The following is a 57,671-nucleotide window of genomic DNA, read 5'->3' as shown; positions in this document are numbered from 1 at the left end:
CGGGTGGACTGGAGGATTTCGTCGACGGCGTGGTGCCCATCCTGCGCCAGCGCGGCATTTTCCGCAACGAGTACCGAGGCGATACGCTACGCTCGCATCTGGGCCTGGGAGCCCCCTGAATCAGGGCTCTACATCATTAACCGCAATGGGATGGACGCCCCCACCCGTAACGGCATCAATTGTGCCAAAGTGGAGGTGTTGTTTCGACCACTTGAACCGTTGGGAACGTCCACCATGAAGGCTACAACTATCGATATTGATTTAGCAAAGAGCGTGTTTCAGGTTAACGGCGTCGATGCCGATGGCAAGAATGTACTCAAGAAGCAGCTCAAGCGTGATCAAGTCGCAAACTTCTTTATCAATATGGAACCATGCCTGATAGGGATGGAAGCCTGCGGCAGTGCCCACCACTGGGGACGTAAAGTTACAGGCAATGGGTCACACAGTGCGGCTGATGGCACCCCAGTTGGTCAAGCCATATGTCAAGAGCAACAAGAACGACGTCGCTGATGCTCAAGCTATCTGCGAAGCTGTCGGTCGACCCTCCATGCGGTTTGTCCCCATCAAGACGGTAGATCAACAGGCCCCAAGGCCTTGGTCATATCAGGCAGCGGGTACCCGCTTTGATTGAGGATGCAGCCAGCGAACTGCCGGGAGTATTTCGACATCTCATTGATCGGCTGTTAGAGCACCTGAAGCTATTGGATCGACAGGTCGATGAGATCGAGGCTCAAATCAACGCCTGGCATCGCGGCAACGAACTCAGTCAGCGGTTGGAGCAGATTCCGGGCATTGGACCGATGACAGCCACAGCGATGGTGGCTACCGTCGGAGATGCTAGGCACTTCAAGAATGGCAGGGAGCTTGCTGCATGGTTGGGGCTGGTGCCTCGGCAACACTCCACTGGCGGCAAGCCTACACTGCTGGGCATCAGCAAGCGAGGCGATGTCTATTTGCGGACCTTGTTGATCCACGGAGCGCGCTCACTTGCGTATCGCATCGGGAGGAAGGTCAATTCTGGTAGTTGGCTCTACAGACTCATTCACAGTCGAAACCAGAACGTGGCTGTGGTGGCACAGGCGAATAAGACGGCCAGAATTGTCTGGGCGGTACTGTTTCACGACCGTGAGTTCCGGCCTGACTACGTGCAGTCCTTGAATAGCGCGTAGTTGGATCAGTCAGATTCTTCAGCTTTAACCATAGAGGTACACCCCACTGATTGCACAGGCAATCACGACATTGATGGCAAGACAGGTTAGACCGTGGTCGATTAAACCCGCATCAGACTCAGCACTTCGAGTGCGTAACCGCGATGAGGCATCGACCAGCAGATTCCATCAGGGACATAGGCGAAAAGCCTAAATTTGAGTCCGAATGTACGGCTGCAATCCCTTCCTTCAACCGTCATGAAGTGAGCGCTTGGCAAAACGGGGGCATCCATGTAGGTCTGATGAATGCTCACCCCCCGAAAATGGGGTAGAGCCGGAGGATGTGGCCGGCAGTATTTTTACGAGTGCCCCAGAATACCCACCGGCCGAGGTCGTTACTCTTCCCCCACCTTAAAGGGGGCTGCGTCGTCAGGTGTCTTCACCGTCCACGAGCCGGACTGCCGGAACGAGCTGGCAGAAGCATAGGTATCTTCCATGAACTGGAAATAGATCATCTTTCCGTCACGGACCTTGGCGTGGATGGAAAACGGTGATGTGAACACGCGGTCTACCGCTACGGACCGATAAGTGAATTTACCGAAAATCGCGACATCCTCCCCAGAAGCGATCTTATCGGTGACGGTGAAGTCTTCGGTTTTCCAGTAATCCGCGAGCTGCAAGAACAAGCTACTGAAGGCTTCCGGGCCCTTGTTTGTGCCGGTCCAAGGCAGGATTTTTTGGAGTTCCGGATTGTCGAAGTTGAGAGAAACATAGGTTGCGTCCGGAGCCGCCAGCCTCTGTGCAGCAGCTTCAACTTTATCGGGCGCCGTGTTGGCCAGGAATTCCATAACAACCGAGAGCGAAGCAGCAGACTGCGCTTCGCTAGTCGACTGTGCTGCAACAGGGATGGCAGTCAAACTGGACGCGGCGAGCGTAATGACTGCCGCGAGCGACTTAGTGCGAGAAATTGTGATCATGAGTTCTCTCCGTTTACATTGTTAATTACCGCTTGCGGTTCGTGGTATTTCAGGTTTGCGAGCTAGGGTGGATAGGGTGAGCTATGTGGGGAAATGCTGGGATCCAATCTGGTGATTGGCGGGATGGCGCTTGATCATGGACTACTGTCGTTGTCCGACTCTGCGAACATCCATGGGCGCAGCGCTCGATGAGCGCGAGGAAGGATCACCCATGTCAGAATGACAGTGAGTACTATCGAGCTTCCTGTCAGTAGCACGAGCCAGTTCACTGAATCTGCAAGGGGGCGGACCATGACCACATTGACAGCAAGCAGAGTCGGGTAGACACCGAGCCATGTCGCAGCCGCCTGCCTCCATTTGGGCATGCTGGCTGATCCTGGAATGCTGACGATGCTAGTATGGCCAGCTTGCGGCTGGATGGTCCGCAATGAGTAATTTAAGCCCTCCGCGCGCAACAGCAGGAATGCGTCCGATACCAGCCAACTGTCGAGTTGCTCCTGGGAGTCGAACTGCACCACCGTATGGGATATCGCCGGCCCTTGATCAAGCCGAATAATCGAGCGAAAGCCGGACGCTGCGCGAACGCCCTCTCCCATTTTTTTCGCCCATACAACGAATGCCTGTTCGTGCGCCGGGCGAATAATGTGACTGACGACTACGCCAGCAATTTCAGACATGCTCGTTATTCCTTTTATCTGCGTGGCTGCTTATGCGTTCGCCCCGCCGTCCACAGTCAAGGCAATGCCAGTCACCATGTTTGCGGCAGGGCTTGCAAGAAACACGACCGCATCAGCGATCTCTCGCGGCTCGGCATAACGCCCAATTGAGGACAGACCTCGCTGGAAATCAGCACTTTCTCCATCTGCCGGGTTCGCGTCAGTATTGGTCGATCCCGGCTGGACTAGATTGACCGTAATGCCCTGCGGGCCGAGCTCGCGCGACAGCCCACGGGTGAGCGAGAGCAGTGCCGACTTCGACATGGCATAGGCCGTGATACCCGGAAACGGGACGCGCTCTGCCAAAGCCGATCCGATCGAGATGATGCGACCGCTCTCGCGCAGGTGCGGTATTGCGGCTTGTGCCGCAACAAAGGGGCCGCGGACGTTGACGTCCATCATCGCCTGGAACTCGGCGAGATCGACCTGCGCGACAGGGCCAGCGAGCCCCCGAGCCGCGCTGTTGACAAGAATATCGAGACTGCCAAGTGTTTCGACGGTCTCGCCGACGGCCCGCTTTATGGCATCCGGATCGGCACTGTCGGCCTGAATAGCCAGACCACGGCGACCCAGTTTCTCGATCGAAGCTACGATGCTTTCCGCAGACTTCGCCGAGTTTTGGTAGGTGATAGCGACGTCCGCGCCATTAGCGGCCAGGGCCTGTGCGATGGCAGCGCCGATACCGCGGGAGCCACCAGTTACCAGCGCGCGCTTGCCTGTAAGACACATGATATTTCTTCCTTTTATGACATTGACCCAAAGAGGTCACAACAACGTCGACTCAGGTGACGCTTAGGCTTGCATCAGTCCAGGATTGAACGTAATGGTTTTGATCTCGGTGAAGTCATCGATCGCCGTGGCGCCATTCAGGCGTCCGAGGCCCGAGTGTTTGGAACCGCCCTCCTCGGTGTCTTCGCTGACCGCGCCCCATTCATTGATCCAGACCAGACCCGCTTCGATCCTGGGAGCAATACGCAGAGCCTTCGAGACGTCACGCGTCCAGATGCTGGCCCCCAAGCCATAGATACTGTCGTTCGCCAGGGCGACAGCCTCCTGCGCCGTGGTGAAGCGCTGCATGGTGACCACGGGACCGAAGGTCTCCTCCTGAACGACCTGCATCTTTGGATCAGTAACCTCCAGGAAAGTGGGGCGAAAGAACGCGCCCGTCGAAAGTGGACCCTCGGTCAGAGGCCCTCCTCGCACGACGACCTCAGCGCCTTCGGCAATGGCACGCTCAACAACGTTATTGACCCGTTCGACGTTCTCGCGGTCGATCATCGGGCCCATATCACTCGACAGGTCCGCGGCGGGTCCGACCTTCACTGCGCGCAGACGCTCGGCGAACCGTTTCTTGAACTCCTCGGCAATCGCTTCATGCACGATCACGCGCTGGCCGGTCACGCAGAACTGACCCGCGAACTTCGTCAGTGCCGTTTCGAGCATCGGCAACGCGAGATCAAGATCGGCATCGTCAAACACGATTGCCGGGGTCTTGCCGCCCAGTTCCAGCCCGATGCGTTTGAAGTGCGGTGCAGCGCTAAGCGCGATCGCCTTGCCTGTTCCGGTGCTGCCAGTAAAGCTGATGACCGGAACATCCGGAGAGGCAACGATATGTTTGGCTCCGTCGCCAGCCTCGTCAGTGAACACGTTGATCACTCCGCGGGGCAGTTCCGGTACATCGGCAAAGATCTTGGAGATAGTCGCGGTGATCTGGGCGCTCTTGCCCGGCATCTTGATGATCACAGCACAACCTGCCGCCAGGGCAGGCGACAGCGATCGCACCATTAGAATCACAGGGGAGTTCCAGGGCGCGATGATGCACGCCACGCCCATCGGCTGGCGCACCATCATCGCGATTCTGCCCGGCTTGGAGTCCACAACCCGTCCGGCTTCCGTGCGCACAATGCCAGCAAAGTACCGCAGCGACGGAACGCAAAGATCGACTTCGAAGGTGGCATCGCCTTGGATCTTGCCGTTTTCGGTGTAGAGGATCTGGATGAGTTCGTCCCGATGACGCTCGAACGCGTCCGCAAGCTTGTCGAGCACACGCGCCCGCAGCTTGCGGTCGTGTACCCACTCTGACTCGCGCATTGCGCGTTTCGCCGCGATTATGGCCGCCTTGGCGGTTTCAACACCACCTTCGGCGTAGGTTCCGATGACCTCGTAGGTGGCGGGATTTATGGACTCACGGACCGTATCCGAGCCCAGCCACTCGCCGCCGACCCAGTTCAACGCGGGATTGGACTTGTGGGAGGTATCAATATTCATGGGTGACTCCTGTGTTTCGTTTGGCGTGAATAGTCGGCGAGGCATTACCCAGCCGGGCTGCAATCCGTTCAGCGACCATGACGGTTGTCACGTTGGTTGGCACTGAGGGAACATCAGGGAAGATCGATGCATCGACAACGTGCAGGCCGCTGATGCCGCGCACCGCGCCCCAGGCATTGACGACGGCCGTCGGATCATCGGCGGCGCCCATCGGGACCGTGGAGGTCGGATGGGCATAGGTAGAGACGTTCGCGATGATGTGCTCTCGCAACTGTGCGTCTTCTGTCGGCAGGGGCGGAGTGATTTCACCGTCGACAATGCTCGCGAACGGCTCGGTCGTTGCGATTTTGCTCGTCAGGCGCACGACCTCCATCAGACGTTCGAGATCGCTCGGATCGTCGAGGAAGTTGTATTGGATGCGAGGGTCGACCCGGGGATCGCGCGATCTGATCTGGAACGAGCCGATGGAGCGCGGCAACACCAGCGCGGACGCCAGCACGATCGCGCCGCCGGTGGGACTGTGCATTGGGTTAAAGAAGTGCGTCGCAGAAATCTGAAGATCGAGGTCGCCAGAACTTGCGCCCTTCGAACCCGTCCACGCCAACGCTCCGGCGGCAGGCAACATCGCCTTATGCTCCGCCCTCAACGCATAGACACTGTAAATGAGGGGATGATCCTGAAGCCTCGTGCCCACAGGTAGGTCCGCCACTACCGGAATATCGAGGCTGCGAAGGTGCGCCGAGGGTCCAATCCCGGATCGCATCAGGATCGCCGGGCTTCCGAAAGCACCCGCGCAGAGGATCACCTCACCGCCCGACACGACTTCGCCAGTCACCAGACGCACACCGGCGGCGCATTTGCCTTCGAGCACCAGCCGGTCGACCTCGGCATCGCCTCGGATTGTCAGGTTGGGACGTGTCCGCACGACGTCGGCGAGATAGGTCATACCGGTATTCATCCGCACGCCGTCCACAACGTTGAGCGGATATGGCCCTACCCCATCGGCAGTGGCACCGTTGAAGTCGTTGACGGCTACCAGGCCATTGGCGCGCGATGCATCCACGAAGGCACGCGATGACGCCGAAAGCTCCGCCATCGTGCGCTGCCGGATGGGAAGTGGTCCGTTACGGCCATGCCAGTCACTTTCGCCGCTCGGCGTGTTCTCCAATGCCTTGAAAGTCGGTAACACGTCGTCCCACGACCATCCCTCGATCCCGAGTGCCGACCAGCGGGAGAAATCAGATGGCCGGGCGCGTATCGCCACGGTACCGTTTAGTGCAGAACTACCGCCGATCACCTTGCCACGTGGGGCTGGGATATCGTGACCCAGCTTCGCCTTGTCGTCGCTCATGTACTGCCAGTCAAAATCCGGCGGCGCGACTGTCCCGGCGTCAGTCAGGCTGGAAGGATAAGCCTTGGGCGCAAAGTCCGGACCGGCATCGAGAAGCAGCACCTGTCTCGAAGGGTCTTCGCTGAGTCGGGCAGCGAGCACCGCTCCGGCGGAACCGCCACCGATGATGATCACTGCCGGCTTTCGGGCATTGGCGCTAGCGCCAATGCCGATATGTGCCGCAGTCTTTTTCCCTGAAGTCATGAGAACCGCCCCTCGTTAAGTTCCTGATGTATCGGTTCTGCTCGAGAACAAGAGCAATACCTGCTTATCAAGTACTTACTTTAGGGAGAGGCGAGGCATATTACGGCGCAAAAACTGCTGTCATGGTGCCGATCTTGTGCATCAATCAGACGTGCGTACCCGTGGCTTGGTAAAGCGGCAAACGCAAGCCTGCGCGTGAACGCGACGGAGTTGGGTTCCTGCTATGTGCTGAAGCACACCGGAATGCGAACTGCCCGACGATACTCGGAGGGGCTCATATGCTGATGTTTGGTGAATACCCGGGCGAGTACCTGATTGGACGAGTATCCAACTTCAAAGGCGATCTCGGTGATCGGAAGGTCCGTCAGTTCGAGAAGTTCGCAGGCCCTCTCCATCCTCAGTTGCGTCAGGTAAACACGTGGTGGCACACCAACGCTTTGCTTGAACATGCGTGCGAAATGAAAAGATGACAGTTGCGCCTCGGCGGCCAGTTCGTCCAGGGTGATGTCTTCCGACAACCGCGCGCGCATCAACTCCTGACAACGCCGTTCTGCCCACGGGGCAAGGCCACCCTTTGCCGAGGTGAACGATGCCCCGCTCATCCGGCATAGCTCGGCCAGGATCTCGCAGCCTGCAGCCCGCGCTAGCAGACGTGACGGCACCCCATCCTCGTCGCCCAAAGCCCACAAGTTCCGCAGCGATGACTGGATGGCCGGCGAGTGAAATGACCCTCTGTAGAGTTGCAGGCGTTCTGCGGTGAAACTACCGTTGGAGGCTTCATCAAGCACTGTCTGCCACTGCGCCAGAGGAAAGGACAAGGCGCGAAGCTGGTGATCGGTGTCGACCGAGATGGTATGAGCGAAGTCCGGCGCAGCGAGATAGAACGAGCCTTTTCCGCTCCTCACATTGAATTGCCCTCCCCCCGAGTTGCCCCGAACACGGCTGCCCCCGATCTGATCTTGATACAAAGCAAGATCCGGCAGGGCTGGGCGATCCATATCTCCGGCTGGTCTAGTCACGTCAAGCAGGTCGAGGACTCCACCCGGGGATTTTTTCGTGCGCACATAGGAAGCCTCTCGGCCCTCGGCGTACCATTGGGAGAAAGATGAATAGACAATCACGGTCATTGCGCTTCTCCCTTTGGCATACTCGAGATGCAAGTTCTGCTGCAGTATAGCTGTAACAAGTTGTCGGCTATCGGATAAGCACATACCCCGAGATTTGTGTGTTTGCTTCAGCCAACACGCAATACTGCAATCGGTCGAAAACAGACTACCGTCCTGGTTTGCCTGCGGCCAAAAGAGTCATCAGGGATGTGTTTCGGTGTGACCGCTAGCAAGCGCAGGAATTGGAACCCGACGCCTAATGAACGTTACCAATCTCTGGAGTCAACGCTGCCCCCCGAGAAATGCAATCCCAAGAAACACTAAGTACTGTTGACGTTGCAACGCTCCAACTAATCGATACGACTGATCCTGCCGTCCTATCGCGCACGAAACGTCTTATTGAGCGTTGGTCCTCACGGTGGCGGGGTCTTTTCACGCGTCGCGCTCGAAAACGAACTGCTGATGCGCTGAGCACACTGAACGCCAGGGCACTGCAAGATATTGGCGTGCCTGAGTCGATGCTGTACGAGAGCAATGCGATTCGCCAGCTGGAGCGAAGCTACGACACGTCCCAGCTGTGGTCCTGATGTGTACCAGTCCAGCAGACTCGCGCCGGGCTTACGGCTTCAGGAAGTTTGAGAATTACCGCACGAGAGTCTTGGCTCAGTACGGTTGGAACGGTGTGATTAACCGGGCCTGATGAGTGCCCATCCCCCGAAAATGGGGTAGAGCCAAAAAATCTTAAGACATTGATTCTATGGTGCGCCCGACAGGAATCGAACCTGTATCAAGAGTTTCGGAAACTCTCATTCTATCCATTGAACTACGGGCGCAAAGAGGCGACATTGTACCTAAATTTCGAGTTCTTGCCGCGGAGTGACAGGTTATCGACGAGTCTGCCTGTTTTCATCTGACATGCGTTATATAATCTGGCGTTTGCATGGGGGGTGGGCCTTGTTTTGCGACCACTCCTTGCGTTGTAGTTGATTTCGTCGTCAGTTGCCGCCATTAGGCGCCCCGGTACCCGATTTGCAGGATTAGGTTATGAGCAACGAGCAGGAACACAACGAAGAACACGCCTCGCCCATCAAGACGCCAAAGCAGCTGATTGTCACGGTCGTGCTGGCTTTCGTCCTCCCCATCCTTATCATCATTTTGCTGGTGAATATGGTCACGTCGGGCACCAAGGTTGGCGCGGGCTCGGACACGCTGACCGCAGAGGCGATTAATAAACGCATTGCCCCCGTCTCGGGTTTTGAGTTGGTTGACGCCAACGCACCCAAGGTCTTCAAGACCGGCGAACAGGTCTTTCAGGCAGTCTGTACGGCCTGTCATACCGCAGGGGTAGCTGGCGCACCCAAGCTAGGGGACAAGGCAGCCTGGGGGCCCTTTATCAAGAGCGGCTATGAATCGATGTTGAATGTCGCGCTGCATGGCAAGGGTGCGATGCCTGCCAAGGGCGGCAATCCGGCACTGAGCGACTACGAGGTCGCTCGCGCGGTTGTCTATATGGCGAATGAATCGGGAGCCTCGCTTGAAGAGCCGGCGGCCCCCGAGGCAGAAGGTACCACTGCGGCCGGTGAGGCCCCTGCGGCTGCAGCGGCTGCTCCGGCCCCCGCTGCGACACCTGCTGCGCCAGCGCCAGCGGCCCCGGCGGTGGCACCCAGTGCAGAGGCGCCCGCCCCTCAGGCAGCGGCGACAACGAATCCCGCCGGTGAAAAGCTGTACAAGAGCACCTGTTTTGCCTGCCATGGCACCGGGGTTGCCGGCGCACCGAAGTTTGGCGACAAAACCGCCTGGGATCCTTATATCAAGACGGGCCTCGACACGATGGTCAAGGTTGTCTTGCAAGGCAAAGGCGCCATGCCGCCCAAGGGCGGCGCCGTAAACGCCTCTGAAGACGACATCCGGGCAGCGGTCGAATATATGGTGAATGCGACGAAGTAAGCCTTGCCGCATCGCCAGAAGCCATCAATCCCTTGACGTTGTCGAGGGATTTTTTTTATCACTGGCGTTTTCGACAGCGACAGCATGACTGCCAACGGGCATGTCGCCGTACGGACGCATCCGTCGCGAAAACGACTTAAACCGTCCCGCCGGTATACAGGTGGCAGGCCACGGCGTGACCGGCCGTGTCTTGTAGCACGGGCGCTTCGCGCCGGCACCTAGGCCCGACCTGACTACAACGCGTATGAAAGTGACAACCCGGTGGCGGCTTGGCCGGGCTGGGCACATCACCCGGCACGACTTGACGCTGGACCTTCTTCAGTGGATCGGGTATCGGCGCCGCTGCCAATAACGCTTGCGTATAGGGGTGACGCGGCGCGCTGAACAACTGGTTGCGACTGCCGATTTCGACGATGCGCCCGAGGTACATCACGGCCACCTGGTGGCTGACGTGTTCGACAACGGCCAAATCGTGCGAGATGAAAACGTAAGCCACACCAAGATCCTGCTGCAGGCGCATCATCAAATTGATAACTTGGGCCTGCACAGACACGTCGAGCGCCGACACAGGTTCGTCGGCCACGATCAGCCGAGGCGATACTGACAACGCCCGAGCGATGCCGAGCCGCTGACGTTGCCCACCGGAAAACTCGTGCGGATACTTGCGCATGGCCTCGGCCGGCAAACCGACCTTGGCGAATAGCTCCGCCATACGCTCTCGGCGTGTACTGGCCGTCAAGCGCTCGAAGTTGCTCAGCGGTTCGATGACGCTGTCACCGGCCGTGCGTCGCGGATTAAGCGATGAAAAAGGATCCTGCAAGACTATTTGCATCTTGCGGCGCAACGGTCTGAGTTCGCCCGGCGTCAGGCGACTGATGTCCTGACCGTCCAGACAGATCTGGCCCGCGGTCGGCTCCGCAAGCCTGACCAGGGTACGGCCTAACGTCGACTTGCCACAGCCGCTTTCACCGACCAGGCCTAAGGTCTGACCAGGCTCGAGCGTAAAGCTCACGCCGTCAACCGCATAGACCGTCCCCACTTGGCGACCGAGCACACCGCGACGTATCGGAAAGTGCATTTTCAGATCGTTCACCGCCAGCACGGGTCCATCGTGCGCCTGGCTCATATTGGTTTCCCCAGTTGCTCCATGCGATCTGCCTCCCAGCACGCCACGGCATGACCATTCTGGCGTATCTGCCTAACCGGCGCGTGCTCATGGCAGCGCGCGGTTGCATAGGAGCAGCGTGGCGCAAACGCGCAGCCCACAATGGGAGCGCGCAGCGAGGGCACCATGCCCGGGATTTCCTGCAGCGCCTGCAACCTCGCGGTGTCGCGCCACGCGCCGCGGCGCGGCATGGCGGCCATCAGGCCGCGCGTATACGGGTGCAGCGGATTGGCGAACAGGTCCTGCACCGAAGCCTCTTCGACCGCATTACCGGCGTACATGACAATGACACGGTGAGCCATCTCGGCCACCACGCCTAGATCGTGGGTAATCAACAGAATTGCCGCGCCGGTCTGCCGGTTCAGGTCCGACATCAGTTCGAGAATCTGCGCCTGCACGGTCACATCCAGCGCCGTGGTGGGCTCATCAGCAATCATCAACCGCGGCTCGCAAGCCAGGGCCATGGCAATCATCACACGTTGACGCATACCGCCCGATAGACGATGCGGGTACTCACGGGCCTGCCGCGCCGGATCGGCGATGCGCACTAACTCGAGCAGTTCGACGGCGCGGGCCAGCGCGGCTCGTCGGCTCATGCCTTTGTGTAGCTCCAGAGACTCGGCCACCTGCTCGCCTATGCGCAGTACCGGATTGAGCGAAGTCATCGGTTCCTGGAAGATCATCGAGATATCGCGGCCGCGCATTGAGGCCAGTTCATGCGGGGTCAGGGCCAACAGATCGCGGCCCTCGAAATCAATCTCCCCTTCGACCACGCGCCCGACGGCGCGCGGAATCAGGCGCAGGATGGACAGCGCCGTCACGCTCTTGCCACAGCCTGACTCACCGACCAGGCCCAGGACCTCGCCGGGCCACAAATCGAGCGACATACCATTGACGGCATGGATGACGGTGTCGTCCTTGTAGAAGCGTGTATGCAGTCCGCGTACGCTCAGCATGGGACGCGTCTGATCTTGTATGGGGGATGGCATCGTGGCGTCCATCGCTCAAAGCCTCCTGGATGCACGCGGGTCGAGGCTGTCGCGCAGTCCGTCACCCAGCAGGTTGACCGCCAGCACCGTCAAGGCCAAGCCGATGCCTGGAAAGAAGATGGCCCACGGTGCGATCTGAAAATAGGATCGCGCGCCGGCGATGATATTGCCCCAGCTCGGCACCTCGGGCGGCACACCCGCCCCGATAAAGCTCAGACCCGCTTCGGTCAGAATCGCCGAAGCACACACATAGGTGGCCTGCACGATCAAGGGCGATACGGCGTTGGGCACGATGTGGCGCAACATGATCAATGGCTGGCGTGTGCCGGCAGCAATGGCCGCAATCACATACGGTTGCCCGCGCAGCGTCAATACCACGCTGCGCACCAGGCGCACCACCCGCGGGATCTCGGGTATCGTGATCGCCACAATGACGAGGAGCACGCCGCCTCGCACTAGCGTGGTCAGTGCGATGGCAAGCAGAATCGATGGAATGGCCATCAAGGCGTCCATGAAGCGCATGACGACCGCATCCAGACGGCGATAAAAGCCGCACAGCACACCCATCAGCAGACCGATAGCGGCGCTGAGCAGCGCCACACTGACGCCCACCAGCAATGAAACGCGAGCGCCTTGCAGGGTGCGGGCATAGATGTCGCGCCCCAATTGATCGGCACCGAACCAGAGATCAGCCGACGGCGGTTTCAGTCGGTTCAGCGGCGAGATCGCCTGCGCATCGGCGGTCAGCCAAGGTGAGGCAATGGCCAATGCGACCAACACGAACAACAGCGAAGCGCCGAACACCATGGCGGAACGGCCACGCAAGAAACGCGGTATCCAGGTGCGGCGCACCGGGTAGCCAGCAATAACGTTAGCAGTAGCAGACATAGCGTCAATACTCGATGCGAGGATCTAGAACGACATACAGCAAATCGATCAACAGATTGATCACGACATAGACTGCCGAAAACAACAGTATCAGCGCCTGGATGATGGGATAGTCGCGACTGAGAATGGCATCGACCGTCAGTCGACCCAGGCCCGGAATATTAAAGACCGTCTCGGTGATGACCACACCGCTGATCAGCAGCGTGATACCAATGCCGGCAATAGTGACCACAGGCACGGCGGCATTAGAGAACGCATGGCGTATCAGCAGCGCGCGCGTGCGCACGCCTTTGGCCTGTGCGGTGCGGATGTAATCCTCGGACAAGATGTCCAGCATGCTAGCGCGCGTGGTCCGTGCCAGCAAGGCGATATAGGTGAATGACAGTGACAGCGTAGGCAGTGCCAGTCCTTGCAACCACGGTAATACGCCCTCAGACAAAGGGCGATAACCCTGCACTGGAAACCAGCCCAGCTTCATCGAGAAGAAATAAATCAACGCATAAGCCACCAGAAAGACCGGCAGTGAGAAGCCCAGAATAGCCAGCACCATCGTGAATCGATCGATCCAGGTACGCGACCCCCATGCCGCCGCGATACCCAGCGGCAACGAGACCAGCAGCGCCACCAACATCGTCGCGACCGCCAACGACAGCGTAGGCTCGATGCGCTGCGCGATCAGCGACGAGATCGGCATATTATTAATGATGGAGTGACCCAGGTCGCCCTGGAGCAACCTGCCCAGCCAGATGAAGAATTGCTCAACCAGAGGGCGATTCAATCCCAGGCTCGCGCGGATGTGCTCGATGTCGGCAGCCGACGCGTGCTCGCCCGCGATCACCGCCGCGGGATCGCCGGGCGTCAACCGCAGCAACAGAAAAACGAACACCGCGACAATCACGATGACCGGCACCGTGGCCAACAGGCGCCGCAAGATGTGACTTCCCACTCACTACTCCTACAAAAGGATTGGCGNCCCGCATCAGCGGGNCNCCAACAGAACACGGGTTACTTAACCGCGATGTTCCAGAACACGAAGGAGTTAGGCAGCTTGAGAATGTTGCTGAGTCGATCGCTGCGATAGGCGATCGGCTGACTCCATTGACCGAACGAGATGTACGGTACGGACTCGTCAGCCTGATCTTGCAGAGCCTGCGCGATGTCGCGCCGCTCCTCTAGGGTCTCGGCGCTCGCGAATTTGTCGCGCAGGGCCTCGCTTTTTCCATCGCAAGGCCAGCCGAACCAGGCTTTTTCGCAGGTTGCCGCCAGACCCAGGTTGGTCAATGGATTCGAGGCAGTCATGCCGGACTGGTTACTGATGAAGATATTCCAGCCGCCTTCCGAAGGCTTGCCCTTATTGGGGCGCCGTGCCACAACAGAGGCCCAATCCATTGATTGCACGTCGACATTCAAGCCGGCCTCGCGCATCAGTTGCGCCGTCACCAGCGCCGCCGAGCTGGAGAGCGCGCTATCGGTGGGGTTCAGGATAACAATGGGCTCGCCCTGGTAGCCCGCTTCTTTGAACAACTGCTTGGCTGCCTCGACGCGCGCCTTATCGTCAGCGTAGGTGCGCTTGCTCTGGGTCTCGAGTGGCGAGCCGCAGACGAAAATCGAATTGCAGACTTGATAGAACTCGGGATTACCGACGATCGCGCGCAGGTAAGTCTCCTGATTAACCAGTGCCTGGAGCCCCTGGCGCGCCTTGGCGTTATCAAACGGCGGCTGCAGGTGGTTCATGCGCAGGATGCCCTGGATCCCAAAGGTCGCGGTCGTTTCGACTTTTACGCCCTGCGTACCACTCAGCATGGGAATAAAATCAGCCTGAGGCGCTTCGATGAGATCGATCTCGCCATTCATCAGCGCCGCCTGCGCTGTCTGCTGATCGGGCATCACAATCCATTCAACGCGATCCACCTTGGCGACTTTGCCACCGGCGGTACCACTGGCCGGCTCGTCGCGGGGGACATAATCGTTGTTCTTGACATAGACCGCCTTGCTGCCAGGCACCCATTCTTCGCGCACGAATTTGAATGGGCCCGAGCCGATCGCTTCGCGGACTTGCTCAGAGGGACTGGTCTGTGCCAGACGCTTGGGCATCATGATCGGCCAGTTGCTACCAGTCTTGGCCAGCGCGTCCAACAGGTAGCCAAACGGTGCCTTGAGCACGATACGGAACGTACGACCATCGACGACGGAAACGTCAGACGTCAGCTCGGCGATGCGCTGGCCCAATGTGTCGCGCGTCGACCAACGCTGGAGAGAGGCCACACAGTCTTCAGCTTTGACGGGCTGACCATCGTGCCACTTCAGGCCTTCGCGTAGCGTAAAGGTGTAGGTCAGCTTGTCGTCGCTGACGGTGTACGAATCGACCATCTGGGGCTTGGCCACCAGATTTTCGTCCCACGAGAACAACGTGTCGTAGACTAGCATCCCGTGCACCAGCGTGGCGTCAGCGGTGGTCTGAATAGGATCCAGATTGTTCAGCGCGCCACTCATGACCGCCTTGATCGTCTTCGGCTGTTCGGCAGCCCCGGCGGTCGCCACCAACACCAGACTGGCAGCCAGTGCAAGCGAGAAAGTTCTGACGCGTTTTTGCATGCTTGTTTTCCCTTGATTTTTTGAATTGATCATGGCGCACTGACAACGCTGCGCGACTGCTATTGCGAATAGCCGCGGCTCGTCTCGTCAGGCATTCCTCTCAGTTTTAGATATCATCCAGCGGCCAGATCGGACGGCGAACGTGTTGATATGGACGGCCTTTGAAATCCTTGGTGCACAACGCACCAGCGTCGACTTCCAGCACTTGGCGCGCGATGGGCTCGAACGCCGCCCGGAAATGTTGCATCGATTTCACGGCGACCGTCGATTTGCGAGAAGGGTCGATACCCAATGACGTGAGTTGTCCCAGATCGGTAGCTTGACCGTTGTTGCTGATCAAAATGATGTCGATACCGCCGACGCGGAATACGATGCTCAGACCGTAGTTGCGAGCCACTCCCCCACCCATGGGGCCATGAGCGACAAATCGCCCATCCGTGATGGTAGCCACGTAACCGGTCAGCGCCAGCGGTGCTCCACCTTGCGCAGGATCGATCTTGCCGCCCACCTGTAACGTGATCGTGCTGCCTACCCCCGCAGCCGCAGCCTCGCGCGCCGCCTCAGGATCACAGATCGCGTAGAACGCGACGTTCTGCAGGTCGGCGTCGACCATCGCCTTGAGCAACGTCGTACTGTCGCCATAGGCGCCGGCGCCCGGATTGTCGGAATAGTCGGAGATGACCAACGGCGTGCCACTACTATCGGGTTGGGCTGCCTGGCGAAGCGCCTCATCCATCGGGGTAAAGTGGATAGTCGAATAATGGCGCTCTTGCCATACGTAATCCATCAGTTGCTCGGCGAGAGCCTGGCCAGCGGCCAGATCGCCATCGATGGTGACCGCGACCGACGGACCAATATCGTGCACATCCGCCGACGAAAAACCCGCCTGAATGCTGACCACCAGCGCTTGGCCGTCGGCCTCGATAACATCGGCACGGCGTAACAATTCGATCATGGGCGCGGAGTTCGTGCGGCCGCCATCTAACGCATACAAAATGGGGCGGCGCGCCAGGGCCACCCGTGGGGTGATCTCGCCGGCCATCGCGCGCGCCAGCAACCGTGCGCCCTGCCAAGTGCGTTCGTATTGATCAATGTGCGGATAGGTACGATAGGCGATCAGGGCGCTAGCGTGGTCAGCCATCTGTTGCGTCACGGTGGCATGCAGGTCCAATACGACCACCACCGGAATCTGTTCGCCGATGCGCCCGCGCAGCCGCTGGAGCAACTCACCCTCGCCATCATCGTAGCTGGCGACGCTCATGGCGCCATGCAGATGCAGCAACACGCCATCCAGCTGGCCGGCGGCATCGAGAATGCGGCTACAGGTATCATCGAAGAATTCGTCGGTGACGCGACCCGATGGATTGGCCGAAGCCACCACGGGGTGGGCCAATGTCCATCCGAACGTATCCGCCGCCTCGAAAGCCGCGCCCATCGAAGAGTGCGTATTTCGGTAGTCGCGAGGAATCTCGTTGTCAAACCGCAGCGCGCCATCCTGGAATTCCGCAAGCCCAGTCGGCTGAACGCTGAAAGTATTGGTTTCGTGCATAAATTCCGCAACCAGTACACGCTTTCCCATTTCGTCTCCATCCTATGCAACTAAGGCGTGTAACGTTGTATTCACGGCGCACGCTGACGCCACGAATGATGGCATGTACGATATGCATCTTCAAAATATCAAATTCATCGCATTTCCTCCGCTTCTGATATATTTCCGACGCCCCTCTGATGCCCGCAAGCCTTCGACATATTGAGATTTTTCACGCCGTCATGACGACCGGAAGCGTGACGCGCTCGGCGGAACTGTTACGCACCTCGCAACCCACCATCAGTCGCGAACTCAAAGCCCTGGAACGTGCGCTGGGCCTGCAATTGTTCAACCGCCAGGGCCGCACACTGAGCCCCACGGCACAAGCCGCTGAACTGCATTCGCAGGTGTTGCGCTCTTATGCGGGCCTGGACCAGATCCTGCGCGCCGCCTCGGCGATCAAGGATCACACGCTGGGGCACATACAAATCATCTGCCTGACGACGTATGCGCAAACCCTGCTGCCGCCCGTATGCCGTGAGTTTATGGCCCGTCATCCGGGGGTACGACTCACCATTCATTCCAATGGGCAGAGGGAGATCATGGATGCCCTGGCGCGGCAGCACTACGACCTGGGCCTGGCCGAACCCGGCCCATCAGTGGAAAACGTGGCCGCGCGCACCCTGCCGGCCGGGCAAGAAGTCTGCATTCTGCCCAAGTCGCATCCGCTCACTTGCAAGGCGGTGCTGCACCCCAAGGATTTCGACGGCGTCGAATGTATCCATTTTCCGAATGACGACGCCTATCGGCGCCGCATCGACCAGATCTTTGCCGAAGCGAACGTCACGCGGATCCTGCGCATCGAAACATCGAGCAGCGCAGGCGTGTGTGCCATGGTGAAGCAAGGGCTCGGCGTCGCCATCATCAACCCGTTTAGCGCACAGGACAGCGCCGGCCCCGACATTGTCGTGCGGCCGCTGTCGATCAGCGTGGATTACCTGCTAACGGTGTATCGACCCACATTCCGTCCCCGCTCGCCCCTGGTGGACGAGTTTGAGACGCTGGTCGAAGACGCGATTCGGATACGACGCGACCAGCAAACGCTGCCTTAGGCCAGCGGCTCGGCCAGCAACGACAGGCCCAACTGCACACGACGCTGCAGCCACAGGCTGGGGCGATATCGCATATCGCCCGTGACACGCTGCAGATTGCGCAACGTCTCCAGGATACGCGCGCCACCTAGTGCATCGCCCATCGCCAGCGGGCCAGCGGGATAGCCCAGGCCCAGCGTCACCGCACGGTCGATATCGGACGGCGTGGCGATGCCCTGCTGCGCGATGTCGCAGGCCACGTTGATGATGGCAGCCACGATGCGTTGCGCGACAAAACCCGGGGAGTCTTGAATCACACTGACAGGCGTACCATCGCTGGCCAGCAGCGCATGGGCCGCGTCGCGCCAGGCCGGTTGTGTAGCGGGCGACAGCATGAGTGTGCGGCGCTTGCCGGTTTCCAGAGCATGCAGGGTGTCCAGGCCGACTGTACGGCTCGCGTCGAGCTGCTGTTGACCCGCGCAGGTGGACACGTCTTCACCCAAAGGGGTCACGATAATCAAAGCCTGCTCGGGGGGTTCGGCCACGTCAACGATACTGGCACTCAAGGCTTGCAGCAAAACACGAGCGCGTGCGTTACCCTCGGCGTGGGCGGGGCTGATCCAGACTTGCAGACCGGCCTGAGCCGCTGGCACGGGAGGCTCGACCGGAACCTGCTTTTGACCCTCGGGATAGGTGTAAAAGCCCTCGCCTGCCTTACGACCAATGAGGCCACCGGCCAAGCGTACGGCAGTAATGGGCGAAGGACGAAAACGTGGCTCGTCGTAGAACTGCTGGTAAATCGATTCCATGACGGGATGCGACACGTCCAGCGCAGTCAGGTCCATCAATTCAAAAGGACCCATACGAAAGCCCGCTTGCTCACGCATGATCGCATCAATTTGCGAGAACGAGGCCACAGATTCTTGAGCCACCCGCAGGCCCTCGATATTCATGCCACGCCCAGCATGATTGACGATAAAACCCGGCATGTCTTTGGCGCGTACAGGCGTGTGGCCCATACGACGCGCCAACGCCGCCAATGCATCACCCGCTGTGGGATCACTGCGCAATCCGTCGATGACTTCGACCACTTTCATCAACGCAACGGGATTAAAAAAGTGAAACCCGACGACGCGCTGTGGTTGTTTGCAGGCCGCGGCAATCGCGGTGATGGACAGTGACGAGGTATTGGAAGCCAAAATACAGTCGGCACTGACGATGGCTTCAAGTTGCGAGAACAGATCGCGCTTGATATCCAACCGTTCGACAATCGCTTCGATGACCAATTGGCAGTCTGCCAAGTCCTGCAGACTGCCGGCGGGCTGCACACGTGCCAGCGCGGCGTCGGCCTGCTCGGCCGTGAGCTTGCCCTTTTGAGAGAGCTTGTCCCAGAGCTGACGCAGGGACTCGCGCGCGGCGGCCACGGCATCGGCATTCGTGTCGTATAGGCGTACCAGTACACCCGCTTGCGCAGCGATTTGCGCGATGCCACGGCCCATGGCGCCGGCACCGACGATAGCGATCGTCTGAATATCAATTGTCATCGAGTCTGCTCCTGTACTTTTTGCTTTACGAGACGGCGCGAAGAATGACTAGCCCGCCATCAGCGCCTGAATCTCTGCGTCGGACAAGCCCAGCTTTTCCGACAATACTTGCTGCGTGTGTTGTCCCAATAGGGGTGCGGGACGCTGGTACTGCACTGGGCTGTCCGAGAATTTCAACGGACTGGCGGCAATAGGTGCCGCCCCCGCGGTGGGGTGAGGCAACTCCCGCCGCATCTGCCGGAATTGAACGTGTGGATCCTCGTACACCTGATCCAGGGTATTGATGGGACCCGCTGGGACACCGGCGGCCTCTAGCTCTGCCAACCAATGGTCACGCTTTCCCGTCGCCATACGATCGGCGAGCAAGGGCACCAAGGTCTCGCGATTCTGTACGCGTTGCGGATTGGTGGAGAAACGGAGGTCTTCGGCGAGTTCAGGGGTACCAATCACGCGGCAGTAATTGCGAAACTGGCTATCGTTACCCACGGCCACGATCAAATGGCCATCGTTGGCAGCAAAGACTTGATACGGCACCAAGTTCTGGTGGGCGTTACCCGCGCGTTGGGGGACCTTGCCCGAGGTCATATAGTTCAGGTTCTGATTGGCCATCATGGCGACTTGGCAATCCAGCAACGCCATGTCGATATGCTGACCCAGGCCGCTGCGGCCGCGCTCGTGCAAGGCGGCCAGGATACCGACGGTGGAATACATACCTGTCATGAGGTCGGCCACGGCCACACCGGCTTTTTGCGGCCCGCCGCCAGGCAGGTCGTCGCGCTCGCCGGTCAGGCTCATCAAGCCACCCATCCCCTGGATCATGAAGTCGTAGCCAGGACGACTGGCATAGGGTCCCGTCTGGCCAAAACCGGTGATCGAGCAGTAAATCAGGCCCGGGTTCTCGGCCTTCAGGCTCTCGTAGTCCAGACCGTATTTACGCAGGCCGCCGACCTTGAAGTTCTCGACCAGGATATCGCTTTGACGGGCCAATTGGCGCACGACCTCCGCCCCACGCGGCGAAGCAATGTCTAGCGCGACCGAGTACTTGTTGCGGTTGGCGCTCAGGTAATAGGCAGCCTCGGTAGTGTCGACGCCCTCACCGTCCTTCAGATAGGGGGGGCCCCAGGCTCGGGTATCGTCGCCCGAGCCCGGGCGTTCGATTTTGATGACTTCAGCACCCAGATCAGCGAGATTCTGAGTGCACCAGGGGCCGGCCAATACGCGAGTCAAATCCAGTACGCGAATGCCGGTCAGCGGGGCGGGTCGTTGTGACATGTTGACGATAGGTAGATGCAGTAGCTGCGTGATCAAGCGGTCAGAGGTAAAACCTTTAGATATTAGCCCTTGCCGCGGTCGCGACGTATTCCGTTTTCCGCACGTCCATGTGCGCATTTCGCACATGAACCGCGCGCATCACCGGATACGCATCACGAATAGGCCTTGATTGTTTCTCGCGCGATGACCAACTGTTGGATTTGCGACGTGCCCTCAAAGATACGGAACAGGCGAACGTCGCGATAGAAGCGTTCGACGGCGTATTCGGAAATGTATCCAGCACCACCATGGATCTGCACGGCACGATCGGCCACTCGGCCCACCATTTCGGTGACGTAGAGTTTGCAGCAAGCGGCCTCGAGCGTTGTGTTTTCACCGCGATCCCGCTTGCGGGCGGCGTCCAGCACCATACATCGCGAGGCGTACAGCTCGGCCTGACTATCGGCGATCATGGCTTGAATCAACTGAAACTCGGAAATGGGCTGACCGAATTGCTTGCGCTGCGTGGCGTATTGGACAGCATCACGAATCAAGCGCTCGGCAATCCCCACGCATAGGGCCGAGATGTGCAAACGCCCCTTGTCCAGCACACGCATGGCGGTACGGAAGCCGTTGCCTTCTTCGCCACCTAACAGGGCAGAAGCCGGCACGCGGCAATTGTCAAAAATCACATCGCACGTGAGCGCGCCGGCCTGGCCCATTTTTTTATCAGGCTTGCCCAAGGTCACGCCTGACGTACCCGCGTCGACCAGAAAACATGAGATGGATGACGCTTTGCGTTCCGGTGCCGTGCGCGCCATTACCGAGAATAAGCCGGCGATCGGGGCATTGGTAATAAAGCGCTTGGTGCCATTAATAATATAGTGATCGCCATCACGCACGGCCGTGGTTCGCAGCGATATAGCGTCCGAACCGGCGTCTGGCTCCGTCAGGGCGAATGACCCGATCAACTCGCCGCTGGCCAGCTTCGGCAAATAATGGCTGCGCTGCTCGTCCGTCCCCGCCAGCACAATCGACTGTGAACCAATACCGATGTTGGTGCCGGCCAGCGAACGAAAGGCGGGCGACGTCTGGCCCAGCTCGAACACCACGCGCACCTCTTCTTCCATGGTCAGACCCAGACCGCCGTGATCGGGGGAGATGGACAAACCGAACAGGCCCAAGTCGCGCATTTCGGCAACGATATCGGCGGGAATTTCACCACTGTGGGCTAAGGCGTCTTCGGCAGGGACGAGCCGCTCGGTCACGAAGCGACGTACCGCATCCAGCAATAAGTTCAAGGTTTCAGTATCGAGAGCCATGGTGGGGTCTATTAGCGTAAATGGGGATAATTGGGGGGATGAGAAGCGGGGACGCACATTCCCCCCACCAGCAGATCAAAATAGCCTGCGACGATGGCTTCGGCAGTCTGAGCGCCGCCAGGTTGATACCAGCGCGCCATCCAGTTCAGCATGGATAACACCGCGCGGCCGGTTGCCGCGACGTCCAGTGCACGAAATTCACCGTTCGCGATACCGTCGGCAATGATGCGACGCAGCCGTTGCTCGTAGTCATCACGCAAACGGGCGGCATCTTCGCGCTCGGTGATGGCCATACCTGAATAGCCGATCAGCATCGTGACAAACTGCGCATGATGGCTTTCAAAATAGCGTGCATGGGCCGCCATGAACTGGCGTAACCGCTCGGGCGCCGTCGTAGCCTGTGCCACCGCGTGTGATACCGCCGCCGTCAGGCCGGCAAGTACATCCAGGATGATGGCATCGTAGATATCCTGCTTGGTGGTGTAGTAGTGATAGATGGCCGCCTTGGACACGCCAATCGCCGCCGCCAGATCGGCGACGGAGCTGCTTTCGTAACCGCACCGAGCGAATAGCCGCGCGGCCTCTTCGAGGATGCGTTCTCGCGGAGCGGCCATTGTCGGTGGCCGACCCGCGCGGGGCCGTTTGGCGGGAGGTGAGCGGGTGGGCATCTGAATCTACTGTGGCGGAACACATCCGTAAACCTGCATTGACAGGCCGGCAACGCATACCGTTAAATGAAAGATGATTAATTACCGGACAGCCGGTAGATAATTATAAACACGAGTTTTGATTCCCTTCAACTCTTTCACCTCTGATCATGAACGCACGCGACGACGTCCAGCATCACCCCCTGGTCAATCAGCTTTACGCGCAGATGACGTTGCCGGTCATTTGCTCGCCCATGTTCATTGTGTCGAATCCAAAACTGGTGATCGCGCAATGCATTAATGGTGTGATGGGGTCATTCCCCGCGCTGAATGCGCGCCCGCAGACTTTGCTGGACGATTGGCTGTCCGAAGTGCAGGCGGGCCTGGCCGACCACCGTCAGACAAACCCGTCGGCCATCGTTGCGCCATTTGCGGTGAATCAGATCATTCACAAGACGAATGACCGCCTTGAGCACGACCTGGAAATCTGCGGGAAACACCGAGTGCCGTTCATCATCACCAGCTTGCGCGCGCCGGGCGATTTGGTGGCTGGCGTTCACGCATGGGGCGGCAAGGTCTTCCATGACGTGACGACCGTTCGCCATGCCGAAAAAGCCCTGGAGGCGGGCGTCGATGGCCTGATTCTGGTGTGTGCGGGCGCCGGTGGCCATGCAGGCACGCTCAGCCCCTTCGCCCTGTTGTCGGAGGTCCGGCGTATTTATGACGGCCCGATTATTTTGTCCGGCGCGATCACGTCCGGCTCGGGCATCCTGGCCGCGCTGGCAATGGGGGCCGACTTTGCTTACATGGGTACGCGCTTTATTGCGAGCGCCGAAGCCAACGCTCCAGAGGGCTATAAACAAGCCATTGTCGATGCCAGCGCGTCCGATATCTTGTACACCCCGTTCTTTACCGGCATTCCGGGCAACTATCTCAAGGCCAGCATTGCGGCGGCCGGGTTGGACCCTGCGAATCTGCCCGACCCCGATACGGGATCGTCTGTGTTTGGATCGGGGCGGGTCAAACCCTGGAAGGACATCTGGGGGGCAGGCCAAGGCGTTGGCGGCATCGACAACGTGCGCCCGGCGGGCGAGATCATTGCGACGCTGCGACAGGAATATCGGCAAGGGCAAATCCGATTGGCCGGCAAGATCTTGGCGGACTAAGTCGAGGTGGTAGACGATGACCGATCATCCCGCCACTCCGATCCGCCCCCAGGAACTGCCGGCGTTGTTTGCCGCGCGCCCGCGTGACTCTCACAAAGGCACATTTGGCACGGTCGCCGTCGTAGGCGGCGGTCCCGGCATGGCGGGTGCAACGTTGCTGGCGGGACGCGCGGCCCTGAAAATCGGCGCGGGCAAGGTCTTGGTTGGTTTTGCACAGCAAGATTGCCCGATGGCGTGCGATCTGCTGCAACCCGAGTTGATGCTGCGTAGCGCCACTGCGCTGTTCCAGGCCGCACTCCCGGTCGACGCTTGGGTGGCCGGCTGTGGACTAGGTACCGGCGCTCAGGCATTAACGGCGCTTCGCTCCGTGTTCGCCGAGCGCGGCAATGTCCCACTGGTGCTGGATGCCGATGGGCTGAATCTGCTGGCCAATGGCCATTTGCCGGCTTGGGGCCCCGGTCCCGTCATATTGACCCCACACCCCGCCGAGGCGGCTCGATTGCTGAGTTGCACTCCTCGCGAAATCCAAGCCGACCGCCAGCGCGCGGCCTGTGCGCTCGCCCAGCGACATGCCGCCTGGATAGTCCTGAAAGGGGCGGGCACACTGGTTTGCCGCCCCGATGGTCAGTGCTCGATCAACACCAGCGGCAATCCTGGCTTGGCGACGGCCGGCACGGGTGATGTGCTGGCCGGCATGCTGGGAAGCCTGATCGCCCAGGGTATCGAACTGGATCAAGCCGTACCGGGTGCGGTCTGGCTGCACGGGGCGGCCGCTGACGCCCTGGTTGCAGCCGGCGTTGGCCCCATCGGCATGACAGCCGGCGAGCTGGCCGACGCCGCCCGACAGTTGCGCAATCACCACAAATAACCTCGTTACAACTTATCCACAGGTTTATGTTGCATTGCACATAGGGTTATCCCTATAATGGTTTACCCCATGACGAAACGGACTGGAAAAAACCATGACTACTTTGACCCTGAACCAAAATACCCGCCTGACCGATGCGCTGGAACGTGACCTGCTCCGCGGCGCAATGGAAAGCCAACAGAATGCCCAACCGCAAGTCGCGCTCAAGAAAGCCGGCGCTGCGATCTCCCACGCTGTGGGTGCCTTTGCGGACTATGTCGCTGAAGTTTTCGACGCCATGAACCGCGCCCGCGCCGCCAGCTCGCACTACACCGGCTCGCAGTGGTAATCAGCAGGCAACTTGCCGCCCACCCCTGAAAAGGGCCGGCGGCAATAGATTTGCCTGCTTGCCATGACACACCGCTGGCTTTACCAGCTGCCCGCAAACGTTTTCGCACGCGTGCCACGATGTGGCGATGCAGTCCGCCGAACAATACTTTTGCCGAACGCAGCGTGGCTATAAGGCCGCATAACCCAGCTGTGTAACATCATGCGCCCCAAGGCGCCGCACCCCGAAGCGGGGAGCGGCGCCTTGTTGTTTTTGGCCAAAGCAACCGGGATTACCCGACCATCATTTGAAGGTGGTGCGCATTGACAACGCACGAAGCCGCTCCCGATAATCGCCCCCTTGCAACGATTGATTACTACTTTAGGCACCCTGCTCACTGTAGTGCAGTCATTTGCCGATTCGGAGCTCTTCATGAATTTGCGTACTTCTCTGGCCCTGCTGGCGGCCAGCGCCGGCCTTGCCGTCGCGCCGACCGTCTTGGCCCAGTCTCTGACGATTGCCTTGTCGTCGGAGCCTACCTCTGCCGATCCGCATTATCACAAGCAAACTCAGAATGATGCGTTTGCCGCGCACGTCTACGACTCGCTGATCAATCGCAATGCCGATATGGAGCTCATTCCGGGCTTGGCCACCTCGTGGAAAAACCTGGACGATTTGACCTGGGAACTGAAGCTGCGCGAGGGCGTGAAGTTCTCGAACGGCCAGCCGTTTACCTCGCAAGACGTCCTGTTTTCCATATGCCGCACGCTGAATAACGAGACCAACGTCTCTCAGTCGTACATGACGGTCACCAAACTGTTGACGGACGTGCAAACGCCTGACGATCACACGATCATTCTGAAAACGAAGGAACCTTTCCCGTTGATGCCGGCCGAGTTGGCCCGCCAGCTGCCCGTCATCTGGAATGGCATTGTTGAGCACGGTCCGCTGAAATTTGCCCCCAAAGAAGGTTGCGGCGTCACCGGAGCCTGGCCGACAGTGGCGGACTTCAATAACGGTAAAGACGCGATCGGCACCGGCCCGTACAAACTGAAGTCCTACGTCAAGGGCACCGGTATCGAGCTGGAACGCAACGAAGGCTATTGGGGCGACAAGCCGCACTGGCAAACCGTGAAATTTGTGCCGGTGCCCAACGCAGGCCCGCGTCTGACCGGCCTGCTGTCGGGCGATTTTGATGTGATCGAAAACCCGGCAGCGCGTGATCTGCCGCGTCTGAAAGACAACAGCGATTACGGTTTTGTCTCGAAACCGTCGACCCGACTGGTGTTCTTCCAACCCGACGTCGGCCGCAATCCGAGTCCTTTCGTCAAAAGCGCCGACGGCAAGAACCCGCTGCAAGACTTGCGCGTGCGTCAAGCCATCAACATGGCCATCGACCGGAAAACCATCAATGAGCGCATCATGGACGGCTTGGCCACGCCGGCTTACCAATACATGGCTGACGGCATGTTTGGCGCACTGCCCAAAGCGCCCGAGATCAAATACGATCCTGAAGGCGCCAAGAAACTCCTGGCCGAAGCCGGTTACCCAGATGGTTTTGAGCTGACCTTGTCATCCACCAACAACCGTTATGTCAATGACGGCCAGGTCACGCAAGCCGTAGCGCAATACCTGTCGCGCATCGGCATCAAGACTCATGTGGATGCCATGACGGCGTCGATCTATTTCCCCAAGCGCGCCAAGCGTGAATTCAGTTTTGCCATGGGCGGTTGGCCCTCGGAAACCGGCGAAGCCTCGGCGCTGTTCCAATTGTGGGTGGCATCGCTGGATTCGGCACGCAGCCTGGGCACCAGCAACTACGGCGGGTTCTCGAACGCTGACTTTGACAAGGTTTATGAGCAGGCCATCGTCACGATCGACCCCGAAAAGCGCAAACAATTGCTGGAGCAAGCCACGCAGATCGCGCTAGATAACGTGCCTCTGATTCCGCTGCACCTAGAAAGCAGTATCTGGGCGTTTCGCAAGGGTCTGAGCTACGAAGGTCGCCGCGACCAGTACACGCTGGCCATGTCGGTCCATCCGGCGGCGGGCAAGTAAGCGCTCTGTTTACGCGGTGTCTGGCGCCATCGAGGTGGGTCTGCCAGGCACCGCAATCCCTTCCCTGATCATATCGGGCACCGAGGGGTTATTCCAATGTCGCCTCCAGCGCATCAATGCGAACTTTGAGGTGTCGGATGAAGCGCGAGACGCCCGTCGGGAGTAGTCGGCCTTCCATAGTCTGAATCTGCAAATTTCGCGACTGCAGTTCGGCACTAATGACCGGTCGTGCGACCAAGCCGTCTTGCGCCAGGCGCCAGGCGACCGAGATGTATCCCGCAAACATCACCGCGTTGGAATGACGCACGAACCCATGCAGAGAAGGTGAGTAGTTGGACACCAATGCCGCATGCAATGACACCCCCCCGAGCGCACAGCTGCGGTTCAGCAGACGCCGTGCTGTGCTTTTGTCGTCGGTCAGGGCCAAGGGATAGGCCAAGACCTCATCCAGTTGCAGTGAACTACGCTCGGCCAAAGGATGGTTACGCGCCATGATCGCGTAAACGGGGGCTCGCCACGAGTGCAGTACCTTGACGCCTTGGGCAGGTTCAACATTGAAAGATACCGACACGTCGATATCGCCATTGGCGATGCGCTGCATGGCTTCGGGCGGAGTCAGCACGTCCAGCGTAAAACGGGTACGTGGATATTGTTGACGAAAGTCCACCATCGCCACAGGCAAGAAACCTTGCGCGGGGCCTTCTGACGCCCCCACCCGAATCTCGTCATGCGGCGCATCCTGTAAGCCCGAGATCTGTCGCAACACCTCTTCGGACTCCAACTGTGTGCGCCGTGCATGGGCAAGCAGCAGGCGCCCAGCCTCGCTCAGGACCATCCCGCGCGGTGCCCTCTCGAACAGCGAAGCACCCACCTCTTGTTCGAGCCCGGCAATTTGCCGACTGATCGCCGATACCGCTACGTGCAATTGTTTGGACGCACCACTCAAGCTGCCTGCCTCGGCGACTTCGACGAAATACCTCAATGCAATGCCATGCATAATCCGTTGTTCCTACGCTCTGATCGGTGTATCAACCCACCAAGGTTGCCGGGTATTGCACCTCAAGCTTTGCCAAAAAAGCAAATGCCATGGCAAATATTCTAATTGTCGAGAAAGCTCACTGACTCCTAGAATCTGCGTCTGATAAGAATTAGTGCCGCGCGAGCCTCAGGCCTGCGGTGAATTCCAGGGGGAAAACTGTGATCCTGGCACTGAGCCGGCTATTTTGCACGGCGTACGCCCCTCGTAAGCACGGGTGGAATCGTACGTGTGTCGGCGTCATGCTTCCCCTTCGTGTCGTCCTCTTGCGAAACTTTCACATGCGAAGCCCTTATGTCCACGCCTGACTCTGCCGCCGCGCTACGCCCGTTTACGCTCCCTTGCCCTGACTTGTCCATGGAACGTGTAGGCAACACCGACACCCCGGGCGTGTGGCACTTTGATTCCGGTGTCCCTGGCAAGCACGTCATGCTGACTGCCCTGATCCACGGCAATGAGCTATGTGGCGCCTGGGCGCTGAAAACGCTGCTAGCCAGCAGCGTGCGGCCCGGTTCCGGCAAATTGACGCTGGCATTCTGTAATTTGGCGGCCTTTGATCGATTTGATGCGGCCAACTACCTGCCGGCCCGATACGTGGACGAAGACATGAATCGGGTCTGGAGCCAGGACAAGCTCGCGGAGCCAACAACTCAGGAACGACGTCGCGCCGCAGCCCTGCAACCTTGGGTCGCGCAGGCTGACTGGCTATTGGATTTCCATTCGATGAGCAACTCGGATGTGCCATTGCAACTGACCGGCATACAACCCCGTAACATTGAACTGGCCCTGCAGCTCGGCAACCCGGCAAACATCATCGCTGACGCAGGCCATGCGGCCGGTGTGCGCATGCGCGACTATGGCCGTTTTGGACAAGATGGCGACAACGGCACCCGCTCGTTGCTGATCGAATGCGGCTTTCATGGCGATCCGCAAGCGCGTACCGTCGCAGAAGATCAGATGGCTCGATTCCTGGTTACCGCGGGCATCGTCGATCGCGGCGATCTCCCCGCAGGCTGGTTTGCCCCCAATGCGCCCACTCAAGAAGCCTTGCGCGTCACACATGCGATCGCGGCAAAAAGCGAAAATGTGCGTTTTGCCCAGCCCTGGCAGGGACTGGAAAAACTGCCTGAGGCAGGTACGTTGCTGGGTTGGAACGACGGCGAACCGTTTAGCACGCCTTTTGACAACTGCGTATTGATCATGCCGTCCCTGGCCAACGTCCGCCCTGGCGTGACGGTCATGCGCCTGGCTCAACCGATCGCTTGAATGCTCGCTCCCTAGAATCCGCTTTAGAGACTCCCTATGATCGCCTCTCGCTTTCGCATAACTGCCTTGGTCGCATTGCTCGGCCTGGCTGCCGGCGCGCACGCCGAATCCCTGACCATTGCACTGGCCTCGGAGCCCACGGCTATCGATCCGCACTATCACCAAGCCACGCCGAACAACGCCATGGCTTCGCAGATTTTCGAGACACTGACCGCGCAAGATGCCAAGATGAGCCTAGTCCCGGGCTTGGCCGCCTCGTGGAAAACGCTGGACGACACCACGTGGGAGTTCAAGCTGCAAGAAGGGGTGAAGTTTTCGAATGGCCAGCCGTTAACGCCGGAAGATGTGATTTTCACGTTCTGCCGCGCCATGAATAATGAAGAGTCGATTGCGGGCTCGTATGCCGCGGTCGTACAAAAATTTTCCAGTGTCCAGGCGCCGGATGCGCAGACGCTGATCATCAAGACGCACAAGCCCTATCCTTTACTGCCCAATGATCTGACGCGTATGGGCATCATTTGGAATGGCATCGCCGAGCACGGCCCCATTACGTTTGATCTGGAAAAAAAATGCGGTGTCACCGGCGCCTGGCCCAAGGTCGCCGACTTCAATAATGGCAAAAATGCGATCGGCACTGGCCCTTACAAGCTGAAGTCCTACGTTAAAGGTAACGGCATTGAGCTCGAACGCAATGATGGCTACTGGGGCGACAAGCCCGAATGGACCAACGTGCGTTTCGTGCCCGTACCGAACGCCGGCCCGCGGCTGACGGGCTTGCTGGCCGGAGACTTTGATGTCGTCGAAAGTCCGGCTGCCCGCGATGTGCAACGCATTAAAAATACCCCGGGCTTTGACTATGTTGTGACGCCATCGGTGCGCGTGGTGTACTTCCAGCCGGACGTGGGTCGCGATGTCAGCCCGCTAGTGAAAGCCGAAAACGGCAAAAATCCCTTGCAGGATGTGCGCGTGCGGCGTGCGATCAGCATGGCGATTGACCGCAAGACGATTGTTGATCGGATCATGGACGGCATGGCGCTGCCGGCGAATCAATTCTTGCCCGACGGCATGTTTGGCACGCTGCCCAACCCACCGCAACTGACCTACGACCCCGAAGGGGCAAAGAAACTGTTGGCTGAGGCCGGCTATCCAAATGGTTTCGAGATGACGCTGTCGTCCACCAACGACCGCTACATCAATGATGGCCAGATCACTCAGGCCGTGGCGCAGTATCTGTCACGCGTGGGGATCAAGGCGAATGTCGACGCCATGACCCGCTCGGTGTATTTCCCCAAACGGGCCAAGCGCGAGTTCAGCTTCGCCATGGGGGGTTGGTCCTCGGAAACGGGAGAAGCTTCGTCTTTTCTCCAGTACTGGGTAACGTCGTTTGCACCTGAACTGGGCATGGGCACGAGCAACTACGGGCGCTACGCTAACCCGGAACTGGATCGAATATTCCGTCAGGCGGTCACCACCGTCGATGATGCCCAGCGCGAAAAACTGTTGCAACAAGCACTGACGCTCACGCTGGCCGATCTACCCGCCATTCCCCTGCATTTCGAGAGCAGCATCTGGGCATTCCGCAAGGGGCTAAGCTACGAAGGACGCGCAGACCAGTACACTCTCGCAACATCAGTGAAATCTGCTCCCTAGTACTGGCATCGTGTCAGCCGTATTTTTGCAAGCCCCGAGGAACGCATAAAGTGGTTCTGTTTACCCTGCGCAGGTTGATCCAAAGCCTGTTTGTCCTGCTGGCCGTATCGGTCGTGGTTTTTTTCGCGGTCTATGCCGTGGGAGACCCGATCGAGTTGCTGGTCAGCCCCGAAGCCACCGTGGAGGCGCGTGCCGCCACCATCGCCCGCCTGGGGCTGGACCAACCCGTTTGGCAGCAATATTTCACCTTTCTCGGGCGTGCATTGCATGGTGATCTGGGCACGTCTTTCGTGCACGGCATTCCTGCCGTCGAACTCATCGTGCAACGTATGCCGGCCACCTTCGAATTGGTTGTGGTCGCCATCACGCTGACCTGTGTGATCGGTATTCCGCTTGGCCTGGTCGCGGGCCTGTATCGCGAGCGCCCATTGGGCCGCGGCATCATGGCTTCGTCGATCCTGGGTTTTTCGCTGCCCAATTTCTGGCAAGGCATGATGCTGATTCTGCTGTTTGCGGTCTGGCTCGGCTGGCTGCCTGCCTCCGGACGCGGCGATACGGTCAGCGTGCTGGGGGTACCGCTCTCGATCCTGACCCTGGACGGCTGGTCGCATGTGATCATGCCTGCCATCAACCTGGCGCTGGCCAATATCGCCCTGGTACTGCGTCTGACCGCCACCGGCGTGGCCGAGGCCCAAACACAAGAATATGTGAAATTCGCCCGTGCCAAAGGGGTACGGCCCGGGCGTATTGTGCGCCGGCACATCCTGCGCAATATCCTGATCCCCGTGGTCACGGTGGTCGGGATGGAATTCGGCAGCTTGATCGCCTACTCCACCATCACCGAAACCGTGTTCGCCTGGCCCGGCATGGGCAAGCTGCTGATCGATAGCGTCTACCAACTGGATCGCCCTGTCGTCGTAGCCTACGTGATGCTGGTCACGCTGATCTTCGTTATCGTCAATTTTGTTGTCGATATTTTGTATGCCACGCTCGACCCGCGCGTGCAACTTGTTGCCCCCTCGCATTAACGCCATGGCTTATCCGACTCCAAACAGCCGCACGCGCACCATCCAGCCACTGGATGACACGCCACAACGCGTCGCCATTCTGAAAAAACTGCGTAGCCGCCCTACCGTCATAGGCTCTGCCATTGCGCTGGCCGTGCTGATCGTACTGATACTGGTCGCGCCGTATTTTGCGCCGCAAAACCCCTACGATCTCGCAAACCTGAACCTGCTGGATGGCCGCCTGCCTCCACGCTCAACATCAATGGACGGCGTGGTCTATCTGCTGGGTACCGATGATCAAGGTCGCGACATGCTCAGTGCCATTCTGTATGGCTTGCGCATCAGCCTGATGGTGGGTCTGACGGCGGTGGCGCTGTCCACCGCCATCGGCAGCATGGCCGGACTGGTTGCCGCCTACGTGGGTGGCTTCGTTGACACGCTGATTATGCGTATCGTCGATTTCATCCTGGGCTTTCCCACCATTCTCGTGGCCCTGGTGCTGCTGGCCATGATGGGCCGTGGTGTTGACAAGGTCATCCTCGCATTGGTCGTGGTGCAGTGGGCGCACTATGCTCGCATCATGCGTAGTCGCGCCTTGCAGGAACGCCGCAAGGAGTACGTCGAGGCGGCTGCGAATCTGGGCTTTCCCGCGTGGCGTATCATGGTCTATCACCTGCTGCCCAACTGTCTGGGACCTGTCATGGTGTTTGCGACGATTCAGATCGCCACCGCCATCGCGCTCGAAGCCACACTATCGTTTCTGGGCGTGGGCGTACCCATCACAGAGCCCTCGCTGGGCTTGCTGATTGCGAATGGATTCCAGTATCTGCTCTCGGGCGACTACTGGATCAGTATGTTCCCGGGGGTAGCACTGCTGCTGTTGATCTTGACTATCAATATCGTGGGCGACCGCCTGCGCGAAGCCCTGGACCCGCGACGAGCATGAACGAAATCCTCCTTCAGGTGCGCGGATTGCGTACCGCTTTTCACACAGAAGCCGGCGCCTGGCCGGCCGTCGATGGCGTAGATCTGACTGTACGACGTGGCGAGATTCTGGGTCTGGTTGGCGAATCGGGATCGGGCAAGTCTGTCACGGGCTTTTCATTGCTGGGCTTGATCGACCCACCGGGTGAGATCGTATCCGGCGAGATTCAATTCAAAGGCCAGGATCTGCGCAAGCTCGACGAAGAAGGCATGCGCCGTCTACGCGGCAACCGCATCGCCATGATCTTTCAAGATCCGCTGATGACACTGAACCCGGTGTTGCAGATTGGCGAACAGATGATGGAAGCCATCCTCACGCATGAAAACGTACCTGTCGCCCAAGCGCGTGAACGCTGCCGCGAAGCGCTGGCCATGGTGGGCATCCCCTCGCCCGAAAAGCGGCTGGACAGCTATCCGCACGAATTTTCGGGCGGGATGCGTCAACGTGTGGCGATTGCCATCGCCATGCTGAATAAGCCTGACCTGATTATTTGCGACGAGCCCACCACCGCGCTGGACGTGACGATTCAAGGACAGATCCTGTATCGCATGCAGGAAATCTGCCGCCAACACAACACCGCCTTGATCTGGATCACGCATGATCTGGGCGTGGTCGCCGAGCTGGCGGACCATGTTGCCGTGATGTATGCCGGCCGGATTGTCGAAGCCGGTCCGGTGAATCAGATACTCGACGCGCCGCGCCACCCCTATACCAAAGGGCTGCTGGACTCCATGCCCGCCAATAGTGCACCCGGTTCACGCCTGCATCAGATTGACGGCATGGCGCCTAGTCTGGCCGGTCGGCCCGTAGGCTGTGCCTTCCGCCCACGTTGTCCCAACGCCATTACACGTTGCGCCGAGCAAGCTCCCTCTGTTCTACAAGAAGGCCCGCGCAGCTTCCGCTGTTACGCCCCGATCGCCCGCGAGACCGCATCCGCATGACCCCGCAAGACTCCCCTGTTATCGAGCTGCGCAACGTTCACAAACGTTTCGAGCAACGTCCTGACTTGGCCCAGCGCTTGCTGGCTCTGGCGGGCAAACCCATCGACCGCCGCACCGTACACGCTGTCAACGGCGTTGACCTGTCCATTCCGCGCGGCGAAGTGCTAGGCCTGGTCGGCGAATCCGGCTGTGGAAAGTCGACGCTGGGGCGCGTCGTCGCCGGCTTGCATCATCAGACCGAAGGACAACTGCTTTACCAAGGGCAGTCGACGGCAGATCTGCGGGGAGCTGAACATTTGGCGTATACGCTGGGCGTGCAAATGATCTTTCAGGATCCGCAAGCCTCGCTGAACCCGCGCCAGCGTCTACGCCAGATTTTGGGCGAGGCCCTGAAAGTACACAAACTTGCGCCGATCGCCGAGATTCCCGAACGCATTGATCGTGCCTTGTCCGAGGTCGGGCTGGATCGCGAATACCGTGACCGATTCCCGCACCAGATTTCCGGGGGCCAGCGTCAGCGCATCGGTATCGCGCGGGCATTGATGGTATCGCCCAAATTTCTCGTGTGCGACGAACCTGTTGCCGCGCTCGACGTCTCGATCCAGGCACAAGTCATCAACTTGTTCATGGACTTGCGTGCGCAGCACGGTTTTACCTATATGTTCATCAGCCATGATTTAGGCGTGGTCAAGCATATCGCTGACCGCGTCGCCATTATGTACTTAGGCAAAATCGTCGAACGCGCGCCCGCGACCGAGATTTTCGCGCGTGCCAATCATCCGTACACCCACGCGCTGCTGGCCGAAGTGCCCGACGTGAGTCGTCGCGGCCGGAAATTCACACCGATTCAAGGTGAGATTCCCTCGCCGCTGAACCCGCCTCCGGGATGCACCTTTCATCCGCGTTGCCCTCATGCCACCGCGCGTTGCCGCGAAGAAGTGCCCGAACTCAAAGAAATCGCGCCCGGCCATTGGTCGGCCTGCCACCTGAACACCTAGTCCACCATGAAGCCAGAACTCTCCAATGCCGACCGCATCGCCCAGGAACTGGGCCACGCGGGTCGTAACGCCATTGCCTATATCGATGATGACCGCAATGCCGACCGCCCTTTCACGCTGCAGACGTACCGACCGTATGGCTATACCGCCGATCGGCCCGTCGTCATCGTGCAGCATGGCGTGCTGCGCAACGGCGACGACTATCGCGACTTCTGGATCCCGGCCGCGGATAGGCACAACGTATTGATTGTGGCGCCCACGTTTTCCAATGAAATCTGGCCCGGCGTAGAAAGCTACAACAATGGCCGCGTGTTCAGCCCCGGCGGCAATCCCCGTCACGTCGATGGCTGGACCTATGCCCTGGTCGGGCGGGTATTTGCCGATTTACGTGCCTCTGGTGTTACAGACGTCGAGCAAGCCTATTTGTTCGGGCACTCGGCGGGCGGCCAGTTTGTCCATCGCCTGATGAGCAGCCAAGCCCATACGCCATTCTGCGCGGTCACCGCAGGGAATCCGGGCTGGTACACGCTACCCACCTTTGAACACCGCTTTCCGGAGGGAATGGATGGCGTCGGTCTTACCGAGGATCACTTGGTGCGCCTGTTGGCCTACCCGATGACCATTCTGGCAGGCGACCAGGACATTTCCACCAACGACCCCAATCTGCCATCCGAGCCCGCCGCCTTACGTCAGGGCTCGCATCGTTTTGCGCGCGCTCATCACTATTTCGAAGCCGGCAAACGCGAAGCCGAGCGTCGTGGCGTCCCGTTTGGCTGGACATTGCAAGTCGTGCCGGGCATCGGCCACGACGGCCGCGTGATGTCCGCCGCCTGCGCCAGCCTGTGGTTCGAGGGCAAGTTGCCCAGCAACGAGGAATTGGCCAAGATGGCCGGTCAACAAGTCGCCTGATTTCCCGATTATTTATTGCCTACCTGGAAGATCACCATGTCCGTACCCGCCACTGAAGCCCTGGTTGCCGGCATCCAATCGTGGGTGCGTTGCGAGTCACCCACGAACTCGCCCGAAGGCGTCGCTGCGATGGCGGCCCTGGTCGACACACACGCCCGAGCCGCCGGCCTCACCGTCGAAGTGACGTCGCTGGGCCCCGACACTGGCCCGCTGCTCTACGCTACGAATCGCGTAGCGGGCGATAGCCGTCCAGGCATTTTGGTACTGGCGCACTTGGATACCGTGCACCCGGTGGGTACGTTGCAAGAGAACCCCTGCCGCATCGAAGGCGACCGCCTGTATGGTCCCGGCAGCTACGACATGAAGGGCGGTATCTACCTGGCCCTGACCGCGTTGTCCGCGCTGGTCGAACCGGGTTCCACTCAATTGCCCGTCGATTTTCTGATGGTGCCCGATGAGGAAACCGGCAGCCATGCGTCTCGCGCTACGATCGAGCGCTATGCTGCGAACGCCAAATATGGCCTGGTGTGTGAGCCCGCCCGCCCCGACGGCGGCGGCTGCGTCACAGCACGTAAAGGCACAGGCATGCTGCGCCTGAACGTCAAGGGCCGTCCCGCCCACGCCGGTATGCAACACGAGAAAGGCCGTAGCGCGATTCGTGAGATGGCACACCAAGTGCTGGCGCTCGAAGCCATGACCGACTACGAACGCGGCGTGACAGTCAGCGTAGGCACGATTGCCGGCGGCACGGTGACCAATACCGTTCCCGCGCAATGCCGTTGTGTGGTGGATTTTCGCGTTCCCGATATGGGTGCCGCCGAAGACGTACTGCGTCGCATGCGTAACCTGTGCGCCGTGGGCCCTGATGTCGAACTGGACATTGATGTCGCACTGAACCGGCCACCCATGGTGCGCACGGACGCGGCCGCCGCCCTGTTGGCAAAGGTGCAGGGCTATGCTCGCGAGGCAGGCTTTGACCTGGCCGAGGCGCCTATGACGGGTGGCGGCAGCGATGCCAACTTCACGTCGGCCATGGGCGTGCCCACCCTTGATGGGCTGGGTGCCGATGGCAACGGCGCCCATACACTGGACGAATACATCCTGATTTCGACCTTGCAAACGCGCGTGAAATTCTGGGAACTGTTATTGCGTCAACTGGCTTGACACGACCGTAACGAGGCTTGCGTGGCGGGTACCCCATGCCGCACGCGAGCATCACTTTTTCAGCAGTGCCTTCAGCATCCCCAGACGCTCTTTGGGGCTCATCGCGCGCGTGGCCTCGTCTTCTTCGACGCGCACATCACCCAGCCCCATTTCTTCGATAAAACGTGACGGCTCGCGCACGAGGTCTTCGCGTGCCCGGCGGCGTTTTTTGCACCAGCTTAAATTCAAACTACGCTGGGCCCGGGTAATGCCGACGTACATCAGGCGCCGTTCTTCCTGAATACGGGTCGCCAGGTTTTCCGCTGCGCGAGCGGGATCGCCATCCTCGTCGTCTTTGCCCAAATGTGGCAACAGCCCCTCTTCGACACCCGCCAGGTACACGTGCGGATATTCCAGGCCCTTGGATGCGTGCAGGGTCGACATCTTGACCGCGTCGGGCTCTTCTTCGTCGCCACGCTCCAGCATGGTGATCAGCGCCACGTGTTGCACTAGGTCAAACAATGACATGCCGTCTTCGTCAGCTTTGCGTTTGAGCCAACCGGTGAGCTCCAGCACATTTTCCCAGCGCGTCTGTGCGGGTTTTTCTTCTAGCGTGTCGTACAAATAACGCTCGTACTGAATCGCCCCCAGCATATCGTCCAGGATGGCGCCAGCGGGTTCCGGAGAACCCTGTCCGTCTGTGCGCCCACGACCTGCACGCCATTGAAGACGGCGAATGTATTCGGCAAATGTACGTAGCGACTCGAGTTGACGAGGCTGCAACAGGCTTTCCAGGCCGGACTCGGCCGCAGCGGCCAGCAGTGACACCTCGCGTTGCGCCGCGTACTGGCCCAGCACCTGTAGGGTGGCCTGCCCGATGCCACGCTTGGGCGTGGTCGCCGCGCGAATAAACGCGGGATCATCGTCATCATTGGCCACCAGGCGCAGATAAGCCAGAACATCGCGGATCTCTGCCTTGTCAAAGAAACTCTGACCGCCTGCAATTGTGTATGGAATTTTCAGATTGCGTAATGCCTGCTCCAGGATGCGCGACTGGTGATTGCCGCGATACAGGATGGCAAAATCTTTCCACTGCGCCTGGCGCTCAAAACGAGAGGCCGAGATCTTCATCGCGACGGATTGCGCCTCGTGCTCGTCGTTGTCCATGGCGGACACCACGATGGGCTCGCCCACCCCCAAATCCGACCAGAGTTTCTTTTCGAACAGTTTGGGGTTCTTTGCAATCACCGTATTGGCAGCCGCCAAAATACGCTGCACGGAGCGATAGTTTTGCTCGAGCTTGATCAGCTTGAGTTGCGGATAATCCGTCGTGAGCTTGGCCAGGTTTTCCATGGTGGCGCCGCGCCACGCGTAAATCGCCTGGTCATCGTCCCCCACTGCCGTAAACATGGCCCGGTCCCCAGACAGCAGTTGCACCAACCGATACTGACAAGCGTTGGTATCCTGATATTCATCCACCAGCAAATAGCGTACGCGGTTCTGCCAACGCGTACGAACCTCTTCGTTGCTTTCGAGCAATTGCGCGGGAATCCGGATCAGGTCATCAAAATCCACTGCCTGATATGCGGCCAGGGTGGCCGCGTAATTGCGATACACCGTCGCCGCCTCGGACTCTGCCGGCGTGGCCGCAATGCGCGCCGCATCATCCGGGCTAAGTAGTGCGTTCTTCCAAAGCGATATCGTCGACTGCACCGTACGCAATCGACCGCGATCCGTCGTGGCCAGTAACTCCTGGATGATGGACATCGCATCGTCCGCATCCAGGATGGAAAACTGCGGTTTCAGTCCAGCGTGCCGGGCTTCTTCGCGCAGCATTTTGACGCCCAGCGAGTGGAAGGTGCTGATGGTCAAGCCCTTGGCCAGCTTGCGATCGACCAGCGTGCGCAAGCGCTCATTCATTTCGCGCGCGGCTTTATTAGTAAACGTCAGCGCCACCACATTGCGCCCCATATAGCCGCACTCACGCAGCAGGTAGGCGATTTTCTGCGTGATCACGCGCGTCTTGCCGCTGCCTGCGCCGGCCAGCACCAGACACGGACCGTCCAGATACAACACGCCCTCTTTCTGGGCAGGATTCAGACCGTGACCTATGGGCGCGCTATCAGACATGGGGAACGACAACTCAAATTTCCAGGGGATCGACTTCCAACTGCCAGCGGATGCGGGATTGCGAAGCCAATGCCGGCAGATGGGCGGACCACTCCGTCAAGAATGCCTGCAAAGCGGGTCGGCTCGTACTCTCGAGCAGTAGTTGCGCGCGTTCGATGTTGGCGACTCGCACCACGCGCAACGGTACAGGATCGTACAGCGTTAACGATGACGTGCCTGAAAAACCGCCCTGCTCAGCCAAATCCCGAGCCTCTTGCAGGAACGCCACAGCCTGTGCCAACTCGCGCGCCTCCGCCGTCAACAACGCCTGATAAGCAAAAGGCGGCAGGCTCGTGGTTTCACGCTCTTCGAGTGCGTGGCGGGCAAAGCCCGCATAATCATGGCGCAACAACGCCTGATACACGGTTTGCTCGGGATAGCCCGTCTGAATCAGGACCTCGCCCTCGCCCACGTGTCGCCCCGCTCGCCCGGCGACCTGCATCAATTGCGCAAACAAGCGCTCAGGCGCCCGAAAGTCATGGGCAAACAGCATCGAGTCTGCATTCAGTACGCCAACGAGACCCAGTCGGGCAAAATCATGTCCCTTGGCGACCATTTGAGTCCCCACCAGAATATCGACCTCACCCGCGTGGACGGCCGCAAACAGGGTTTGCGCACTGCCTTTGCGACGCGTGCTGTCGGCATCAATACGAGAAATACGCGCTTGAGGAAATAATTCGGCCAAATGCTCTTCGACACGCTGCGTTCCCCGGCCCATGGGCTCCAGGTCCTGGTCACCGCACTCTGGACAAGCCCGCGGCACAGGCGCCTGGTATCCACAGTGATGACAGTGCAAGCGATTGCCGCGCCCGGCGGCTCGATGCAACACGGTAAAAGCCGAGCAGCGAGGACAATGACTGACCCAAGCGCAGGATGCGCAATGCAGCACTGGCGCATAGCCACGACGATTCAGGAACACCAACGACTGCTCGCCGTTTTCCAGCCGCTGGGCAATCGCGTCGCTCAACTGAGGGGAAATACCCTCGCGCATCGGCAAACGCCGGGTATCAATCAACCTGATCTTCGGCAAACTGCTGACCCGCGCACGCCCCGTCAATGTCAGGCGCAAATAGTGGCCCCGTCCTGCGTGATACCAGCTTTCCAGCGAGGGTGTCGCAGAGCCGAGCAGCACGGGCACATTCTGATCACGCGCGCGCCACACTGCCAGATCACGTGCGGAATACCGCAATCCATCCTGCTGCTTATACGAGGCGTCGTGCTCTTCGTCGACCACGATCAGGCCGAGATCAGAGAGCGGCGCAAAAATTGCCATGCGCGTGCCCAGCAGCATGCGTGCCTGGCCTCGTTGCGCACGCGCCCAGGCCTGTACGCGCTCTCCGTCCGATAAGCCACTATGCATCACGGCCAGACCATCCGCCCCCAGCACCGACTCCAGGCGTGCGCGAACGGCGCCCTCGAGCTGTGGCGTCAGATTGATTTCTGGCACCAGCAACAACACTTGGCGTCCTGCCGCCAGTACGCGCTGGGCAATATGAAGATAGACCTCGGTTTTGCCACTACCCGTCACCCCGTGCAGCAAGACGGGTTTAAAACCCTCTAGCGCGGTCACCGTGTCCACTGCTATCTGTTGGTCCGCGTTCAGTGCGGGGGCCTTGTCGGGTGTCGTCGGCGCAGCGACAGGTTTGGCCTTGCGCGCGTCCAGGCGCGCCACGGGACCTTGTCCTGACCTCTTGCCCTGGTAGGCGGAGGGTTTACGCAGGGGCGGCGGCATGGCCGGTAGCATGACCTCGCCCAACGGGCGCTGATAGTAATCAGCCGCAAACCGTGCCAATCGCAACCAATCCTCGGGCAGGGGAGGAAGGTCTTCCAGGACTTGCTCGATCTCACGCACCTGGGCGGGATCAATGGCCGGCTCGGCGGGATTGTCGACCACAACGCCCACCAGCTTGCGACGACCAAACGGCACAATGACGCGCGTCCCGACAGGCAAGGCCACCTGTCCGCGATAATCAAAAGGACCAGGCAGCGGCACATCCAACGCCACACGCACCCAAACCGCACACGGACCCAGGCCGTTGGGCACGTCAGACATAGGCGGCAAATATCAATGGCATGGCGAAAGCGTACACAAGTTAAAGTGAATTCTCGGTTTTTCGGCTAACAGATTGTCAATTCGGCGTGAAATAATAGTCACGGCACAGCCTGTGGATAACTTTGGGGAAAACATTCAACAGCCTCACGTCGTGTCAAGCCTTCTAAGAAAAAAATTTTGGCTGAAATGCTATTGACTTTTTATTTTTACTTTAAATTCATATAGTTATAAAAACATTCCAGAATCAACCCAAAGTTTGCTATCCCGTACTAACTGCTTTCGCTGCTGTGCACAAGTCGATCCTGGCAGCCGTCGAATCAAGCCGTGCACGCTAGCGGACACTTACTTAGCCGTGCAGCGAACGACTGTATGTGTGGACCTCGTCCACCAACTCCAGGACGGCCTCTGGAGGGGTGTATTGGGAAATGCCGTGCCCTAAATTGAACACATGCCCCCCTTGACCGACAGGGCCAAAGGCATCCAGCGTGCGGCGGGCTTCGGCACGTATCGCGGCGCTGCCGCCAAACAACGTCATGGGATCAATATTGCCCTGCAACGCCACAGCATCGCCGGTGCGTTGGCGGGCGTGTCCCAGGTTGACCGTCCAGTCCAGGCCCATGGCATCGCAACCACAAGCTGCAATGTCCTCAAGCCAGAGCCCGCCACCCTTGGTGAATACGATGACAGGCACCGCACGCCCCTCGTGCTCCCGGATCAGGCCCGACACAACCTTGCGGGTATAGGCCAATGAAAACTGCTGGAACAGGCCGTCGGCCAACACTCCGCCCCAACTGTCGAACAACATGATCGCCTGAGCGCCCGCCTGAATCTGTGCATTCAAGTATTGCTGAGTTGCTTGCGCATTGATTTCCAAGATGCGGTGCAACAAATCCGGCCGGGCGTACAGCATCGTTTTGATCAACCGATAATCGGCACTGCCACCGCCCTCTACCATATAACAGGCAATGGTCCAGGGGCTGCCCGCAAAACCGATCAAGGGAACCTTGCCGTCCAGTTCGCGACGGATCACCGATACCGCATCAAATACATAACGCAGTGAATCCATGTCCGGCACGGCAAGCTGGGCTACGTCTTGCTCGGTGCGCAGCGGTCGCGCGAAGCGCGGTCCTTCGCCCGGCGCGAAGTCCAGGCCCAAGCCCATCGCGTGCGGCACGGTCAAGATGTCGGAAAACAGGATAGCGGCGTCCAGGTCATAGCGCGCCAATGGCTGCAACGTGACCTCTGCCGCATAATCCGGATTTTGGGCCAATCCCATGAACGAGCCCGCCCGAGCACGCGTCGCGTTGTACTCCGGCAGATAGCGCCCCGCCTGACGCATCAGCCAAATGGGGGTATAGGGTACGGGCTGGCGCAACAACGCGCGCAGAAAAACGTCGTTCTTAAGGGGAGCAGCAGACACAGCGATCCTTCGGTATCGGAAGCCGTGATTTTACTGCCTCAGCGGAATCAACGAGCGCGACGAAAATGGGTGCAGTCTCATGGAGACGCCAGCGTCACCGAATCAGGCCGGCGGCTCGGGCAAAGATGTGTGATTACGGTAGTGGGCGGCGTCGATACGATGCTTGCGCATTAATGCCCAAAATGCGCGCCGATGTTTGCTGGAGGCACGAGCCGCCTGAGCGACATTGCCTGCATGGTGTGCTAGCGCACGACGCAAGTAGGCTTGCTCGAAGCCATCTACGACGCGTGCCTTGGCTTGCCGAAACGACTCGTCGGATTGCCGGTGAAGGCTCATGATGCCACTTGTCGTCACAGCAGGATCGCATTTTGCGTCGGATGCAAAGGGATGGCTGGCACCCAATTGGCGGTACGGAAACAAGGGCTCGTTGACGGACATCGGTACCCCCCCTGGCGCGCCTGCATAGGGAGCCCCCGACAACGGCACAACCGGGGGAACGTCCCGACCCCTCAGCGGGACACGAGGCCGAGCCTCGCGATGCAGGCGCACCAGGCGTGCCCGCAATTCATCAAGACACACGGGCGCCCGGACAAAGTCGGCCACCCCCAACGACAGTAAATCCAGGATAGCGGGTGCGGTGATATCAAAAACGACAGCCACCAGGGGAATGCGTGGTCCGGTTTCGGCGTTGGCCAACAACGTGCGGGCCCACGACAACGACGAGGGCGCCACCGGCAAAACACAACCATCAAAGCGACGCAAGGCCAGTTGCGCACACGACAACTGTTGCGCGTCAGGCACCCCGGGCGCCAGGCTGGCCAAATCCTGGACATGTAATCGCAAACGGCCAAATTGACCATGGTGACTGTCGACCCAATCCTGCGCCCACACCGTGTGGCCGGGGGTCATCAGAACAGCGCAATCAAGTGTTTCACGCAAGACGGGCTCCTGGATGCGTATGCAAGAAATGTAAGCGTACGCGTCACCCCTGTCCCGCGATATTCGCAGTTACCACACTGCGGGTTCTACGAACAGTGACACCCGGCACCCGACGGATTTCGCGTGTAATTGCCCTATGCCTGCCGGTGCACCACCACTTTTCACGCCAAGACTCATGACGAAAATTCAAGCGCAAGAACACGAGTGCGACATCGACCACTTTATTTCTACACTGGGGGCCTGTAATCGCCCCGTACGTCCGCCCAAACGCCATCCGTCGTCAAGACTCTACACTTCACCACTATCGTGAAAGGAGCCCTCCTCATGTCCTACACCTGCAAAACCATCGCCTCGCCGGTGGGCGAGTTGACGCTTGTCGCCCAGGGCTCGGCGCTCGCCGCCATTCTGTGGGAAAACGAGCGGCCAGGTCGTGTCCGTATGGGGCCGATGGTCGAAGATGCGCAACACCCCGTTCTGATCGCAACCGAACGACAACTGGCGGAATACTTCGCCGGCCGGCGCGAGCACTTTGATCTACCCCTGACGTTCTCCGGTACGACATTCCAAAAGCAAGTCTGGGCCGCCCTGCTGACCATCCCGTACGGCCAAACCCGCAGCTATCGCGATATCGCCATTCAAGTCGGCCGGCCCAAGGCCGTACGTGCCATCGGTGCCGCCAATGGACGCAATCCGATTTCGATCGTGACGCCTTGCCATCGCGTCGTGGGCAGCTCGGGCGACTTGACCGGGTTCGCGGGGGGCTTGCAGGCCAAAGCACTACTGCTAAAGCTAGAATACCGTGCCCCGATGCCGTAACTAAGGGGACCTGGCCCTTGGCAACCACGCCCGCACGCGTCCATGTACCCGCGTATCATCACGACATCCCTTTCCGCGGAGATCCCATGAACTCACCCGCTGCCGTCATCATCGGCGAAGACGGACTGGCACGCCCTCCCTGGGCTGCGCAAGACCCCTTATTGCGACATTACTACGACACGGAATGGGGTATGCCCGTGCGTGACGAACACGGTTTGTTCGAACGCCTGAGTCTCGAGTGCTTTCAGTCAGGTCTCTCGTGGGCAACCATTCTGCGCAAACGCGAGGCGTTTCGCGCCGCATTTCGCCAGTTTGATCCGGACGTCGTAGCGACATTTACGCCGCGGGACGTCGAACGGCTGATGGCCGATAGCGGCATTGTGCGCAACCGGGCGAAAATCCTGGCCACCATCAATAACGCCGCAGCCACCATCGCGTTGCGGGCCGATGGCGGATTGGTGGAGTTCATCTGGTCGTTTCAGCCTGCGGAAACCCCCGCGCCGAGCACACTGGAAGAAATCCCCACCCTATCCGAGGCGTCCACCGCCTTAAGCAAAGCCCTGCGTAAACGCGGTTTTTCCTTTGTCGGGCCGACGACCATGCATGCGCTGATGGAGGCCACGGGGATGATAGACACTCATCTCATGGGCAGTCACCGACGAGGTAGCTCGGGCGTCTGGAAAACCACTTGAGATCAAACTAGATGAAACCTTTACTCTTGCGCTTTTTACTTGCCGCCACGGTAAGCACACTGAGCGCTTGCGCCATGAATGCCAACACGCCGTCATCCTCCCATACGCCCATGTCCGATGCCGCAACGACTGCACCGGCCACCCTATCGGCCTATCACTGGGATTTGGCCGAAGCGCGCGACGCCAGCGGCGCCGAGCAAACCACATGGGTGCCTCCCAAAACACGTGGCGGAGCACCCTTGCGCCTGGACTTCAGCGACCAGCGCTTGTCTGTGTCCGGCTTGTGCAACCGCCTGGGCGGAAGCTATAGCGTCGACACAAATAAAATTACCATCTCTTCTATCGTAGGCACCATGATGGCCTGCAACGACGAAGGGGTCATGCAGTACGAACAAGCCGTCGGTCAGCGCCTGCCACAAGCCACCGTCTGGAAAATCAGCGAAAGCTCAACAGGACCTCGGTTAACACTCGGCTTTACAGATGGTGCGCAATGGACTCTGGCCGGTACGCCCACCGACGCAACCCGCTACGGCAGCACTGGCGAAATTCAGTTTCTGGAAGTTGCTTCGCAACGCGTAGCGTGCTCGCACCCGCTTATCCCCAACATGCAATGCCTGAATGTGCGCGAGATTCAATACGACGCCACGGGCATCAAGACTGGCCAGGGAGACTGGCAGGCCTTTTACAACGAGATCGAAGGGTATGTCCATCAACCTGGCGTACGCAATGTACTACGCATTAAGCGCTACGAGCGCGCACAAGTACCTGCCGATGCATCGCGCTATGCCTATGTGCTGGACATGGTGGTTGAAAGCGCACAGGAATAAGGCCCCAGCGAATACGCTCGGGCCTCCCTGGCTTTTTACTTTTCCGCGTTCGGGAAAAACAACTGCTGGCCATTGACCTTGTAGCTGGCAATCGTGTCTTGCCCTGCTTTCGAGGTCACCCAATCCACAAACTGCTGGGCTTCTTTCGCTTTAACGTGCGAAAACTTGGCGGGATTCACGACCATCACGCCATACTGGTTGAACAGGCGCTTGTCGCCTTCGACCAGGATCTGCAGGCTGCCGGGATTCTTAAAGTTGAGCCAGGTCCCACGATCCGACAGCACATAGGCCCCTGTCGAGGACGCGATGTTCAGTGCCGGCCCCATGCCGCAACCACAGGCTTTGTAGCCCTTGCCCTTGTCCTCGACGCCAGCGGCCTTCCAGAAACGCAACTCTGCCGCATTCGTGCCGCTCTTGTCGCCACGCGACACAAAATCGGCATTCTCCTTGGCCAACTTGCCCAAGGCCTGAACGATGTCGTCGCCCTTGATGCCCGCCGGATCCTTATCAGGACCAATCAACACGAAATCGTTGTACATGACGGGATAGCGTTTCGTGGCGAAGCCCTCGGCCACGAATTTCTCTTCGGCCACTTGGTCGTGCACGAACAGCACATCGGCATCACCGCGACGCGCCGTATCCAGTGCCTGGCCCGTGCCCTGCGCGACCACTTTGATATCAATGCCGCTAGCTTCTTTAAAGGCAGGCAACAGATGCGAGAACAAGCCCGACTGCTCGGTAGAGGTCGTCGAGGCCATGACGATGGTTTCCGCATGGGCCACGGGGGCTGCCAGTGCGGCGGCCGTCAACAGCACGGGTACCGCCATGCGCCACAAACGTGTAGAGAGTTTCATAATATGCGTTCTCCTTTCAGAAACAAGCTGGCTGCCTCGGGCAATGAACCATAGAAAAAATCATCGACCGACAAATCCGCGATCACGTGACCGCGCTCTAAATAAATCACGCGCCGCGCCAGTCGCTTGACCTGCCCCAGGTTGTGACTACTGAACACCATGGCAGGTGAACCTGCCATGGTATGTTGTGCACTCGCCAGTCCGTCGCAGAGGTCGCCGGCCCGAACAAAATCGTCCATCATTTGCTCGACCTCACGTTTGGCGTTGGGATCCAAACTGGCCGTGGGCTCATCCAATAACAACACCTCGGGATTCAGTGCCCAGGCACGCGCCATGGCCAATCGCTGCTGCTGCCCCCCTGAGAGCGCCTTCGCGCTACGCGTGGCGAGTGCTTCCATGCCCACCCGCGCCAGCGCGGGTCTGGCCTGCGCACGTGCCTCACGCCAACGTGTCCCGCGCAACCACAACCCCAAAGCCACATTGTTCAAGACTGACGTGCGCAACAAGTACGGCTGCTGAAACAACATCGCCTGACGCTTACGCGCCACACAGAAAGCCTGACCGCGCGTAGGTTGTAATAAACAATGCAGCAAACGCAGCAACGTGCTCTTGCCGCTGCCATTTGCCCCCACTAACGCCACACACTCACCCGCGCGTATCGTCAACGACACCTTGCGCAACGCAGGCACGTTGCCAAAATCCACGTCGACGTCACGTAACTCAAACAGCGTAGTAGGTAGTGGCACGATCGTCATGCGCTGGCCCCCGCCGCACCAAATAAGCCGGATAGCCCGGCGTCACGACGCTCACGCCAACGCCGCACCACCGCAGCCAGCAGATTCAACAACAGCACGACACACAGCAATAACATCCCTAACGCCAGCGCCAACGGCAAATCGCCCTTGCTCGTTTCCAGCGCAATGGCGGTGGTCATCACGCGCGTATAGCCCTCGATATTGCCGCCCACGATCATCACCGCTCCTACCTCCGAAATCGCCCGGCCAAATCCAGCAATCACAATCGTCAGCAACGTAAAACGCTCATCCCATAGCAGCAACAATCCGCGCAACCACGATCTCGCGCGCAACGAGCGCAGTTGCTCGCCATGATGCCGTTCCGCATCGGCAATGGTTTGACGTACCAGCGCCGTCACGACGGGACAGACCAGCACGGCTTGGGCCAACACCATGGCCTTAAACGAAAACAACCAACCCAAAAATCCCAACGGACCGGAATGCGACAACAATAGATACACCACCAGCCCCACTACGACAGACGGCAACGCCAGCGACGTATTCAGCAAGACCAACACCATGCCACGACCACGAAAATGCGCGGTCGCCAGCCACGCCCCCGCCGCCATCCCCACTCCGCACGCCAACACGCAGGCACACGCACTCACGGCGAGCGAGCGCCACACAATGGATAGCAACACCGAATCGGCCGAGGCAATCAGCGCAAAAGCGGTCGTGACACTTTCAGAGAGCGTGTTCATCATTTGCTCCGAGAAACCTCGGCATTCATGCCGGGGAGGAAAGGAGCGCAGCCGTCAGGCTGCAGGATTGGTCTGATTTGAGTCGATGGCTGGATGAATATCCCGTTATTTGGTTTGGTGTGGATAGTATCTTGGGTATGCAAACCAAACGTGCCTACCGATTCCGGTTCTATCCCACGCCCGAGCAAGCGACTACGCTGGCTCGTACGTTTGGCTGTGTGCGTATGGTCTATAACCACATGCTTAATCTTCGTTCGACGGCTTGGGCCCAGCGGCAAGAGCGCCTGGGGTATCACGCGACCTCGGCTGCACTGACGGCGCTGAAAAAGACGCCGGACTATGCCTGGTTGAACGAGGTCAGTAGTGTTCCCCTGCAACAAACGCTGCGCCATTTGCAAACGGCGTTCGTTAATTTCTTCGCGAAACGCACGGGATATGCGCGATTCAAACGCAAAGACGGTCCGCAATCGGCCGAATACACCGCCAGTGCCTTTCGCTGGGGTGGTCGGTCGCTCAAATTGGCGAAGATGCGCGAGGCGCTCCCGATTCGTTGGTCCCGTCAGATTCCGAAGGCTGCGAAGGTCACTACCGTCACCGTCAGCAAAGACTCCGCAGGACGATATTTTGTCAGCCTGCTGTGCGACGACGTTGTGGTGCAGAAACCCCCGACGTCGAGCTGTATCGGCATTGACCTGGGATTGACTCATTTTGCGACCCTCTCAACCGGAGAAAAAATCAATGCGCCACAGGTCTTTCGACAACATGAAGCCAAGTTGGCCAAGCTGCAACGCCGCTTGGCCAGGAAACAACGCGGATCGGCCCGTCGTGCCAAGGCCAAGCTAAAAGTCGCCAAACTGCATGCGAAGATCACAGACACCCGCAGGGATTTCCTGCACCAGCTCTCCACCCGGTTGATCCACGAAAACCAAGTGATCGCCGTAGAAAGCTTGTCTGTGTCAAATATGCAGAAAAACCGCTGTCTTGCTAAATCCATCGGCGATGCCGGGTGGGCGGAGTTCGTGAGACAGCTTGAGTACAAAGCACGTTGGGTCGGACGAGACGTCGTGCGGGTGGATCGCTGGTACCCCTCCAGCAAGCGCTGCCACGCTTGCGGGCACGTGTTACCTAAGCTGCCGTTGAACGTGCGGCGCTGGTCCTGCCTCAAATGCGGCACAGACCACGACCGTGACCTCAACGCAGCGCATAACGTATTAGCCGCCGGGCTGGCGGTGTTAGCCCTTGGAGAAACGGTAAGACCTGAGTGCATGAGTGTTGATGCGCAACGGCTCGGTTCTGTGAAGTGGGAATCCCTTTCCTTCAGGGAAGGAAGCAGTCAAACAGTGCGAGGGATGTACAACATGGCAATGTCTAGCCTTATTCTTGGCCGCACGGTCTGACACACAGTCGAGACCGAATCATGGCCTCAATCCGAGGCCAATCCGAAGCATGCAAATAAACATATCGACCTATGCGGCAATGCCCAGAGCGTATCCCACCCGACTGCAGCTAACCATATGAATAGATTTGCATAGGAACCGTCATTTCGTCGAAGATAACAGTTCAGAATCGGCATTTAGGGCATACTTCCGCCGTGCATCGAATCGACCTTTCCTATCAAGTGGGCGCCACCTCGGCCGCTCCCGCGACCATTGGCAACGCGCTGATGGACTTACTGTTCGCCGTGCGCCAACACGGCTCGATCTCGGGCGCCGCCAAGGCACTGGGCCTGTCGTACCGCCATGTCTGGGGCGAGCTCAAACGCTGGGAGCAGATCCTGGGCCGTACACTGATTGTCTGGGACAAAGGCCAACCCGCGCGGCTGAACGAGTTCGGCGAAAAGCTATTGTGGGCCGAACGCCAGGCCCAGGCACGACTGGCTCCGCAAATCAACGCCCTGCGCGCTGACCTGGAACGTGCGTTCGCCATGGCATTTGATGACGCCGCCCATGTCGTGCCGCTGTACGCCAGCCATGACCAAGCCTTGGGTGCGCTGCACGAGCATGCCGTAGCCAGCAAGCAGCTCTATCTGGATATCAGCTATACCGGTAGCGTCGACGCGATCCGGGGACTGAACGAAGGCCGTTGCGTCATTGCCGGCTTTCATACGCGTCAGGATCCGGTGCCGGGCTCGCTGACCGAGCGTATCTACAAGCCCTTGCTCAAGCCTGGACTGCACAAGATCATCGGCTTTGCCCAACGCAGCCAGGGCCTGATCGTCGCGCGCGGCAACCCCAAGAACGTGACCACACTGGCCGACTTGCGCCGTCCCGGCGTGCGTTATGTGAATCGTGCATTAGGTACGGGCACCCGCACGCTATTCGACGAACTGTTGGAGCAAGCCGGCATACTCGGCTCGACGATACCCGGATACGAACGCACCGAGCCCTCACATAATGCAGTGGCCCATGCAATTGCAGGCGGCCACGCTGACGCTGGCTTGGGTATCGAACCCGCGGTACGGGGACATGCGCTGGATTTCATCCCGCTGGTGCAAGAAAATTACTTTCTGGTCTGCCTGAAATCAACGTTGGATCAGCCCTCGACTCAGGCCCTGCTCTCCATCCTGCGCAGCCCGCAATGGCAAGCCACACTGTCAGCGATGCCAGGCTATGAACCACTGCAAAGCGGTCAGGTGCTGTCCATGCGGCGCGTGTTGCCGTGGTGGACGTTTCCCACACAGAAACCACAACGATCAAAAATACGGGCCAAGCGCTCTGCCCGTCAATAATGCGATCGGACAAACAAGACCGCGAACGGCTACTACCCGCTCTGCGCGGCCACACGCGACGCCGCGAGCTCCGGCTGCAATATCAGCCGCTCTGGCGCGGTATAGCAAACGAAATGCCGATTGACCGCCCGACCAATCGCACACAAGCCCAATTGACCGGCTATCTCGTACCCCATCTGGGTCATACCGCTGCGCGACACCACGATCGGCACACCCATCTGCGCGGACTTCATGATCATCTCGCTCGTCAGTCTGCCCGTCGTATAGAAGATCTTGTCGTCCCCGCGCTGTTCGTCCTGGGGCTGCATCCACATCCAGCCCGCCAGCGTATCAATCGCGTTATGGCGACCGACATCTTCGACAAACATCAACATCTCCGCGCCCCGGAACAGCGCACAGCCATGCACGGATCCCGCGGATTTATAGGTCGTTTCCTGCAGGCGGATGGCACTGAGCAGGCCATATAACTCGGCCTGCGTCACATGCGCCTGCGCGGCGAGCTGAATTTGATCCAACTCTTCCATCAGGCCACCAAATACGCTGCCTTGACCACAACCCGTTGTCACCACGCGCTGGGAGGTACGCGCCTCAATGTCAGTAATACCGTCACGGGTCTCAACCGCGGCGGCGTTGACCTCCCAATCGACCATGATGGATAGCACATCCTCGGCATCGCGAATGAGTCGCTGATTACGCAAATACCCCAGCACCAATAACTCGGGCATGGCACCCAGGGTCATCAGCGTAACGACCTCGCGTCGGTCGACATAAATGGTCAACGGACGCTCTGCAGGGATGGACACGGTCTCGATCGAACCATGCTCGTTGACGACGCTGACTTCGCGTGTCAACGGCGCGCTTGCTTGCGTCAGTCGAGGCAATGCACGAGGCACGGTCACTTGGGCTGTTGCTTACCCGCACTCTCGGGTTGTGCCGAGCTGGGCGGCTGCTTAGCCGTTTCGGCCGGCGAGTGTGCGCCGGAATCTTCGCGAGATTGCGTCGATGCTTCCGGTGCATAGGCAAACGGGCCTGGGTCGGTACAGGCAGGCGTGGCCACGGGCTCCGGCGCAGTCTTACCGTCCGCCGTCAGACGCGCTCGATATTGCTCGACCACCTTGTCCTGCGACGCACACAGCTTGTACGCCGTCACCTTGGTGGTCCACGCCGCCTTGGCTTTAGCCTCGGCGGCCTTGGCCTGATCGTCGGGACTGGGCGCGGCCCAGGCTGCACGTGCGCCAAGCACAATCAGCGCCAGTGACCCTATTGCGAATCTCGTCTTCATGCGTCTTCTCCTTCCATGGCAATCATGGCTCGGACCACCGTGCAAGGCCACTTTGCGCATGATCGTCTGACTCAATGCGAACCGGATGTCGGCCGTACCAACGCTTGACTACGTCCCTTCGACGCCCGGTGGGTAGTGCGTTGCGCGGGGACCTTGCCCGACTTGATATCGTCATACCAGACATCGTGGTGTTCACGGGCCCAGGTTTCATCGACGTACCCGGTTTTCATGGCCTTGTACGCGCCTTTCATTCCGATGGTGCCCAGATAAATATGCCCCAGCAACATGCACATCATCAGTATCACTGACACCGCGTGAACCATGTGGGCGATCTGCATATTGCCGCGCGTATACATCAGCCCTGGCACGACACGGTCCAGGAACAAGCCCGACACCACGACCACCACACCCAGCAACAGCATGCCGACCCAGAACATGATTTTCTCGCCGGCATTGAAACGGCCCGATGGCACATGCTGGGGCCGCAACAATCCACCGCCCTTGCGTATCCACGTCCAATCGTAACGCCGCCAGACGTTGTCCTTGGCAAAGGTGATCAGCACCACGATCAACGACACGGCAAACACGGGGCCAACGAAATTGTGCGCGGTTTTCAGGAACCAGGTGACGCTGCCGAAGATAGCGCTACCCATCCACGGCAACATGAAGAACTTGCCGAAGGCCATCACGATGCCGGACAGGGCCAGGATGACAAACGCTGTCGCATTCACCCAATGCGCCGCACGCTCAAAATAGGTAAAGCGCTCGATCTTGCGGCCGGTTTCGGCACCGTGCACCTTGATCGGCCCTTTGGCCAGATAAAACAAGGCAATCGCCACAAAGGCAATCAGCAGTAACGCGCCGCCATAAGGCACCAGCCAATGATTGCGCACCTGACGCCACGCCTCACCGGCAGTGGTGTACTGCGAGCCTGGATACTGGACAAAGCGTTGGATCAACACGCCCGCCTCGGGCGCCTGGCTGCGTGGCAGGCTGCTATACCCCGGCTCTCCGGAATTCACCTGGCGCCATACCGGTGCGTTATTGCCAGGTTGTACCTTGGTACGTTCGGCATTAGTCTGCTCGGCATAGCCGGGCAGCTCATTGGCATCGGGCTTGACCTCAAAAATATTGGCGCTCTGAATGCCACCCAGACCGCCGCCCGCGGGCGTAGCCTGCTGCGCCGCCGCAGGGGCGAACAACACGGCGACCATCAACAGTGCCGTGCAGAATGCCCCCCAACGGGCTGTGAAGAATGACCGTACCATGGCAGCCTCCGGTCAGTGAATTTTGTTGTATTCGTTCTGTCCGAGCTGAGTCCGCTTTTTCAGCTCGCTCGTCCAACTGGCCTTGTCTCCCTGCGTCCAGCCGGGCGCTACAAAATTACTACCCGTACCGGCGTACTCGGGCTTGCCCTGGCTTGAGTCAGACGTCAACTCCTGCGAAGGCTCCGAGCAAGCCGATAGCGCCAGGACACACATCACGAAGAACCCCGTACGCGTACTCATGGCTTGCTCTTTGCGTCAGGTGCGGGTTGCTGTTGCGCCGGCGGTTGTCCGGCTTGCTGCGACCCATAAGCCGTTCCCCAGCCCCATACCTCGGCACCCTTGCCACGCTGCACGACGCGAGTACGGAAAATGTCCGCCACCACGTCGCCATCGCCTGCCAACAACGCCTTGGTGGAACACATTTCCGCACAGGCCGGCAACTTGCCTTCGGCGAGACGATTGCGGCCGTATTTCTCAAACTCGGCTTCGCTGCCGTGCTCCTCGGGACCACCCGCACAGAACGTGCATTTGTCCATTTTGCCGCGCACGCCAAAGGCCCCTTCGGATGGAAACTGCGGCGCGCCGAACGGACAGGCGTACGAGCAATAACCACAACCGATGCAGGTATCCTTGTTATGCAGCACCACACCTTCTTCGGTGCGATAAAAACAATTCACCGGGCACACGGCCATGCACGGCGCATCACTGCAATGCATACAGGCCACCGAGATGGACTTTTCGCCGGGCACACCGTCATTCAAGGTCACCACGCGACGGCGGTTCACTCCCCAGGGAATTTCGTGTTCGTTCTTGCAAGCCGTGACGCAGCTATTGCACTCAATACAACGTTCTGCGTCACAGACAAATTTCATTCTCGCCATGGCGATCTCCTCAAGCCTTTGCGATATTGCAGATCGTGGTCTTGGTTTCCTGCATCATCGTCACGGAATCGTAGCCGTACGTGGTGCCGGTATTGACCGCTTCGCCACGCACAATCGGTGCGGCGCCTTCCGGGTAACTCGCTAACATGTCCACTCCCTGCCAATGACCTGCAAAGTGAAATGGCATAAACGCCGTGTCGGGACCGACCCGCTCGGTCACCAGCGCCTGCACATTCAAACGCGCGCCGGTGGGGGTCTGCAACCATACCCGATCGCCATTCTGAATGCCGCGATCGGCAGCGGCCTTGGGGTTGATCTCGACAAAGGCCTCTTGCTGCAACTCGGCCAACCACGGATTGGAACGTGTTTCGTCACCCCCCCCCTCGTACTCGACAAGACGCCCCGACGTCAGAATGATCGGGAATTTCTCATAGAGTTTGTCTGCCACGTTCTTTTGCTGCAACGACGTATAAAGCGTCGGCATGCGCCAGAATGTCTTCAAGTCTTTGTGCGAAGGATACTTGGCGACCAGATCCGGCCGCGTGCCATAGATAGGCTCGCGATGTTGCGGAATCGGATCGGGGAAGTTCCACACCACCGCCCGCGCCTTGGCATTACCAAACGGATAGCAGCCGTGGTTTTTCATGACCACGCGGATGATGCCGCCGGAGGAATCTGTTTTCCAGTTTTTGCCGTCAGCCGCCTTTTTCTCCGCATCGGTCAGTTCATTCCACCATCCCAGTTTCTTGAGCAGCACGTGATCGAACTCCGGATAACCCGTCGTCAGATCCGCGCCCTTGGAATGTGAGCCGTCTTCGGCCAGCAAGCTGACGCCGTCGCGTTCCACGCCAAAGTTCGCCCGGAAGTTGCCACCGCCATCCATCACGTTCAAGCTGGTGTCATACAGATTGGCCGTGCCCGGATGCTTCATCTCGGGCGTGCCCCAACAGGGCCATGGCAAACCGAAATAATCACCCGTCAAGTCGTAACCGGTTTCGGCGTCTTTGCCGCCCTTGGCACGCAAGGTCTTCACATCGAACACATGCATATTGCGCATATGTGCTTTCAGGCGTTCGGGGCTTTGGCCGGTGTAGCCAATCGTCCAGCAACAGGCATTCATCTCGCGCAGCACATCCTCGATCACCGGCTCGTCCATGCCCTTGACTTTTTGCAGCTCGTAGTTCTTGACGAACTCTTTGCCAAAGCCGAGTTTTTCAGCCAGCTGATACATGATCATGTGATCGCTGCGGCTTTCCCACAGGGGTTCAATGACCTTTTCACGCCACTGCAAAGAACGGTTCGACGCGGTACACGAGCCACTGGTCTCAAACTGCGTGGCGGCCGGCAACAAGTACACCGCCCGATTGGGATTGAGGTCTTCGGGTTTGCCAGGCATGGCGGCCATCGCGGCGGTGGCAGAAGGATAAGGATCCACTACGACCAGCAGGTCCAGCTTGTCCATCGCCCGCTTCATCTCCAGGCCGCGCGTCTGTGAGTTGGGCGCATGCCCCCAATAGATGACGGCCTTGAGGTTGGTGGGTTGATCCAAGACCTCGGGGTCTTCCAACACACCGTCGATCCATCGCGAGACGGTGATGCCGGGTTTGGTCATCAACTCAGGCGAGGCATAGCGGCTCTTGATCCATTCGTAGTCAACACCCCAGGCATTCGCAAAGTGTTTCCACGAACCTTCGGTCAAGCCGTAGTAGCCGGGCAATGAGTCCGGATTGGGACCGACATCGGTCGCGCCTTGCACGTTGTCGTGGCCGCGGAAAATATTGGCGCCTCCGCCCGATCTGCCGATATTGCCCAAGGCCAACTGCACGATACAGGAGGCACGCACCATGGCGTTACCGATGGAGTGCTGGGTCTGCCCCATGCACCACACCAACGTACCCGGGCGATTTTCATGCATCGTCTTGGCCACGCTGAACATGGTGTCTTCGTCGACACCGCACACATCGAGCACCTTTTCCGGGGTCCACTTTTCCAACACGTCGGCCTTGACTTGATCCATGCCATAGACGCGGGCATCGATATAGGCCTGATCTTCCCAACCATTCTTAAAGATGTGATACAGCAGACCGAACAAAAACGCGACGTCCGTACCCGAACGAATGCGGACGTGCCTATCTGCCTTCGCGGCGGTCCGCGTAAAACGCGGATCCACCACGATCATCTTGCAGCCCGTTTCCTTGGCATGCAGCATGTGCAGCATCGACACGGGGTGCGCTTCGGCCGCGTTCGAACCAATGTACAAAGCGACTTTGGAATTCTGCATGTCGTTGTACGAGTTGGTCATGGCACCGTAACCCCAGGTATTGGCCACTCCCGCCACCGTTGTGGAGTGACAAATACGTGCCTGGTGATCACAGTTATTGCTGCCGAAATAGCTGACAAACTTGCGAAACAGGTACGACTGCTCGTTGTTGTGCTTGGACGACCCGATCCAGTAGACGGAATCTGGCCCGCTCTCCTTGCTGAGCTTCATCAACTGAGCGGAAATTTCGGTCAATGCCGTGTCCCAACTGATGCGCTCGTACTTGCCATTGACCAGCTTCATCGGGTAACGCAGGCGATGCTCGCCATGACCGTGTTCGCGTACGGCGGCACCTTTGGCACAATGTGCCCCCAGGTTGATGGGGGAATCAAACACGGGCTCTTGGCGCACCCAGACACCGTTTTCCACCACGGCATCGACCGCACAGCCCACAGAACAGTGCGTACAGACGGTACGCCGGACGGAAGTTTTAGTCTTGCCGACCAAGATTTCTTGGGTTTCAGCGGCATCGGCCCGGCGCACCAAGGCCAACGGCGCAGCAGCCAGGCCGGCACCCACTCCGATACCCGAACGACGCAAAAACGAGCGGCGATCCATCGTCGGCAAAGCCTGCGACAAGCCCCGGCGCAGGCTTTGCACGAAATTTGATTCGGCCGCGTTATCGCTCGCGGCAGCAGTTTTTTTAGTAAGTAACATGCCTTACTCCGTCAGACGAGCGTGGTTTTGTAATAGCGTTTGACGTGTTCGCTCAGGTGGTAACCCCCCCCACTCTTGGGAATCGGCTTGGCATCCGTTGCGGTTTGAGCGGCTTGGCGGGACTCTGGCAGCATGGCCGCACTAGCGGCCGCGGGGGGGG

Annotated in this window: 50 protein-coding genes, 1 tRNA gene and 1 pseudogene (1 of these 52 cut by a window edge); 21 read left to right on the top strand and 31 right to left on the bottom strand. The window is 59.2% G+C overall.

Translation table 11 applies throughout. The features are described from left to right. Together ACNAZS_RS07630 and ACNAZS_RS07625 are read left to right on the top strand one after the other, a co-directional pair. Nucleotides 1–119, top strand: partial view of an LLM class flavin-dependent oxidoreductase gene (locus tag ACNAZS_RS07630; protein WP_415787843.1) — the 3' end only. 1,195 nt of this gene lie to the left of the window's left edge; the window shows 119 of its 1,314 coding nt (coding positions 1,196–1,314); its start codon lies beyond the left edge, outside the window; the stop codon is at nt 117–119. Nucleotides 120–234: 115 nt separating this feature from the next. Then, a pseudogene (locus ACNAZS_RS07625) lies at nt 235–1,169 on the top strand (IS110 family RNA-guided transposase). 374 nt (nt 1,170–1,543) lie between these two features. On the opposite strand, the gene ACNAZS_RS07620 reads toward ACNAZS_RS07625, so the two are convergent. The 7 genes from ACNAZS_RS07620 to ACNAZS_RS07590 form a co-directional block, all read right to left on the bottom strand. Beyond that, entirely contained in the window at nt 1,544–2,125 is a 582-nt protein-coding gene (locus ACNAZS_RS07620) for a nuclear transport factor 2 family protein (protein ID WP_415787841.1), read from the bottom strand. 134 nt (nt 2,126–2,259) lie between these two features. Next, the gene (locus ACNAZS_RS07615; RefSeq protein WP_415787839.1) at nt 2,260–2,802 is read right to left on the bottom strand and encodes a hypothetical protein; all 543 of its coding nucleotides are present in this window, start codon (nt 2,800–2,802) and stop codon (nt 2,260–2,262) included. Nucleotides 2,803–2,832: 30 nt separating this feature from the next. Further along, entirely contained in the window at nt 2,833–3,570 is a 738-nt protein-coding gene (locus ACNAZS_RS07610) for an SDR family NAD(P)-dependent oxidoreductase (RefSeq protein ID WP_415787837.1), read from the bottom strand. Between the two features lie 63 nt (nt 3,571–3,633). Beyond that, a complete protein-coding gene (locus ACNAZS_RS07605) occupies nt 3,634–5,109 on the bottom strand; it encodes an aldehyde dehydrogenase family protein (RefSeq protein WP_415787835.1) in 1,476 nt (491 codons plus the stop codon). Continuing rightward, entirely contained in the window at nt 5,099–6,703 is a 1,605-nt protein-coding gene (locus ACNAZS_RS07600; protein ID WP_415787833.1) for a GMC family oxidoreductase, read from the bottom strand. Before ACNAZS_RS07600 ends, ACNAZS_RS07605 begins: the two co-directional genes overlap by 11 nt. A gap of 221 nt (nt 6,704–6,924) precedes the next feature. Next, nucleotides 6,925–7,830: an AraC family transcriptional regulator gene (locus ACNAZS_RS07595; RefSeq protein WP_415787831.1), complete on the bottom strand. Its 906-nt coding sequence runs from the start codon at nt 7,828–7,830 to the stop codon at nt 6,925–6,927. A 737-nt stretch (nt 7,831–8,567) separates the two neighbouring features. After that, nucleotides 8,568–8,642: transfer RNA gene (locus ACNAZS_RS07590), tRNA-Arg, on the bottom strand. 211 nt (nt 8,643–8,853) lie between these two features. Between ACNAZS_RS07590 and ACNAZS_RS07585 the strand changes: the two genes are divergently transcribed. Then, on the top strand, nt 8,854–9,756 hold the full coding sequence (locus ACNAZS_RS07585) for a c-type cytochrome (protein WP_415787829.1): 903 nt from the start codon (nt 8,854–8,856) through the stop codon (nt 9,754–9,756). Nucleotides 9,757–9,892: 136 nt separating this feature from the next. Here ACNAZS_RS07585 and ACNAZS_RS07580 read toward each other — a convergent pair whose 3' ends face one another. From ACNAZS_RS07580 to ACNAZS_RS07555, 6 genes are all read right to left on the bottom strand, one after another. Further along, nucleotides 9,893–10,882: an ABC transporter ATP-binding protein gene (locus tag ACNAZS_RS07580; RefSeq protein ID WP_415787827.1), complete on the bottom strand. Its 990-nt coding sequence runs from the start codon at nt 10,880–10,882 to the stop codon at nt 9,893–9,895. Further along, complete coding sequence (locus tag ACNAZS_RS07575) at nt 10,879–11,910, bottom strand: ABC transporter ATP-binding protein (protein WP_415787825.1); 1,032 nt, start codon at nt 11,908–11,910, stop codon at nt 10,879–10,881. Before ACNAZS_RS07575 ends, ACNAZS_RS07580 begins: the two co-directional genes overlap by 4 nt. 15 nt (nt 11,911–11,925) lie before the next feature. Next, nucleotides 11,926–12,798, bottom strand: coding sequence for an ABC transporter permease (locus ACNAZS_RS07570; protein ID WP_415787823.1), 873 nt, complete (start codon nt 12,796–12,798; stop codon nt 11,926–11,928). Between the two features lie 4 nt (nt 12,799–12,802). Next, complete coding sequence (locus ACNAZS_RS07565; protein ID WP_415787821.1) at nt 12,803–13,744, bottom strand: ABC transporter permease; 942 nt, start codon at nt 13,742–13,744, stop codon at nt 12,803–12,805. A 59-nt stretch (nt 13,745–13,803) separates the two neighbouring features. Beyond that, nucleotides 13,804–15,393 carry an ABC transporter substrate-binding protein gene (locus tag ACNAZS_RS07560; protein ID WP_415787820.1) on the bottom strand — a complete coding sequence of 530 codons (1,590 nt, stop codon included), beginning with the start codon at nt 15,391–15,393 and terminating at the stop codon, nt 13,804–13,806. Between the two features lie 106 nt (nt 15,394–15,499). Continuing rightward, complete coding sequence (locus ACNAZS_RS07555) at nt 15,500–16,972, bottom strand: M81 family metallopeptidase (protein WP_415787818.1); 1,473 nt, start codon at nt 16,970–16,972, stop codon at nt 15,500–15,502. 149 nt (nt 16,973–17,121) lie between these two features. Here ACNAZS_RS07555 and ACNAZS_RS07550 point away from each other — a divergent pair, with 149 nt between their 5' ends. Further along, nucleotides 17,122–18,033, top strand: a complete 912-nt coding sequence (locus tag ACNAZS_RS07550) for a LysR family transcriptional regulator (protein WP_415787816.1) — start codon at nt 17,122–17,124, stop codon at nt 18,031–18,033. On the opposite strand, the gene ACNAZS_RS07545 is transcribed toward ACNAZS_RS07550, so the two are convergent. From ACNAZS_RS07545 to ACNAZS_RS07530, 4 genes are all read right to left on the bottom strand, one after another. Further along, nucleotides 18,030–19,556, bottom strand: coding sequence for a 3-hydroxyacyl-CoA dehydrogenase (locus ACNAZS_RS07545; protein ID WP_415787814.1), 1,527 nt, complete (start codon nt 19,554–19,556; stop codon nt 18,030–18,032). The two genes, ACNAZS_RS07550 and ACNAZS_RS07545, sit on opposite strands and share 4 nt — an antisense overlap. A 48-nt stretch (nt 19,557–19,604) precedes the next feature. Beyond that, complete coding sequence (locus ACNAZS_RS07540) at nt 19,605–20,828, bottom strand: CaiB/BaiF CoA transferase family protein (RefSeq protein ID WP_415787812.1); 1,224 nt, start codon at nt 20,826–20,828, stop codon at nt 19,605–19,607. A gap of 152 nt (nt 20,829–20,980) precedes the next feature. Then, complete coding sequence (locus ACNAZS_RS07535) at nt 20,981–22,129, bottom strand: acyl-CoA dehydrogenase family protein (protein ID WP_415787810.1); 1,149 nt, start codon at nt 22,127–22,129, stop codon at nt 20,981–20,983. An 11-nt stretch (nt 22,130–22,140) separates the two neighbouring features. Continuing rightward, a complete protein-coding gene (locus ACNAZS_RS07530; RefSeq protein WP_415787808.1) occupies nt 22,141–22,797 on the bottom strand; it encodes a TetR/AcrR family transcriptional regulator in 657 nt (218 codons plus the stop codon). Between the two features lie 149 nt (nt 22,798–22,946). Here ACNAZS_RS07530 and ACNAZS_RS07525 point away from each other — a divergent pair, with 149 nt between their 5' ends. The 4 genes from ACNAZS_RS07525 (at nt 22,947) to ACNAZS_RS07510 (ending at nt 27,175) form a co-directional block, all read left to right on the top strand. Further along, a complete protein-coding gene (locus tag ACNAZS_RS07525; RefSeq protein ID WP_415787806.1) occupies nt 22,947–23,942 on the top strand; it encodes an NAD(P)H-dependent flavin oxidoreductase in 996 nt (331 codons plus the stop codon). A 16-nt stretch (nt 23,943–23,958) separates the two neighbouring features. After that, on the top strand, nt 23,959–24,810 hold the full coding sequence (locus ACNAZS_RS07520; protein WP_415787804.1) for an NAD(P)H-hydrate dehydratase: 852 nt from the start codon (nt 23,959–23,961) through the stop codon (nt 24,808–24,810). A 94-nt stretch (nt 24,811–24,904) separates the two neighbouring features. After that, nucleotides 24,905–25,138 carry a hypothetical protein gene (locus ACNAZS_RS07515; RefSeq protein WP_415787802.1) on the top strand — a complete coding sequence of 78 codons (234 nt, stop codon included), beginning with the start codon at nt 24,905–24,907 and terminating at the stop codon, nt 25,136–25,138. A gap of 411 nt (nt 25,139–25,549) precedes the next feature. After that, on the top strand, nt 25,550–27,175 hold the full coding sequence (locus ACNAZS_RS07510) for an ABC transporter substrate-binding protein (RefSeq protein ID WP_415787800.1): 1,626 nt from the start codon (nt 25,550–25,552) through the stop codon (nt 27,173–27,175). Nucleotides 27,176–27,263: 88 nt separating this feature from the next. Here the strand turns inward: ACNAZS_RS07510 and ACNAZS_RS07505 are convergent, their stop codons facing one another. Further along, a complete protein-coding gene (locus tag ACNAZS_RS07505; RefSeq protein WP_415787799.1) occupies nt 27,264–28,172 on the bottom strand; it encodes a LysR family transcriptional regulator in 909 nt (302 codons plus the stop codon). Nucleotides 28,173–28,505: 333 nt separating this feature from the next. Here ACNAZS_RS07505 and ACNAZS_RS07500 point away from each other — a divergent pair, with 333 nt between their 5' ends. Genes ACNAZS_RS07500 through ACNAZS_RS07465 form a run of 8 tightly spaced genes read left to right on the top strand, consistent with a single transcriptional unit; the run spans nt 28,506 to nt 37,131 of the window. After that, nucleotides 28,506–29,477 carry a M14 family metallopeptidase gene (locus ACNAZS_RS07500; RefSeq protein WP_415787797.1) on the top strand — a complete coding sequence of 324 codons (972 nt, stop codon included), beginning with the start codon at nt 28,506–28,508 and terminating at the stop codon, nt 29,475–29,477. Nucleotides 29,478–29,513: 36 nt separating this feature from the next. Beyond that, nucleotides 29,514–31,127 carry an ABC transporter substrate-binding protein gene (locus ACNAZS_RS07495; RefSeq protein ID WP_415787795.1) on the top strand — a complete coding sequence of 538 codons (1,614 nt, stop codon included), beginning with the start codon at nt 29,514–29,516 and terminating at the stop codon, nt 31,125–31,127. A 50-nt stretch (nt 31,128–31,177) separates the two neighbouring features. After that, nucleotides 31,178–32,155: an ABC transporter permease gene (locus tag ACNAZS_RS07490; RefSeq protein WP_415787793.1), complete on the top strand. Its 978-nt coding sequence runs from the start codon at nt 31,178–31,180 to the stop codon at nt 32,153–32,155. A 4-nt stretch (nt 32,156–32,159) separates the two neighbouring features. Next, nucleotides 32,160–33,080: an ABC transporter permease gene (locus ACNAZS_RS07485; RefSeq protein ID WP_415788854.1), complete on the top strand. Its 921-nt coding sequence runs from the start codon at nt 32,160–32,162 to the stop codon at nt 33,078–33,080. Beyond that, nucleotides 33,077–34,060, top strand: a complete 984-nt coding sequence (locus ACNAZS_RS07480; protein ID WP_415787791.1) for an ABC transporter ATP-binding protein — start codon at nt 33,077–33,079, stop codon at nt 34,058–34,060. Before ACNAZS_RS07485 ends, ACNAZS_RS07480 begins: the two co-directional genes overlap by 4 nt. Then, nucleotides 34,057–35,058 carry an ABC transporter ATP-binding protein gene (locus ACNAZS_RS07475; protein ID WP_415787789.1) on the top strand — a complete coding sequence of 334 codons (1,002 nt, stop codon included), beginning with the start codon at nt 34,057–34,059 and terminating at the stop codon, nt 35,056–35,058. The genes ACNAZS_RS07480 and ACNAZS_RS07475 overlap by 4 nt, the downstream gene beginning before the upstream one ends. Before the next feature lie 6 nt (nt 35,059–35,064). Next, nucleotides 35,065–35,967, top strand: coding sequence for an alpha/beta hydrolase family protein (locus ACNAZS_RS07470; protein WP_415787787.1), 903 nt, complete (start codon nt 35,065–35,067; stop codon nt 35,965–35,967). A gap of 36 nt (nt 35,968–36,003) precedes the next feature. After that, on the top strand, nt 36,004–37,131 hold the full coding sequence (locus tag ACNAZS_RS07465) for a M20 family metallopeptidase (protein ID WP_415787785.1): 1,128 nt from the start codon (nt 36,004–36,006) through the stop codon (nt 37,129–37,131). A 51-nt stretch (nt 37,132–37,182) separates the two neighbouring features. Here the strand turns inward: ACNAZS_RS07465 and ACNAZS_RS07460 are convergent, their stop codons facing one another. The 4 genes from ACNAZS_RS07460 to ACNAZS_RS07445 all read right to left on the bottom strand — a co-directional run bounded on the left by ACNAZS_RS07460 (nt 37,183) and on the right by ACNAZS_RS07445 (nt 43,691). Further along, nucleotides 37,183–39,240 (bottom strand): UvrD-helicase domain-containing protein, encoded by a 2,058-nt coding sequence (locus ACNAZS_RS07460; RefSeq protein ID WP_415787783.1) that lies wholly within the window; start codon nt 39,238–39,240, stop codon nt 37,183–37,185. A gap of 13 nt (nt 39,241–39,253) precedes the next feature. Then, nucleotides 39,254–41,332, bottom strand: coding sequence for a primosomal protein N' (locus ACNAZS_RS07455; protein ID WP_415787781.1), 2,079 nt, complete (start codon nt 41,330–41,332; stop codon nt 39,254–39,256). Between the two features lie 346 nt (nt 41,333–41,678). Next, nucleotides 41,679–42,752: a uroporphyrinogen decarboxylase gene (hemE, locus tag ACNAZS_RS07450; RefSeq protein ID WP_415787779.1), complete on the bottom strand. Its 1,074-nt coding sequence runs from the start codon at nt 42,750–42,752 to the stop codon at nt 41,679–41,681. A 102-nt stretch (nt 42,753–42,854) separates the two neighbouring features. Then, on the bottom strand, nt 42,855–43,691 hold the full coding sequence (locus ACNAZS_RS07445; protein WP_415787777.1) for a hypothetical protein: 837 nt from the start codon (nt 43,689–43,691) through the stop codon (nt 42,855–42,857). Nucleotides 43,692–44,015: 324 nt separating this feature from the next. Between ACNAZS_RS07445 and ACNAZS_RS07440 the strand changes: the two genes are divergently transcribed. The 3 genes from ACNAZS_RS07440 to ACNAZS_RS07430 all read left to right on the top strand — a co-directional run bounded on the left by ACNAZS_RS07440 (nt 44,016) and on the right by ACNAZS_RS07430 (nt 46,026). Continuing rightward, nucleotides 44,016–44,507 (top strand): methylated-DNA--[protein]-cysteine S-methyltransferase, encoded by a 492-nt coding sequence (locus tag ACNAZS_RS07440; RefSeq protein ID WP_415787775.1) that lies wholly within the window; start codon nt 44,016–44,018, stop codon nt 44,505–44,507. Between the two features lie 86 nt (nt 44,508–44,593). Beyond that, nucleotides 44,594–45,199, top strand: a complete 606-nt coding sequence (locus ACNAZS_RS07435; RefSeq protein WP_415787773.1) for a DNA-3-methyladenine glycosylase I — start codon at nt 44,594–44,596, stop codon at nt 45,197–45,199. Nucleotides 45,200–45,210: 11 nt separating this feature from the next. Continuing rightward, nucleotides 45,211–46,026 carry a DUF4377 domain-containing protein gene (locus tag ACNAZS_RS07430; protein ID WP_415787771.1) on the top strand — a complete coding sequence of 272 codons (816 nt, stop codon included), beginning with the start codon at nt 45,211–45,213 and terminating at the stop codon, nt 46,024–46,026. Between the two features lie 35 nt (nt 46,027–46,061). On the opposite strand, the gene ACNAZS_RS07425 is transcribed toward ACNAZS_RS07430, so the two are convergent. From ACNAZS_RS07425 to ACNAZS_RS07415, 3 genes are read right to left on the bottom strand one after another with little or no spacing between them, the layout of a single operon-like run. Then, on the bottom strand, nt 46,062–46,880 hold the full coding sequence (locus tag ACNAZS_RS07425; protein WP_415787769.1) for an ABC transporter substrate-binding protein: 819 nt from the start codon (nt 46,878–46,880) through the stop codon (nt 46,062–46,064). Next, the gene (locus ACNAZS_RS07420) at nt 46,877–47,635 is read right to left on the bottom strand and encodes an ATP-binding cassette domain-containing protein (protein ID WP_415787767.1); all 759 of its coding nucleotides are present in this window, start codon (nt 47,633–47,635) and stop codon (nt 46,877–46,879) included. Before ACNAZS_RS07420 ends, ACNAZS_RS07425 begins: the two co-directional genes overlap by 4 nt. Beyond that, the gene (locus ACNAZS_RS07415) at nt 47,632–48,375 is read right to left on the bottom strand and encodes an ABC transporter permease (protein WP_415787765.1); all 744 of its coding nucleotides are present in this window, start codon (nt 48,373–48,375) and stop codon (nt 47,632–47,634) included. Before ACNAZS_RS07415 ends, ACNAZS_RS07420 begins: the two co-directional genes overlap by 4 nt. A gap of 137 nt (nt 48,376–48,512) precedes the next feature. Here ACNAZS_RS07415 and ACNAZS_RS07410 point away from each other — a divergent pair, with 137 nt between their 5' ends. Together ACNAZS_RS07410 and ACNAZS_RS07405 are read left to right on the top strand one after the other, a co-directional pair. Next, nucleotides 48,513–49,772 (top strand): RNA-guided endonuclease TnpB family protein, encoded by a 1,260-nt coding sequence (locus tag ACNAZS_RS07410; protein ID WP_415787763.1) that lies wholly within the window; start codon nt 48,513–48,515, stop codon nt 49,770–49,772. Between the two features lie 194 nt (nt 49,773–49,966). Then, nucleotides 49,967–51,103, top strand: coding sequence for a substrate-binding domain-containing protein (locus ACNAZS_RS07405; RefSeq protein WP_415787761.1), 1,137 nt, complete (start codon nt 49,967–49,969; stop codon nt 51,101–51,103). Between the two features lie 32 nt (nt 51,104–51,135). On the opposite strand, the gene ACNAZS_RS07400 is transcribed toward ACNAZS_RS07405, so the two are convergent. The 6 genes from ACNAZS_RS07400 to ACNAZS_RS07375 all read right to left on the bottom strand — a co-directional run bounded on the left by ACNAZS_RS07400 (nt 51,136) and on the right by ACNAZS_RS07375 (nt 57,511). Then, a complete protein-coding gene (locus ACNAZS_RS07400; protein WP_415787759.1) occupies nt 51,136–52,002 on the bottom strand; it encodes a formate dehydrogenase accessory sulfurtransferase FdhD in 867 nt (288 codons plus the stop codon). After that, entirely contained in the window at nt 51,999–52,385 is a 387-nt protein-coding gene (locus ACNAZS_RS07395; protein ID WP_415787757.1) for a hypothetical protein, read from the bottom strand. Before ACNAZS_RS07395 ends, ACNAZS_RS07400 begins: the two co-directional genes overlap by 4 nt. A gap of 71 nt (nt 52,386–52,456) precedes the next feature. Continuing rightward, nucleotides 52,457–53,653, bottom strand: coding sequence for a formate dehydrogenase subunit gamma (locus tag ACNAZS_RS07390; protein WP_415787755.1), 1,197 nt, complete (start codon nt 53,651–53,653; stop codon nt 52,457–52,459). A gap of 12 nt (nt 53,654–53,665) precedes the next feature. Further along, nucleotides 53,666–53,893 carry a hypothetical protein gene (locus ACNAZS_RS07385; protein ID WP_415787753.1) on the bottom strand — a complete coding sequence of 76 codons (228 nt, stop codon included), beginning with the start codon at nt 53,891–53,893 and terminating at the stop codon, nt 53,666–53,668. Further along, on the bottom strand, nt 53,890–54,534 hold the full coding sequence (fdh3B, locus tag ACNAZS_RS07380) for a formate dehydrogenase FDH3 subunit beta (protein ID WP_415787750.1): 645 nt from the start codon (nt 54,532–54,534) through the stop codon (nt 53,890–53,892). The genes ACNAZS_RS07385 and fdh3B overlap by 4 nt, the downstream gene beginning before the upstream one ends. A 10-nt stretch (nt 54,535–54,544) precedes the next feature. Further along, nucleotides 54,545–57,511, bottom strand: coding sequence for a formate dehydrogenase subunit alpha (locus ACNAZS_RS07375; RefSeq protein WP_415787748.1), 2,967 nt, complete (start codon nt 57,509–57,511; stop codon nt 54,545–54,547). Nucleotides 57,512–57,671 lie beyond the last annotated feature (160 nt).

This window comes from Bordetella tumulicola, from assembly GCF_965138755.1.
GTDB lineage: Bacteria > Pseudomonadota > Gammaproteobacteria > Burkholderiales > Burkholderiaceae_B > Bordetella_A > Bordetella_A tumulicola.
Note: the sequence above shows the minus strand (reverse complement) of the source record. Positions and strands in the feature narration are given on the sequence as shown.

Coding starts and splice junctions, on each gene's coding strand:
- ACNAZS_RS07420 (WP_415787767.1), bottom strand. CDS start 47,635: ATGACGATCGTGCCACTACCTACTACGCTGTTTGAGTTACGTGACGTC.
- ACNAZS_RS07425 (WP_415787769.1), bottom strand. CDS start 46,880: ATGAAACTCTCTACACGTTTGTGGCGCATGGCGGTACCCGTGCTGTTG.
- ACNAZS_RS07610 (WP_415787837.1), bottom strand. CDS start 3,570: ATGTGTCTTACAGGCAAGCGCGCGCTGGTAACTGGTGGCTCCCGCGGT.
- ACNAZS_RS07520 (WP_415787804.1), top strand. CDS start 23,959: ATGACCGATCATCCCGCCACTCCGATCCGCCCCCAGGAACTGCCGGCG.
- ACNAZS_RS07485 (WP_415788854.1), top strand. CDS start 32,160: ATGGCTTATCCGACTCCAAACAGCCGCACGCGCACCATCCAGCCACTG.
- ACNAZS_RS07510 (WP_415787800.1), top strand. CDS start 25,550: ATGAATTTGCGTACTTCTCTGGCCCTGCTGGCGGCCAGCGCCGGCCTT.
- ACNAZS_RS07530 (WP_415787808.1), bottom strand. CDS start 22,797: ATGCCCACCCGCTCACCTCCCGCCAAACGGCCCCGCGCGGGTCGGCCA.
- ACNAZS_RS07580 (WP_415787827.1), bottom strand. CDS start 10,882: ATGAGCCAGGCGCACGATGGACCCGTGCTGGCGGTGAACGATCTGAAA.
- ACNAZS_RS07415 (WP_415787765.1), bottom strand. CDS start 48,375: ATGAACACGCTCTCTGAAAGTGTCACGACCGCTTTTGCGCTGATTGCC.
- ACNAZS_RS07465 (WP_415787785.1), top strand. CDS start 36,004: ATGTCCGTACCCGCCACTGAAGCCCTGGTTGCCGGCATCCAATCGTGG.
- ACNAZS_RS07505 (WP_415787799.1), bottom strand. CDS start 28,172: ATGCATGGCATTGCATTGAGGTATTTCGTCGAAGTCGCCGAGGCAGGC.
- ACNAZS_RS07555 (WP_415787818.1), bottom strand. CDS start 16,972: ATGGGAAAGCGTGTACTGGTTGCGGAATTTATGCACGAAACCAATACT.
- ACNAZS_RS07390 (WP_415787755.1), bottom strand. CDS start 53,653: ATGGTACGGTCATTCTTCACAGCCCGTTGGGGGGCATTCTGCACGGCA.
- ACNAZS_RS07535 (WP_415787810.1), bottom strand. CDS start 22,129: ATGGCTCTCGATACTGAAACCTTGAACTTATTGCTGGATGCGGTACGT.
- ACNAZS_RS07470 (WP_415787787.1), top strand. CDS start 35,065: ATGAAGCCAGAACTCTCCAATGCCGACCGCATCGCCCAGGAACTGGGC.
- ACNAZS_RS07385 (WP_415787753.1), bottom strand. CDS start 53,893: ATGAGTACGCGTACGGGGTTCTTCGTGATGTGTGTCCTGGCGCTATCG.
- ACNAZS_RS07540 (WP_415787812.1), bottom strand. CDS start 20,828: ATGTCACAACGACCCGCCCCGCTGACCGGCATTCGCGTACTGGATTTG.
- fdh3B (WP_415787750.1), bottom strand. CDS start 54,534: ATGGCGAGAATGAAATTTGTCTGTGACGCAGAACGTTGTATTGAGTGC.
- ACNAZS_RS07620 (WP_415787841.1), bottom strand. CDS start 2,125: ATGATCACAATTTCTCGCACTAAGTCGCTCGCGGCAGTCATTACGCTC.
- ACNAZS_RS07460 (WP_415787783.1), bottom strand. CDS start 39,240: ATGTCTGATAGCGCGCCCATAGGTCACGGTCTGAATCCTGCCCAGAAA.
- ACNAZS_RS07595 (WP_415787831.1), bottom strand. CDS start 7,830: ATGACCGTGATTGTCTATTCATCTTTCTCCCAATGGTACGCCGAGGGC.
- ACNAZS_RS07475 (WP_415787789.1), top strand. CDS start 34,057: ATGACCCCGCAAGACTCCCCTGTTATCGAGCTGCGCAACGTTCACAAA.
- ACNAZS_RS07375 (WP_415787748.1), bottom strand. CDS start 57,511: ATGTTACTTACTAAAAAAACTGCTGCCGCGAGCGATAACGCGGCCGAA.
- ACNAZS_RS07410 (WP_415787763.1), top strand. CDS start 48,513: ATGCAAACCAAACGTGCCTACCGATTCCGGTTCTATCCCACGCCCGAG.
- ACNAZS_RS07430 (WP_415787771.1), top strand. CDS start 45,211: ATGAAACCTTTACTCTTGCGCTTTTTACTTGCCGCCACGGTAAGCACA.
- ACNAZS_RS07550 (WP_415787816.1), top strand. CDS start 17,122: ATGCCCGCAAGCCTTCGACATATTGAGATTTTTCACGCCGTCATGACG.
- ACNAZS_RS07500 (WP_415787797.1), top strand. CDS start 28,506: ATGTCCACGCCTGACTCTGCCGCCGCGCTACGCCCGTTTACGCTCCCT.
- ACNAZS_RS07440 (WP_415787775.1), top strand. CDS start 44,016: ATGTCCTACACCTGCAAAACCATCGCCTCGCCGGTGGGCGAGTTGACG.
- ACNAZS_RS07515 (WP_415787802.1), top strand. CDS start 24,905: ATGACTACTTTGACCCTGAACCAAAATACCCGCCTGACCGATGCGCTG.
- ACNAZS_RS07495 (WP_415787795.1), top strand. CDS start 29,514: ATGATCGCCTCTCGCTTTCGCATAACTGCCTTGGTCGCATTGCTCGGC.
- ACNAZS_RS07480 (WP_415787791.1), top strand. CDS start 33,077: ATGAACGAAATCCTCCTTCAGGTGCGCGGATTGCGTACCGCTTTTCAC.
- ACNAZS_RS07585 (WP_415787829.1), top strand. CDS start 8,854: ATGAGCAACGAGCAGGAACACAACGAAGAACACGCCTCGCCCATCAAG.
- ACNAZS_RS07545 (WP_415787814.1), bottom strand. CDS start 19,556: ATGACAATTGATATTCAGACGATCGCTATCGTCGGTGCCGGCGCCATG.
- ACNAZS_RS07605 (WP_415787835.1), bottom strand. CDS start 5,109: ATGAATATTGATACCTCCCACAAGTCCAATCCCGCGTTGAACTGGGTC.
- ACNAZS_RS07575 (WP_415787825.1), bottom strand. CDS start 11,910: ATGCCATCCCCCATACAAGATCAGACGCGTCCCATGCTGAGCGTACGC.
- ACNAZS_RS07570 (WP_415787823.1), bottom strand. CDS start 12,798: ATGTCTGCTACTGCTAACGTTATTGCTGGCTACCCGGTGCGCCGCACC.
- ACNAZS_RS07525 (WP_415787806.1), top strand. CDS start 22,947: ATGAACGCACGCGACGACGTCCAGCATCACCCCCTGGTCAATCAGCTT.
- ACNAZS_RS07435 (WP_415787773.1), top strand. CDS start 44,594: ATGAACTCACCCGCTGCCGTCATCATCGGCGAAGACGGACTGGCACGC.
- ACNAZS_RS07395 (WP_415787757.1), bottom strand. CDS start 52,385: ATGAAGACGAGATTCGCAATAGGGTCACTGGCGCTGATTGTGCTTGGC.
- ACNAZS_RS07455 (WP_415787781.1), bottom strand. CDS start 41,332: ATGTCTGACGTGCCCAACGGCCTGGGTCCGTGTGCGGTTTGGGTGCGT.
- ACNAZS_RS07600 (WP_415787833.1), bottom strand. CDS start 6,703: ATGACTTCAGGGAAAAAGACTGCGGCACATATCGGCATTGGCGCTAGC.
- ACNAZS_RS07615 (WP_415787839.1), bottom strand. CDS start 2,802: ATGTCTGAAATTGCTGGCGTAGTCGTCAGTCACATTATTCGCCCGGCG.
- ACNAZS_RS07560 (WP_415787820.1), bottom strand. CDS start 15,393: ATGCAAAAACGCGTCAGAACTTTCTCGCTTGCACTGGCTGCCAGTCTG.